46 protein-coding genes and 1 pseudogene are annotated in these 55,249 nt (G+C 54.1%); 36 read left to right on the top strand and 11 right to left on the bottom strand.

Annotated elements, in window-relative coordinates; all coding sequences use genetic code 11:
- The 7 genes and pseudogenes from C162_RS36785 to C162_RS01200 all read left to right on the top strand — a co-directional run.
- Nucleotides 1–660: pseudogene (locus tag C162_RS36785) on the top strand (DEAD/DEAH box helicase); the annotation flags it as partial.
- Between the two features lie 237 nt (nucleotides 661–897).
- The gene (locus C162_RS01225) at nucleotides 898–1,731 is read left to right on the top strand and encodes a M15 family metallopeptidase (RefSeq protein ID WP_036690412.1); all 834 of its coding nucleotides are present in this window, start codon (nucleotides 898–900) and stop codon (nucleotides 1,729–1,731) included.
- Between the two features lie 484 nt (nucleotides 1,732–2,215).
- On the top strand, nucleotides 2,216–2,554 hold the full coding sequence (locus C162_RS01220) for a DUF3243 domain-containing protein (protein ID WP_036690410.1): 339 nt from the start codon (nucleotides 2,216–2,218) through the stop codon (nucleotides 2,552–2,554).
- Nucleotides 2,555–2,879: 325 nt separating this feature from the next.
- Nucleotides 2,880–3,902 (top strand): LLM class flavin-dependent oxidoreductase, encoded by a 1,023-nt coding sequence (locus C162_RS01215; RefSeq protein WP_036690408.1) that lies wholly within the window; start codon nucleotides 2,880–2,882, stop codon nucleotides 3,900–3,902.
- 117 nt (nucleotides 3,903–4,019) lie between these two features.
- Nucleotides 4,020–4,496: a glutathione peroxidase gene (locus C162_RS01210; RefSeq protein ID WP_036690407.1), complete on the top strand. Its 477-nt coding sequence runs from the start codon at nucleotides 4,020–4,022 to the stop codon at nucleotides 4,494–4,496.
- 242 nt (nucleotides 4,497–4,738) lie between these two features.
- On the top strand, nucleotides 4,739–6,373 hold the full coding sequence (locus C162_RS01205; protein ID WP_036690405.1) for a formate--tetrahydrofolate ligase: 1,635 nt from the start codon (nucleotides 4,739–4,741) through the stop codon (nucleotides 6,371–6,373).
- Between the two features lie 614 nt (nucleotides 6,374–6,987).
- Nucleotides 6,988–8,352, top strand: coding sequence for an FAD-dependent oxidoreductase (locus C162_RS01200; RefSeq protein ID WP_036690404.1), 1,365 nt, complete (start codon nucleotides 6,988–6,990; stop codon nucleotides 8,350–8,352).
- Between the two features lie 238 nt (nucleotides 8,353–8,590).
- On the opposite strand, the gene C162_RS01195 is transcribed toward C162_RS01200, so the two are convergent.
- Complete coding sequence (locus C162_RS01195; RefSeq protein WP_036690402.1) at nucleotides 8,591–8,977, bottom strand: nuclear transport factor 2 family protein; 387 nt, start codon at nucleotides 8,975–8,977, stop codon at nucleotides 8,591–8,593.
- 284 nt (nucleotides 8,978–9,261) lie between these two features.
- On the opposite strand from C162_RS01195, the gene C162_RS01190 reads away from it, so the two are divergent.
- The 4 genes from C162_RS01190 to C162_RS01175 all read left to right on the top strand — a co-directional run bounded on the left by C162_RS01190 (nucleotide 9,262) and on the right by C162_RS01175 (nucleotide 13,113).
- Complete coding sequence (locus tag C162_RS01190) at nucleotides 9,262–10,089, top strand: formate/nitrite transporter family protein (RefSeq protein WP_036690401.1); 828 nt, start codon at nucleotides 9,262–9,264, stop codon at nucleotides 10,087–10,089.
- Nucleotides 10,090–10,657: 568 nt separating this feature from the next.
- Nucleotides 10,658–11,869, top strand: a complete 1,212-nt coding sequence (locus C162_RS01185) for an MFS transporter (RefSeq protein WP_036690399.1) — start codon at nucleotides 10,658–10,660, stop codon at nucleotides 11,867–11,869.
- 64 nt (nucleotides 11,870–11,933) lie between these two features.
- The gene (locus tag C162_RS01180; protein ID WP_036690398.1) at nucleotides 11,934–12,461 is read left to right on the top strand and encodes a GNAT family N-acetyltransferase; all 528 of its coding nucleotides are present in this window, start codon (nucleotides 11,934–11,936) and stop codon (nucleotides 12,459–12,461) included.
- Nucleotides 12,451–13,113: an MOSC domain-containing protein gene (locus C162_RS01175; protein WP_235218326.1), complete on the top strand. Its 663-nt coding sequence runs from the start codon at nucleotides 12,451–12,453 to the stop codon at nucleotides 13,111–13,113. Before C162_RS01180 ends, C162_RS01175 begins: the two co-directional genes overlap by 11 nt.
- Before the next feature lie 157 nt (nucleotides 13,114–13,270).
- Here the strand turns inward: C162_RS01175 and C162_RS01170 are convergent, their stop codons facing one another.
- A complete protein-coding gene (locus C162_RS01170; protein WP_036690396.1) occupies nucleotides 13,271–13,819 on the bottom strand; it encodes a GNAT family N-acetyltransferase in 549 nt (182 codons plus the stop codon).
- Nucleotides 13,820–13,862: 43 nt separating this feature from the next.
- On the bottom strand, nucleotides 13,863–14,108 hold the full coding sequence (locus tag C162_RS01165; protein ID WP_036690395.1) for a DUF2164 domain-containing protein: 246 nt from the start codon (nucleotides 14,106–14,108) through the stop codon (nucleotides 13,863–13,865).
- Nucleotides 14,109–14,289: 181 nt separating this feature from the next.
- On the opposite strand from C162_RS01165, the gene C162_RS01160 reads away from it, so the two are divergent.
- Entirely contained in the window at nucleotides 14,290–15,993 is a 1,704-nt protein-coding gene (locus C162_RS01160) for a glutamine--tRNA ligase/YqeY domain fusion protein (RefSeq protein WP_036690432.1), read from the top strand.
- A 74-nt stretch (nucleotides 15,994–16,067) separates the two neighbouring features.
- Here the strand turns inward: C162_RS01160 and C162_RS01155 are convergent, their stop codons facing one another.
- Complete coding sequence (locus C162_RS01155; RefSeq protein WP_372238084.1) at nucleotides 16,068–17,294, bottom strand: MFS transporter; 1,227 nt, start codon at nucleotides 17,292–17,294, stop codon at nucleotides 16,068–16,070.
- Between the two features lie 230 nt (nucleotides 17,295–17,524).
- Between C162_RS01155 and C162_RS01150 the strand changes: the two genes are divergently transcribed.
- Genes C162_RS01150 through C162_RS01140 form a run of 3 tightly spaced genes read left to right on the top strand, consistent with a single transcriptional unit; the run spans nucleotide 17,525 to nucleotide 21,061 of the window.
- Nucleotides 17,525–19,390 (top strand): ABC transporter ATP-binding protein, encoded by a 1,866-nt coding sequence (locus tag C162_RS01150; RefSeq protein ID WP_036690393.1) that lies wholly within the window; start codon nucleotides 17,525–17,527, stop codon nucleotides 19,388–19,390.
- Nucleotides 19,320–19,991, top strand: a complete 672-nt coding sequence (locus C162_RS01145) for a response regulator transcription factor (protein WP_036690391.1) — start codon at nucleotides 19,320–19,322, stop codon at nucleotides 19,989–19,991. The genes C162_RS01150 and C162_RS01145 overlap by 71 nt, the downstream gene beginning before the upstream one ends.
- Before the next feature lie 2 nt (nucleotides 19,992–19,993).
- Entirely contained in the window at nucleotides 19,994–21,061 is a 1,068-nt protein-coding gene (locus C162_RS01140) for a sensor histidine kinase (protein ID WP_036690390.1), read from the top strand.
- A 165-nt stretch (nucleotides 21,062–21,226) separates the two neighbouring features.
- Here C162_RS01140 and C162_RS01135 read toward each other — a convergent pair whose 3' ends face one another.
- Entirely contained in the window at nucleotides 21,227–22,729 is a 1,503-nt protein-coding gene (locus C162_RS01135; RefSeq protein WP_036690428.1) for an aminotransferase-like domain-containing protein, read from the bottom strand.
- Nucleotides 22,730–23,233: 504 nt separating this feature from the next.
- Between C162_RS01135 and C162_RS01130 the strand changes: the two genes are divergently transcribed.
- Nucleotides 23,234–23,851 carry a LysE/ArgO family amino acid transporter gene (locus tag C162_RS01130; protein ID WP_036690389.1) on the top strand — a complete coding sequence of 206 codons (618 nt, stop codon included), beginning with the start codon at nucleotides 23,234–23,236 and terminating at the stop codon, nucleotides 23,849–23,851.
- Nucleotides 23,852–23,866: 15 nt separating this feature from the next.
- On the opposite strand, the gene C162_RS01125 is transcribed toward C162_RS01130, so the two are convergent.
- Nucleotides 23,867–24,247, bottom strand: a complete 381-nt coding sequence (locus C162_RS01125) for a hypothetical protein (protein ID WP_036690387.1) — start codon at nucleotides 24,245–24,247, stop codon at nucleotides 23,867–23,869.
- Nucleotides 24,248–24,427: 180 nt separating this feature from the next.
- On the opposite strand from C162_RS01125, the gene C162_RS01120 reads away from it, so the two are divergent.
- The 4 genes from C162_RS01120 to C162_RS37530 all read left to right on the top strand — a co-directional run bounded on the left by C162_RS01120 (nucleotide 24,428) and on the right by C162_RS37530 (nucleotide 28,062).
- The gene (locus C162_RS01120; RefSeq protein WP_305954395.1) at nucleotides 24,428–25,819 is read left to right on the top strand and encodes a helix-turn-helix domain-containing protein; all 1,392 of its coding nucleotides are present in this window, start codon (nucleotides 24,428–24,430) and stop codon (nucleotides 25,817–25,819) included.
- Between the two features lie 285 nt (nucleotides 25,820–26,104).
- Nucleotides 26,105–26,284: an aspartyl-phosphate phosphatase Spo0E family protein gene (locus C162_RS01115; protein ID WP_036690386.1), complete on the top strand. Its 180-nt coding sequence runs from the start codon at nucleotides 26,105–26,107 to the stop codon at nucleotides 26,282–26,284.
- A gap of 75 nt (nucleotides 26,285–26,359) precedes the next feature.
- Nucleotides 26,360–27,682, top strand: a complete 1,323-nt coding sequence (locus tag C162_RS01110) for a helix-turn-helix domain-containing protein (protein ID WP_051493122.1) — start codon at nucleotides 26,360–26,362, stop codon at nucleotides 27,680–27,682.
- Nucleotides 27,683–27,945: 263 nt separating this feature from the next.
- Entirely contained in the window at nucleotides 27,946–28,062 is a 117-nt protein-coding gene (locus C162_RS37530) for an IS3 family transposase (protein WP_084648771.1), read from the top strand.
- Nucleotides 28,063–28,534: 472 nt separating this feature from the next.
- Here C162_RS37530 and C162_RS01100 read toward each other — a convergent pair whose 3' ends face one another.
- Nucleotides 28,535–29,245: a geobacillin-26 family protein gene (locus C162_RS01100; protein ID WP_036690384.1), complete on the bottom strand. Its 711-nt coding sequence runs from the start codon at nucleotides 29,243–29,245 to the stop codon at nucleotides 28,535–28,537.
- A 544-nt stretch (nucleotides 29,246–29,789) separates the two neighbouring features.
- Here C162_RS01100 and C162_RS01095 point away from each other — a divergent pair.
- Nucleotides 29,790–29,987 carry a hypothetical protein gene (locus C162_RS01095; RefSeq protein WP_036690383.1) on the top strand — a complete coding sequence of 66 codons (198 nt, stop codon included), beginning with the start codon at nucleotides 29,790–29,792 and terminating at the stop codon, nucleotides 29,985–29,987.
- A 501-nt stretch (nucleotides 29,988–30,488) separates the two neighbouring features.
- On the opposite strand, the gene moaA is transcribed toward C162_RS01095, so the two are convergent.
- Nucleotides 30,489–31,490, bottom strand: a complete 1,002-nt coding sequence (gene moaA / locus C162_RS01090) for a GTP 3',8-cyclase MoaA (protein WP_036690382.1) — start codon at nucleotides 31,488–31,490, stop codon at nucleotides 30,489–30,491.
- Between the two features lie 324 nt (nucleotides 31,491–31,814).
- Between moaA and C162_RS01085 the strand changes: the two genes are divergently transcribed.
- Nucleotides 31,815–32,510, top strand: coding sequence for a TorD/DmsD family molecular chaperone (locus C162_RS01085; RefSeq protein ID WP_036690381.1), 696 nt, complete (start codon nucleotides 31,815–31,817; stop codon nucleotides 32,508–32,510).
- A gap of 331 nt (nucleotides 32,511–32,841) precedes the next feature.
- On the opposite strand, the gene C162_RS01080 is transcribed toward C162_RS01085, so the two are convergent.
- Both C162_RS01080 and C162_RS01075 read right to left on the bottom strand, forming a co-directional pair.
- Entirely contained in the window at nucleotides 32,842–36,006 is a 3,165-nt protein-coding gene (locus C162_RS01080) for an efflux RND transporter permease subunit (protein WP_036690380.1), read from the bottom strand.
- Nucleotides 36,007–36,065: 59 nt separating this feature from the next.
- A complete protein-coding gene (locus C162_RS01075) occupies nucleotides 36,066–36,980 on the bottom strand; it encodes a TetR/AcrR family transcriptional regulator (RefSeq protein WP_051493121.1) in 915 nt (304 codons plus the stop codon).
- Nucleotides 36,981–37,163: 183 nt separating this feature from the next.
- Here C162_RS01075 and cls point away from each other — a divergent pair, with 183 nt between their 5' ends.
- Nucleotides 37,164–38,672, top strand: a complete 1,509-nt coding sequence (cls, locus tag C162_RS01070; protein WP_036690378.1) for a cardiolipin synthase — start codon at nucleotides 37,164–37,166, stop codon at nucleotides 38,670–38,672.
- Nucleotides 38,673–38,932: 260 nt separating this feature from the next.
- On the opposite strand, the gene C162_RS01065 is transcribed toward cls, so the two are convergent.
- Nucleotides 38,933–40,390 (bottom strand): phospholipase D family protein, encoded by a 1,458-nt coding sequence (locus tag C162_RS01065; RefSeq protein ID WP_036690422.1) that lies wholly within the window; start codon nucleotides 40,388–40,390, stop codon nucleotides 38,933–38,935.
- A 365-nt stretch (nucleotides 40,391–40,755) separates the two neighbouring features.
- Between C162_RS01065 and C162_RS01060 the strand changes: the two genes are divergently transcribed.
- The 13 genes from C162_RS01060 to C162_RS01000 form a co-directional block, all read left to right on the top strand.
- The gene (locus C162_RS01060) at nucleotides 40,756–41,685 is read left to right on the top strand and encodes a MerR family transcriptional regulator (RefSeq protein WP_235218325.1); all 930 of its coding nucleotides are present in this window, start codon (nucleotides 40,756–40,758) and stop codon (nucleotides 41,683–41,685) included.
- 223 nt (nucleotides 41,686–41,908) lie between these two features.
- Entirely contained in the window at nucleotides 41,909–43,465 is a 1,557-nt protein-coding gene (locus tag C162_RS01055; RefSeq protein WP_063828964.1) for a phytoene desaturase family protein, read from the top strand.
- Complete coding sequence (locus C162_RS01050; RefSeq protein ID WP_036690375.1) at nucleotides 43,462–44,982, top strand: phytoene desaturase family protein; 1,521 nt, start codon at nucleotides 43,462–43,464, stop codon at nucleotides 44,980–44,982. The genes C162_RS01055 and C162_RS01050 overlap by 4 nt, the downstream gene beginning before the upstream one ends.
- A complete protein-coding gene (locus C162_RS01045; RefSeq protein WP_036690373.1) occupies nucleotides 44,975–45,832 on the top strand; it encodes a phytoene/squalene synthase family protein in 858 nt (285 codons plus the stop codon). Before C162_RS01050 ends, C162_RS01045 begins: the two co-directional genes overlap by 8 nt.
- A 2-nt stretch (nucleotides 45,833–45,834) precedes the next feature.
- Nucleotides 45,835–46,620: a carotenoid biosynthesis protein gene (locus C162_RS01040; protein WP_036690371.1), complete on the top strand. Its 786-nt coding sequence runs from the start codon at nucleotides 45,835–45,837 to the stop codon at nucleotides 46,618–46,620.
- On the top strand, nucleotides 46,589–47,329 hold the full coding sequence (locus tag C162_RS01035; RefSeq protein WP_051493120.1) for a lysophospholipid acyltransferase family protein: 741 nt from the start codon (nucleotides 46,589–46,591) through the stop codon (nucleotides 47,327–47,329). Before C162_RS01040 ends, C162_RS01035 begins: the two co-directional genes overlap by 32 nt.
- Nucleotides 47,326–48,483, top strand: a complete 1,158-nt coding sequence (locus C162_RS01030; protein WP_036690369.1) for a glycosyltransferase — start codon at nucleotides 47,326–47,328, stop codon at nucleotides 48,481–48,483. The genes C162_RS01035 and C162_RS01030 overlap by 4 nt, the downstream gene beginning before the upstream one ends.
- Nucleotides 48,480–49,955: a phytoene desaturase family protein gene (locus C162_RS01025; RefSeq protein ID WP_036690367.1), complete on the top strand. Its 1,476-nt coding sequence runs from the start codon at nucleotides 48,480–48,482 to the stop codon at nucleotides 49,953–49,955. Before C162_RS01030 ends, C162_RS01025 begins: the two co-directional genes overlap by 4 nt.
- A 303-nt stretch (nucleotides 49,956–50,258) precedes the next feature.
- Nucleotides 50,259–51,404, top strand: a complete 1,146-nt coding sequence (gene fni, locus C162_RS01020) for a type 2 isopentenyl-diphosphate Delta-isomerase (RefSeq protein ID WP_036690366.1) — start codon at nucleotides 50,259–50,261, stop codon at nucleotides 51,402–51,404.
- 43 nt (nucleotides 51,405–51,447) lie between these two features.
- Nucleotides 51,448–51,921, top strand: a complete 474-nt coding sequence (locus tag C162_RS01015) for a GNAT family N-acetyltransferase (protein ID WP_235218324.1) — start codon at nucleotides 51,448–51,450, stop codon at nucleotides 51,919–51,921.
- 523 nt (nucleotides 51,922–52,444) lie between these two features.
- On the top strand, nucleotides 52,445–53,545 hold the full coding sequence (gene ychF, locus C162_RS01010) for a redox-regulated ATPase YchF (protein WP_036690364.1): 1,101 nt from the start codon (nucleotides 52,445–52,447) through the stop codon (nucleotides 53,543–53,545).
- A 229-nt stretch (nucleotides 53,546–53,774) separates the two neighbouring features.
- Entirely contained in the window at nucleotides 53,775–54,842 is a 1,068-nt protein-coding gene (gene prfA, locus C162_RS01005) for a peptide chain release factor 1 (protein WP_036690363.1), read from the top strand.
- Nucleotides 54,843–54,867: 25 nt separating this feature from the next.
- The coding region (locus C162_RS01000) for a N5-glutamine methyltransferase family protein (protein ID WP_442792415.1) at nucleotides 54,868–55,249 on the top strand (382 nt) is incomplete at its 3' end.

Raw genomic sequence — 55,249 nt, 5'->3', positions numbered from 1 at the left:
GCCGCAGGGCGTCCGGGCGGGCGCGGACGCGGCGGCAAGGACGCAGGCGGCTGGGGCGCGCCTGCGGAAGGCGGCGGCCGCAGCCGGAAGGACGCGGCCGGAGGCGGCAAGCGCAGCGCGTACAGCGCAGCTGCGGCGCCGAAGGGCGACTCCGCCGGGCAAGGCGCGGCGAAGAAGCCGAGACCTGGCGGCGGCTACGGCGCCTTCGCCAGCGGCGGCGATAACGCACCAGCCAGCGGCTATGCTGCGGGTGCTGGTGCCGCGGGCGGGCGCGGCGGCAAGGGCGGCGCTGCGCGGGGCGGGGCCTCTAGAGGCAACGCCTCCCAGGGCGGGCCGAGCAGCGGCTACAGCACCAACGTATCCCGGGGCGCAGATGCCGGCGGCTTCAGCTACGGTGCTTCGAAGGGTGCCGGCTCGGGTGCCGGGTATAATCCCGGCGGCGCGAAGTCGAGCCCGAAATTCCGGGCGCATGTAGCGCGCAGCAACGATGCCGGGGGCGAAGGCGCCTCCGCTCCCAAAGGCGGCTCACGCGGCGGCTCCAAGGGCGGAAAAGGCGGCTTCAGCTCGGGCGGACGCAGCGGCGGCGGGAATTCATCGCGCGGCGGGCGCAGTGGAGGCTCCGGCGGCGGTTCACGCGGCGGACGCGGCTCCTCCAGATAAAGGCGCTTTACATGCATAGCTAATCCTTGTTACCATAGGGCCGTTGGCGTAACAGCCAATGACTCTATGGTAATATTTATTTACTGAAACCTTTTGGCTATTAGGCCTGTCTATTAGATACCGGAACAACCGGGTACAAGTATAGAGAGATACAGAATGTAACCTGCACTTTTGATACAACGGGTTCTGCCGAATTCAGAGTGCGAGGGTACACAACGTTTAGGAGGATTACACAGCATGTCCAAAACCGCCAAAATTGTCATTCTACTCATCGTCGTCATTGCGGTCGGCTGGGGAATCGGGAAGTATACGACACCGTCCGCTTCCCCGGAGAACGGAACCAATATTAACACAGGCACAGATCTGGGAGCCGAGGGGCCGGAGGCAGCGCCAGAAGCTTCGGCAGTGCCGGAGCCTACGGACCAGCCAGTTCCTGGCGGTTCAGGCAATGGTACTTCGGGGAATAATGATGCGGAGATGGTGGTAGCCGAGCCGGAGAGCATCGCGGTCATGGTCAATAAGCAGTACAGCCTGCCGGAGCAGTATAAGCCTTCCGATCTGGTTTACCCGGATGTTCCTTTTATTTTCTCGGAAAAAATTGAGAAGCGCATGCTGCGCCGTGAAGCGGCTGCGGCGCTGGAGGAGATGTTCGCGGGAGCGAAGGCGGACGGGGTCTATCTGGCCGGTGTATCCGGCTACCGTTCGGAATCGACCCAGAAAAGGCTGTTCAATAACTATGTCGCCAGAGACGGTGAAGAGAAGGCCCGTACTTACAGCGCCATGCCGGGACACAGCGAGCATCAGACCGGACTGGCCATTGACCTGTCCGGCAGAGACGGCAAATGTGCAGCCGAGAGCTGCTTTGCAGGGACGAAGGAAGCGGAGTGGCTTGCCGCCCATGCGGCTGAATACGGCTATATTATCCGGTTCCTTGAGGGCAAGGAGGCCATTACCGGGTACAAGTACGAGCCTTGGCATGTCCGTTATGTAGGCAAGGAGATAGCCGCTTCCATCGCCGAAAGAGGGATTACACTGGAAGAATATTATGACGCCGTCCCGGTGTCGAATTAGGTTCATACTATAATCAGGCGGTCCCGCGATTTGCGGGGCCGTTTGTGTGTCTGGGCGGGCGGTCAGGGGCTTGTTACCAGTATCTGTATTTCCACAAGTTCACAAAATCCACAGTATCTCCACAAGGTGTGCCCGGACGCTAGCGGAGTGCTATAGTTGAGTAATATATACTCTGGTCATACACGTCACAGGAAATAAGTGGATTTCATCCACCTGCTGCGGCGCGATTGAGCCATCCTCCGGCAGCAGTTGGATAATGAGCACTTAATTAATCAATATTCAGCAAAAGTAGTCAAACGCCACCAATTAGATGCTGTTTTTCCACTTGCTTGCGGCCGATCGCCTGAAACCGAGGAAATAAGATCCGTTTATCCACTTGCATGCTGCTGAAGCGGGCGGTATCTCACTCAGCAGCATGGTTCACCCCCGGGAACGCTGGTTAAGTAGTGGGAAACCGCACACTATGAAATGGGAGGCGTTCTGGATGTCTGAACATAATCATGTGGTGAGTAAGGACGGCAGTGTGACCATGAACCGGGTAACGGAGGCGCTGGACCGGATCGATCCGGCACAGAAGGAGATGATTCTGGACAACTTCGGGCACTTCAAGGCTTATTTAGGAAAGCGCATTCAACTGGCGCAAAAAATCGGTCTCAGCGACGAACAGCTGGCACTGGCCGCCGAGAAAATCGCCGGTTACCTGGCAGCGTATGAGGAGCCCCGCAATAGTGAAGAGAAGCTGCTGCTGGAATTGTGGAAGGCCGGCAACAAGGAGGAGCGCCACCGGCTGGCGCATATGCTGGTGAAGATGGTGCAACAGTAGCAGATGCAGCGCCGGTAAGCAACAGGAGCACTACCAGTATCACCAACAGCAACGAGCAACATGGCTCCCTGAAAAAGTAACATGAATGCGTTGCTACATTCATTCCAAATTAAAATTAAATCAGGCGGTTCCGCGATCCATGTGGAGCCGCCTGGTTACTGTGCCAGTAACCTTTGACACCTCTGTCTCTGGCTGAACCGTTGTGCGTAGGTTTGGGCGGCGTTACAATCTTCCGGTTGTGAATTACATTGGTGCGGGTATATTTAGTATAGGATGTACGGTACTCTGAAGCCTCGAAAATCCAACCCATTGGAGCTGCTCTCACATGAAATTAAGCATTCTCGATCAATCCCCGGTGCCGGAGGGAAGCACTCCGTCCGAGGCGCTCCGGCAGACGGCGCTGCTGGCCCGCGAAGCGGAACGGCTTGGTTATCACCGCTTCTGGGTCGCGGAGCATCATGCTGCGCCGGGCCTCGCCAGCTCCAGCCCGGAAGTGCTGATGGCGCATCTCGCTGCGGTGACCTCAGCGATCCGCATCGGCGCGGGAGCGGTGCTGCTCCCGCATTACAGTGCGTTCAAGGTCGCGGAGAATTTCCGTGTCCTGGAGGCGCTCTATCCCGGGCGGATCGACCTCGGGATAGGGAGGGCGGCAGGCGGCGGTGCTCTGGCCGCCAATGCCCTTCAGGATACCCGTGTCACTATTGACGACGTTGACCGGTACGAGCAGCAGATTCAGGAGCTGATGGCCTATCTCTATGAATCTGAGGGCGGAGCATCCCCGCAGCGTTATGCCGGATTACGGGCAACGCCTGCGGTGGACTCAGCGCCGGAGGTCTGGTTGCTGGGCTCAAGCGGAGAGAGTGCGGCGCTCTCAGCCCGGCTGGGAACCGGATATGCCTTCGCCCGGTTCATTGCCCGGAATGGAGGAGCAGGCGCGGTGCATGCGTACCAGGACAGCTTCGCGCCGTCCGTGGCTGCTGTATCGCCGAAGTCGCTGCTTGCTGTGTTCGTAGTCTGTGCGGAGACATCGGCCGGGGCAGACCGGCTGGCAGCCAGTATGGATCTCTCACTGGTCAGCCTGGAGAGGGAACACCTCTCTGCCCCAACCCCGTCCGTAGAGACTGCGCTGAACTATACATATACCCCGTACGACCGCTTCACCATTACAGATAACCGGAAGCGGATGGTCATAGGCTCGCCTGCTGAAGTCAGGGAGCAGCTTCAGCTGCTGGCAGAAGAATACCGCTGCGGGGAGCTGATGATTTCTTCGCATATTCATGACTTCGGGGACAAGCTGCAATCCATCCGGCTCATCGCCGAAGCCTGCGGGCTGGAGCGCAGGGTGTAGCCATCTCCGCCGGAATTTGGTTTTGGCTGCGAATAGGGTAGAATGAAGAGGTTACTTATTGAAGCTTAAAGCGCACTTCAGAACTGGGCCATACAGCCGAAAGGAAGCGAAGCAGAGATGTCGATTTATAGTTTTGCCGGAGTGAAGCCTTCGGGTACAGAAGTGCCGTTTAAGGACTATGAGGGCAAGGTGCTGCTGATCGCCAATACGGCCAGCAAGTGCGGACTGACCCCGCAGTACGGAGATTTGCAGAAGCTGCACGAGCAGTACGGGGACCAGGGGCTGGTGGTGCTGGGCTTTCCGTGCAACCAGTTCGGGAGCCAGGAGCCGGGCACAAGCGAGGAAGCGGAGTCCTTTTGCCAGATTAACTATGGAGTCACGTTCCCGGTGTTCGCCAAGGTCGATGTGAATGGTCCGGAGGCGAGCCTGCTGTTTCAATATTTGAAGGGCCAGCAGCCGGGTGACGGCGAGAGCAGTGATATCCAGTGGAACTTTACGAAGTTCCTGGTAGACCGCAGCGGCAATGTAACGGCCCGTATCGAGCCGAAGGAATCACCGGAGAGCATGAAGGGGCTTATCGAATCCCTGCTGTAATGAGTCTGAAATTATCCGCTCTGAAGGCCGGAGCAAGGCTATACCTGTTCTCCCGGATAGTGGTGCAGATGCGCCCGGTCCGGGAGTTTTCTATAATATAAGTTTCACTCTTTATGAAAATTATCCTTGAATCTTTTCAGAGACCCTGTATCCTTTGAAGAGACATGTTTCGCGTGACACCATGAATGGCATACAGGAAGCAAGGATGCAGGATAATAACGGCAGGAGGGTTACATACAGGCATGAGGTTAATTACAGAGGTAGCATCGTCAGCGGGGATCAAGGAAGAGCATCTGGAACTGTACGGCAAATATAAAAGCAAGCTGGCGCCCTCGCTCTGGGCAGAGCTGAAGAACAAACCGGACGGCAAACTGGTTCTGGTTACCGCAATGAATCCTACACCGGCAGGTGAAGGCAAGACGCTGACGACGATCGGGCTTGCCCAGGCGATGAATGCAGCGGGTGTACGCACGGTAGCAGCGCTGCGTGAACCCTCACTTGGTCCCTGCCTGGGGATGAAGGGCGGAGCGACCGGGGGCGGCAAAGCGCAGATCGTTCCGGCAGATGAGATTAATCTGCATTTCACAGGGGATATCCATGCGGTGACGTCAGCGCATAACCTGCTCTCGGCGATGATCGACAATCATATGTTTCAGGGCAACAGCCTGGGGCTTGATCCGCAGCGTATCGTCTGGAAAAGAGTTATGGATATGAATGACCGCAGCCTGCGGAATATCGTGACCGGCATTGGCGACGGCAACGGAACTGTGCGGGAGAGCGGTTTTCAGATTACAACAGCCTCCGAGATTATGGCCGTGCTGTGCCTGTGCAGCGACCTTGCGGATCTGAAGCAGCGGCTCAGCCGTATTCTGGTCGGGTATGACCATGCCGGTCAGCCGGTAACGGCACAGGCGATTGGAGCCGTGGAGGCGATGACTGCGCTGTTGAAGGAGGCGGTGAAGCCGAATCTGGTGCAGACGCTGGAGGGAACCCCGGTTATTGTGCATGGCGGCCCGTTCGCCAATATTGCCCACGGCTGCAGCAGTGTGATCGGAACCCGCTACGCGCTGAAGCTGGGTGATGTGGTGGTGACCGAGGCTGGCTTCGGCGCGGACTTGGGCGCGGAGAAATTCATGGACATCAAATGCCGCCAGGCCGGGCTTGCTCCTGCGGCTGCTGTCCTGGTGGTTACGGTGAAGTCGCTGAAATACAACGGCGGTGTCCGCAAGGAAGAACTGTATGAGGGCAATCTGCCGGCACTGCTCTCCGGATTGTCCAATATGGAGCGTCATATTGAGAATCTGCGCAAGTTCGGCGTACCTGTGCTGGTGGCGCTGAATCATTTTGAAGGGGATGCCCCTGCTGAAGTGAATGAGGTGCTGGAGGCCTGCGGGCGGCTGGGTGCACCTGCTGCGGTATCCAAGGTATGGACGGAGGGAAGCGCAGGCGGACAGGAGCTGGCGAAGGAGCTGATGAAGCTGCTGGACCGGGAGGAGCCTGTGCAGTACGCACCGCTGTATGAAGACCATCTGGATATTCCGTCCAAAATCAACCGCATTGTCACGGAGATCTACCGTGGAGCGGGAGTAGCCTTTTCTCCAGCTGCCAAGCGCAGTCTGGCGGTTATTGACCGGCTGGGCCTGCACCATCTTCAGGTCTGCATGGCCAAAACCCCGTATTCCTTCTCGGATCAGCCCCGGCTGCTCGGAGCCCCGGAAGGCTTCACCATGGGCATCCGGGACATCACCCTGTCCCTCGGGGCGGGATTCGCTGTTGTGATCACCGGCAACATGGTCACGATGCCGGGCCTCCCCGCCAAGCCGGCGGCAGAAAGCATACTGGTCGATGAGGATGGCGTAATTTCGGGTCTGGAATAAGACACTTCCGATCGTGACTACCAGCAGCATAAGACCATAGGGCTGTATAGCGAGTAGCGATTAGCAAATAACAATGAGTATAGCTTGGCCTTACTTTATCGCAGGTATGCTGCGGGAGTGAGGCTTTTTTGTATGCGAAAAAGCGAATACATTTTGCAGCCGCGAGGGTAAGTGACCGCAATGTAATCGAAAAACCGATTACAATGGGCTGGGCGTAGCGGACACGGAGCAAATGTAATCGAAAAACCGATTACAATGGGCTGGCGCGAGGTGCTCAAGCTCGATGGAAGTGATTTAGTCCGATTACAGGGCTGCGGTTCTGCCTAACTCTTTTATCCTCCTGCTGTTTCCTGCTCCTGGCAGACATAATGCCCCTCCTCCGGGGAAAACTAACTCAAGGTTGAAGAGCGCAGCAGCGGTACAAACGGAGTGGATGATGCGGTGAGACTCCAAAGTTATTAAAATTTGAAATTGTGAATATTGTGAGAAAAATCACAAAACTACTTGCAATGTGATAAATATCACAATATAATCAGTGTATAAAGTGAAAACAATCACAAACGTAAACACAAGCCCTACTAAATAAGCTTTTCAACTTGGAGGAGGACGAAATCATGAAAGTAGCAGTTATTGGATGTACCCACGCCGGAACGGCCGCCATTGTAAATACCGCACAGTTATACCCGGATGCACAGATTACGGTGTACGAACGCAATGATAATATCTCATTCCTGTCTTGCGGCATTGCCTTATACGTTGGCGGTGTGGTCAAGGACCCGCAGGGACTATTCTATTCCTCCCCGGAACAGCTGGCTGCGCTAGGTGTGCAGACGAAGATGCGCCATGAGGTAATTAACGTGGATACCGCCCGCAAAACCCTGAAAGCCCGCAACCTCGTGACCGGCGAGGAAATGGAAGATACTTATGACAAATTAATTATGACAACCGGCTCATGGCCAATTGTGCCTAAGCTCGAAGGAATAGAGATGGAGGGTATCCTGCTCTCGAAGAACTACAATCATTCCAACACCATTATCGAAGAAGCGCAGAAGGTGAACAGAATTACTGTGGTCGGTGCCGGATATATCGGGGTCGAGCTGGTGGAGGCTTTTCAGATGAACGGCAAGGAAGTTACGCTGATTGACGGGGAAGACCGCATCCTGAGCAAATATCTCGATAAAGAGTTCACCGCACCGATCCAGCAGTCGCTTGAGGATCACGGCATTAAGCTGGCGCTGGGCGAGAAGGTCGCCTCCTTCGCAGGGGAGAACGGCAGAGTGACCAAGGTGATTACGAGCAAGGGTGAACATGAGACGGATCTGGTGATTCTCTGTATCGGCTTCCGTCCGAATACCGAGCTGCTGAAGGGTCAAGTGGATATGCTGCCGAACGGCGCGATTATGGTTAACGATTATATGCAGACCAGCCTGCCGGATGTCTATGCTGCCGGTGACAGCTGCGCGATTCATTACAATCCGACCGGGAAGCACGCGTACATTCCGCTGGCCACCAATGCAGTGCGTATGGGAACGCTGGTCGCCCGCAATCTGGTCTCGAACACGATCCCCTACATGGGTACGCAAGGAACATCGGGCATCAAGATCTATGAGGACAATATTGCCGGAACCGGACTAACGGAAGAGGCTGCCGCAGCCGAGGGAATGGATACGGAGAGTGTAATGCTGATCGACAACTACCGTCCGGAGTTCATGCCGACCTTCGAGCAGGTTCAGGTAAAAGTGGTCTTTGACCGTGCCACCCGCCGCATTCTGGGCGCGCAGATTATGTCCAAGATGGATCTGACGCAGTCGATCAATACCGTATCGGTCTGCATCCAGAACAAGATGACCGTTGACCAGCTGGCCTTCATCGACTTCTTCTTCCAGCCGCATTACAACAAGCCTTGGAACTTCCTGAACACTGCAGGCCTTCAGGCTCTGCCTAAGCCTGCTCCCGTCAAGGAGCCTGTCCACGCTTAATTTATTGATACCTTTGTATTAGAGCCCATTCCGGGCTCTTTTTTTTGAAAAGGGAATTATGATTTTCTTCCGATGTGGATAAGTGGTGCATAAAGCCGGGGATACGCGAGTGGTCATCCGGGCTGAATGTGGTCGAAAAACCGACTACATCTTATCCGTCTATTTCTCGCCGAAACGGTACCGTCCTTGTAAAGGACGGCAAAGCCGTTTCCACTTGTGTTTCTTAAATGTTATGTGCTCAGCTGCGGTCCTCAATCAACACAATTTCTCCATCCTTAATGCCGAATATAGACGTTCCCTTTAGCCGCAGCATATCACCGGCCGATAATCCGCCAGGCATATCCACGGCAAGGATGCCTTCATAATCAATGGCCACCTCAACATTATTGTCAGGTCCTGCGCTGTACCCGGTAATGATCTGGCGGCGGCTGGAGAACATCGTTGATGATTGCTCAGCCAATGCCCGGAATGCCGGGATGCCGCTGGTTTCCGTGGTGGTTACCCCATTTGAAATATTCCGGAAGATGATATCCTGGTGCATCAGGTCAACCATGCCTTGAATGTCAAAAGAATTATATGCCCTGATATACGTTTCAATGATGTCCTGTACTTCTTGGCTAACCATACAAAGACTCCTCTCTCCGGCCTGTTTAACAAGCAGCCGGTATAACTTTTTTCTTTTTTATTCGCTGCTGGATGCTCCGGTTCCTTCCGGTGAGATTAATCTGTGAATTCCTTGAGCTGTATTAAATCAGTGCATGAATCCAGCTTTTATGGTAAATTTGACATGTCAGTGAAAACTTTCACTTGGTTTTTCGGATAGTGACTTTTATCACGTAAATGTGATTAGGATCACGTTACAATGGCATAAAGGAACAAATTTTAAGTAATTAGAAGGGGATAGGAATCATGGCTTATAACAAACCGCAGGGAATCGCTGAAGTTACGGTAGAGAACGGAGTCAAGAAGGCACATAATCCGCTTAGCACTGTACTCATTCTCGGTTTTCTGGGAGGGGCGTTTATCGCGCTCGGATTTTTGCTGGATATTCGTGTCATTGCCGGTGCGCCTGCCGAGTGGGGGTCCATTGCTAACTTCATCGGGGCTGCGGTGTTCCCGGTTGGACTCATTCTGGTGCTGCTTGCCGGAGGGGAACTGCTGACGGGCAATATGATGGCGGTGCCGCTGGCGTTCATTGCGAAGAAGATCTCGTTCTGGGAAGTGATGAAGAACCTCGTGCTGATCACGCTCAGCAACCTGGCAGGCGCCTTGTTCGTTGCTTATTTCTTCGGTCACATCGTTGGCCTTACATCAGATGGTGTGTATCTGGAGAAGCTGGTAAGTATGGCGGAGCATAAGATCGATGCTACGTTCCTGCAGGCTTTTATCTCCGGGATCGGCTGTAACTGGCTCGTAGCGCTGGCGGTATGGCTGTCGTACGGGGCAGACAATTTCAGCGGCAAAATCCTCGGTATCTGGTTCCCGACCATGGCGTTTGTGGCCATCGGCTTCCAGCACGTTGTAGCTAACATGTTCCTTATCCCTGCTGCGATCTTCGAAGGACATTTCACCTGGGGCCAGTATGTGGCCAACTTCGTTCCGGTCTGGCTGGGCAATCTGACGGGCGGCGCGATCTTCGTGGCTGCTGCGTACTGGATGGCCTATCTGCGCAAGGAGCCGGGAGCAGTGAACTCGGCTGCAGGCGTCCCTGCTGCGGGTTTGAAGAAACACGCTTAATCAATATCGGACCTGACCCGGTGAATCGCCGGACTGTACCATAGCTTGGCCTAAGCACTTCCTGCTTCTCGGCATCCTGCTTCAAGGGATTCGTAGAGACAGGGAGTGTTTTTATGTCGGGTACAGCAGGATCTTTCTCCGGACACAAGTGGAAACGGCTTTGCCGTCCTTTATAAGGACGGTACCGTTTCAGCGAGAAATAGAAGGATAATTTATAGAGTAAAACTTATAAATACTTATATTTAAACAAAATTCACCGTGCAATCCGATTCGGGGGAACGAAATCGGATCTCACGGTGAATAAAATAGGGAGTGTTTCATATGGATCATTACCCCGGGTTCCGGGGAACGAATCAGTGCCGGCAAGGTATTTTTGTTTACGTGTGAAAGAGCGGGTTATAGAATATTAATATCGCTGGCGGCGGTGAAGAAGGGATTGATTTTCAATAGGATAATTCTCTGGTTTCCCGCGATACAGCATTAACGCGCATGCTTGCCCTGCCCCCTGTGTTGGGATGATACTGGATGGATTAAAGACAGCTATGTTACAGGGGATGACAGACAAGATATGAGATTCATGCAGGCCTATCCGAAGGAAATAAAAGTATTCTTGATTGCCAGTCTTATTAATGCTACCGGCAGTGCGCTGATGTGGCCGCTGGTTACCATGTATGTATTCGATGAACTGGGACGTAGTATGAAGGACGCGGGAATTGTTCTGCTGGTGCAGTCCCTTGGGGGGATTGCCGGTCAGCTGCTGGGCGGCTCGTTGTACCATAAGGTAGGGGTCAACCGCCTGATTGTCGGCGCTCTGGCCATGAATGCCCTGACGCTGTTTGCCCTCCCGTGGGCGAGCGGAAGCTGGAGCGTATTCATTATCGTGATGGGGCTGATGGGATTGTTCAACTCCCTCTCCCTCCCGGCGATTCAGGCGTTTATCGGCTTCCGGTTCGCGGAGCAGCGCGCCGAGCTGTTCAATATCATCTATGTTGCTAATAATATAGGGGTAGCTCTGGGAACCGCGCTGAGTGGCTTCCTGGGCAATTATATGCTGAGCTTTGTGCTCAACGGAGTCACCTCGGCTGTATTTGCCGGATTCTTCTTCATCTATCTGCGCAGGGTAGGGGCGGCACCGGCTCAGGGCCAAGCCGCTAAGAAGCATCCGCAGAATGAAGTATCGGGCTGGAGACTTCTCGGCCATATACGGATCTATCTGTTCATGGCGCTGGGTTCGATGTTCCTGCTGATCGGCAATTCGATCTGGAACAGCGGAGTCTCGCCGTTCATTATCTCGGAGGGCTGGTCGAAGCAGCTATACGGCTTCCTCTGGACGCTGAACGGTGTGCTGATCTTCGCGGCGCAGCCGCTGGTCAGCCTGATCAAGCGCGGATTCGCGCAGACGTCAACCGCGCAGATGACGGCAAGCGCCGTCTTTTACCTGGCCGGGTATGCTGTAATTCTGATGGTGCCAAGCTATCCGGGGATGCTGCTGGGCATGGTGCTGGCTACCCTTGGGGAGATGCTGATCTCTCCGGCGATGCCTTCCTTCATCTCGGAGCATGCCCAGCGCAGCGCGCCGTTCTATCTCGGGCTCAGCGGCGGGATCGGCGCAATCGGACGTGTCATCGGGCCATATCTGATGGGCGTTCAGTTCGACAGGGGCGGTCTTGCGCCTACCGGCTGGCTCGCTTGCGGCATGGCTGTGCTGTCTGTAGGATTCTTCGCGGTCCACGCCTACGTGAATCGTTCGGCCGTACAGCCTGAGCGCAGGACAGCATAATCGTTCAGGCTGTAACTAAACCTTTTACGATCTGCTTAGTAATTAGTAAGGCAAGGGGTGTATAATGGTGCAACCAATCAACAGAGATGCTGCGCTGCTTATCCGGCCCTCCGAAATCAGGGATGCCCGTGAGCTGATCGTGCTGGATAATATGATCTGGACGGAGAATACAACCCCGGGTCCGCTGATGTGGCGCTCGCGGGAGGACTATTTGCTGCATGCGCCGCCCGGCTCCCAGCTCGTGGCCTTGCAGGAAGGGGAGTTATGCGGTTATGTCGGCTTCGGCTGTCCCAGCGGGATGGAGAGCAACCGCCATGTATGCGAGGTGAATATCGCTGTGCATCCGCGCTTTCAGCGGCTGGGTGTAGGCAGCCGGTTGATCGCGGAGATCAAGCGCCATGCCGTGAGGCATGGCATCCGCAAGCTGCGGCTGCGCGTGCTCTCCTGCAATACACCGGCGCTTCAGTTCTACCGCAAATGCGGGTTCGAGGAAGAGGGACGCCTGCGGGAGGAGTTCTACTTAAGCGGACGTTATGTGGATGAAGTATTCATGAGCTGCTGGCTGACGGGAGGAGAAGGGGATGGAGACTGAAGTGAAGATGCAAGTCGTCTCGCTGAATGTAGGCAAGCCGAAGACGGTGGAATACCGCGGCAAGCCGCTAGACACCGGAATTTACAAGCTGCCGGTTGCCGGTTCGCTTGCACTTCGAGCCGGAGGGTTCACCGGGGACGGACAAGCGGATCTGGTCAACCACGGAGGCCCTGACAAGGCAGTCTGCGTCTATCCGGTGGAGCATTATGCCTATTGGGAGGAGCGGCTTGGCCGGAAGCTGGAGTCTTCCGCCTTTGGGGAGAATATTACGGCGTGCGGATTGCTGGAGACCGAGGTGTGTATCGGGGATATCTTCGAGATCGGTACAGCACTACTGGAGGTGAGCCAGCCGCGCTTCCCGTGCTTCAAGCTTACGCAAAAGCATGGACCGGCAGATATGCCGGCCCAGGTGTTGTCCACCGGCTACAGCGGCTTCTACCTCCGCGTGCTGCGTGAAGGCCGCCTTGCAGCCGGTGACCGGATCGTGAAGCTTGCGAGCGGAGCAGGCAATATCCCGGTGAGACAGGTCCTGTACTCGATGGAGCACGGGCGCAAGGATCACACCGGACTCGCCGAGCTGGCCGGACTGGAGAGCCTTGCGGCTGGCCTCCGGGAGCGGTTCCGGGGCTGGCTGGATGCGGCGGAGAGTTAAGATACTCGTCTCTCTCCACACCTGCACATGCCACTCTGTCGCTCGGCCACTTTCAACCCGCCCTTCAAGTAAACATGTGGAAAAACGTATCTTATCTCGCCTACATCTGGCAAATAACCGAAAACAAGTGGAAAAAGAGCAATTGAAATAGTTAGTTTCAGCCCAGCAGCTTCCATTCGCTGCGCAGCAGGCCGTACACTGCGTGGTTCACATAACCGGCAGGCAGCTTCTCGGCCTGGCGGATGACCCCTTCGAAGATGAATCCCAGCCGTTCGGGGATCGCTCTGCTGGCCAGGTTGCCTGTAGCGCAGCGGATCTCGATGCGGTTCAGGTCCAGCTCCAGCAGGGCGTAATCGACAAAGACCCGGCAGGCACTGGTCATATAGCCTTGTCCCTCATAACCCTCGCCCAGCCAGTAGCCGATGCCGACTGAGCGGTTATGCCAGTCAATCTCGTGATAGCCGATAATTCCGGCCAATTCCTCCCGGACCCACAGTCCGGCAGTGAAGCCCCCGTTATCAATGCCCTGCTTCACGGAGTTCTTGATGAACGTGGTAAGATGAGCCTGTTCGGATACGCCATCCACCCAAGGCAGCCACTGCCTGAGCCGGTGGCGGGAGCGTTCCACCAGGGCGAACATCTGACGGGCATGCTCCGGCATGAGCAGCTTCAGCTTCAGCTCTTCATCTATGACATAATTAAACATGCGGCTGCCCCCCTATGCGTTGTGAGTTATAAGCCTCGCTGAACTAACGCTTCTGCCACTCCAAGGCGTAGATGTCTTCCTCCAGGGCTTGCATACGCTGGAGGGCAAGCGTGCGGCAGTCGCTGAGCGCCCCGTTATAGATTGCCGGTCCCAGCTCCTTCAGGAAGAACTCCAACAGATTGTCTGCGGCCAGGTGGCCTATCGTTTCCCCGCGCTCAGCTTCGAAGTAGGCACGGATATTCTCCGTAATCATCTCCCGCTGCTCTTTAGGCAGTTTTACCGGTTGCATAAGCATCCCCCTTTAGCGTAATATTCCTATATTTATCATGCTACTCCATCGCCGGGAGAGAAGTCAAAGGATGCGGGCGCTGCTTAACTTTTATTGAACATTCCCTGCTTAACGGGTATATTAGTAGGAAACATGTTCATACAAGGAAGTAGTTATATTACAGAATGAAAGGTTGATCAATGTGGAGAACCAGGGTACACCCTCCAATTTCATTAAGAACGTCATTACCGAAGATCTCCGCTCGGGTAAGGTTAAGGAAGTCGTCACCCGCTTTCCACCGGAGCCGAACGGTTATTTACATATCGGACATGCCAAGGCGATCTGGATTAACTTCACGCTGGCGGATGAGTTCGGCGGCAAGACCCATCTGAGATTCGATGACACGAATCCGCTCAAGGAAGATACCGAATATGTCAACTCCATCCAGGAGGATGTGAAATGGCTCGGGTATGAATGGGAGGAGCTGCGGTTCGCCTCCGATTATTTCGGGGAGATGTATGCGCGGGCCGAGCTGCTGATCAAGAAGGGTAAGGCCTATGTTGATGATCTCAGCGCCGAGCAGATCCGTGAATTCCGGGGAACCCTAACGGAGCCGGGGAAGAACAGCCCTTACCGCGAACGCAGAGCAGAAGAGAACCTTGATCTGTTCCACCGCATGAAGGCGGGAGAATTCAAGGACGGCGAGAAGGTACTGCGCGCCAAAATTGATATGTCCTCTCCTAACATCAATCTGCGTGACCCGGTCATCTACCGGATCTCCCACTCCCATCACCACAATACGGGCGACGCATGGTGCATTTATCCGATGTATACCTTCGCACATCCGCTGGAGGATGCCATTGAGCATGTCACCCATTCTCTCTGCTCCCTGGAGTTTGAGGATCAGCGCCCGTTCTATGACTGGGTTGTAGCGGAATGTGAGATGGAGGCTGCGCCACATCAGTATGAGTTCGGACGCCTTAATCTGGCCCAGACGGTTACGAGCAAGCGCAAGCTGAAGCTGCTGGTGGATGAAGGCCATGTGGACGGCTGGGATGATCCCCGCATGCCTACGATCTCCGGGCTGCGCCGCCGCGGCTATACGCCGGAGGCCATCCGCAGCTTCGTGCATGAGACCGGTATCTCGAAGAGCCAGGGACTGGTGGACCTGCAGATGCTGGAGCACTTCATCCGTGAAGATCTCAAGCTGACGGTTCCCCGGACGATGTCTGTGCTGCGGCCGCTGAAGGTGGTTATTACGAATTACCCCGAAGGCGAGACCGAATACTTCGAAATTGAGAACAATGTGGAGAACCCGGAGATGGGCAACCGTCAGATTCCATTCTCCCGTGAGATCTATATTGAACGCGATGACTTCATGGAGATTCCGCCGAATAAGTATTTCCGCTTGTTCCCCGGCAATGAAGTGCGCCTTAAGAATGCTTATTTCATCAAGTGCAACGACTTCATCAAGGATGAGAACGGCGAAGTGGTGGAGCTGCATTGTACCTATGATCCTGAGACGAAGAGCGGCAGCGGGTTCACCGGCCGCAAGGTTAAGGGAACGCTGCACTGGGTAGATGCCGGACAGGCTGTACCGGCGGAATTCCGCCTCTATGAGCCGCTGATCTCTGCTGAAGAGGCAGAGACGGATGCCGAAGTAGAAGGTCTGGAAGCTTCCGCTGATAAGCCGGAGCCAACCTTCCTGGATCAGCTGAATCCGAAGTCCATCGAGATCCTGCAGGGCTTCGTGGAGCCAGGGCTGAAGGACAGCGTGGCACAGGACAAGTTCCAGTTCTTCCGTCACGGGTACTTCAACGTAGACAGCAAGTATTCGTCGCCGGAGCATCTGGTGTTCAATCTGATTGTATCCCTCAAAAGCTCCTTCCAGCCCAAAAAAGGCTAGATGAGCTGCATATAAGCAAACAGGCTTGGTCTCCCGCCGGGAGGCCAAGCCTGTTTGCTATATCCTGCGCACTGCTAGTCCTCCGCCAGCTCATCCTCGGGATCAGCGGGAGGGCGGTAGCTGCCGCGAATGACAGTGAGCCACATCATTCCGAAGCCGATTGCCCCGAACAGGGCAAGAAGCGCACCGGATTGATACATCGTCTGCGCGCCAAGGGTCTGATACATCCAGCCGCCGAGGACGCCGCCGAGAATACCGGACATTCCGCTCCAGGTGAGCGTGTAGAGCGCTTGTCCCGAGGAACGGTAAGGCCTCGGCACCAGCAGCATGGTCAACTGGGTTCCGACATAGAAGAACCCGCCGAAGGTAATGGAGTGCAGCACCTGAATCAGCGCGACCTGCAGCGGTGTCGTTGCATCGGCCATCAGCCACCAGCGGAGGAAGAACAGCGCACTGACCAGAGTGAGCGAGGCCAGCAGGACCGGGATTCTGCGCCGGAGAAAGTAATTGCAGAGGAGCAGCACGCCCATCTCCAGGATGGAGGACAGGAACACAGCGAGACCGATCATCGTCTTGCTTCCGCCCAGCTCCGTGATGTACAGTGACACAAAGGTGTTATTCATCGTATTCGGAATCGAGACCAGGATGCCGAAGAGGATGAAGCACAGGAAGAACGGGTTATGGAAGATCTGGCTCATGCCTTTGAAGGGCAAGGGGGCGATTCCGATCGAATGGTCCAGCTTCGGCAGCGTGATCAGTGCAATCATCGCTGCACAGAGCAGTGACGCAAACAGATAGGACAGCACAGAGATGCCGGCCCATTCAATCACGGGACCGGCAAGGATGGCGGTGAAAGCCCAGCCTAGCGATCCCCATAACCGGAATGAGCCAAAGCTGCGGCTGGTTCCGTCAATATAGCTGAGAATCATCGTGTTGCTCTGGGCGAACAGCGGCCCCTGGAAGAAATAGAAGAACAGAATGGATATGTAGATCATTTCATATGTATTGGCCTGAAAGACAAGTTGGGTCAAGACCAGCGTTCCCGTCAGCATGACGAGGACAATCCGCCGGATATTCTGATACCGGTCACTCCAGATGCCCCAGAAGGGGTTGGCAATAATGGAGACCAGTGCGCCTACAGACATTAGGCTCCCAATCTCCAGCTTATTCATCCCTACATCCTGTAGATATAAGGGAAAGAAGCTGGTGAAGAGGACAACCGTTCCATACACGAAGAAGTTGAACCATTTCAGAGAGGTGAAAGACAGCTGCTTATCGAGATGATCCCGCAAACTTTGCACTCCTTTCCCGCTAGGATGCCTGCATTCTTACTGTGGCCGTCTTATGATGCCGCTGATATCACTGTAACATTTGTTGAAAAGGGATACAAACCAACTTTTATGGGGAATTACAAATCAATGGCAAAATATCTGTTTAACTTCAGTTTACATAGGCCAGTTATTCTGGGTTATATGGCGGAAGCGGGGCCCCACTGCTCCATACATCTATCTGCCGGAAAAGGGGAGTTCTTATGAAAAACAAGCAAGCACCGCAGAAGCAGGGCGCGGCCATGAAGCCCTTCCTGAAGCTGCTGCACGAAACCAAGCCATCTTATCTGCTGCTGGCGCTGGCCCTTGGCCTCAGTATCATTTCGACCCTTGTCGGTCTGGTGATTCCCATGTTCACGAAGAATCTGGTGGACGGCTTCTCGCTGGCTTCGGTCAGCAAGCTGCAGATTGCAGCCATCGCCGGAGCGTTCATTGCGCAGACCGTGGCCGGCGGAGTCTCGATTTACCTCTTGAATGCCGTCGGGCAAAAAGTCGTGGCCGGGCTGCGTGACAGGCTGTGGCGCAAATTTCTGGTGCTGCCCGTATCCTACTATAATGAGAACCGGACAGGCGAGAGCGTTAGCCGGATGACTAATGATACAGGAATTCTCAAGACACTGATCTCGGAGCATCTGGCCAGTCTGTTCACCGGCCTCATCTCCATTGTCGGCTCTGTCCTGGTGCTGTTCTATCTGAACTGGAAAATGACGCTGGTGCTGTTCACGGTGCTTCCGCTGTCGGCGCTGATTCTGGTGCCGCTGGGACGGCAGATGTACAAGATCTCCAAGGGAACGCAAGACGAGACGGCCTCCTTCACCGCTGTGCTCAGCGGCGTATTGTCCGAGATCCGGCTGGTGAAATCCTCGGGAGCGGAGCAGAAGGAGTATGAAGCCGGACGGCAAGGGATTATGAACCTGCTGGGCTTCGGGATTCGTGAGGGCAAGATCAGCGCCCTGATCAGCCCGCTGATCTCCTTCGTCTTCATGATGCTGCTGGTGGTTATTATCGGCTATGGCGGGATGCAGGTATCCTCAGGGGCGCTCACCGCCGGTGAACTGGTCGCCTTTATTCTGTATCTGATTCAGATTATTATGCCACTGACACAGCTGACGCAATTCTTCACCCAGCTCCAGAAGGCCAAGGGGGCCTCCGAGCGGATCATTGAGACCCTTGCAGCAGAGGAAGAGGTGTATGAAGGTGTGGAAGAGGCTGAGGGCACAGAGGGGCCGATTGCGGTGGAAGACCTCAGCTTCGGATACAAGACGGGGGAGAAGGTGCTCAGCAAGGTAAGCTTTACTATGCAGCCAGGGCAGGTGACCGCCATTGTCGGCCCAAGCGGCGGTGGTAAAACAACCCTGTTCTCGCTGCTGGAACGCTTCTATGAACCGCAGAGCGGAGTCATCAGGCTGGACGGCAAGCCGGTATCGATGTTCTCCCTGAAATCCTGGCGGAAGCGAATCGGTTATGTCTCACAGGAAAGTCCGCTGCTGGCCGGTACCATTGCCGAGAATCTCGGATACGGGCTGGACCGCGAGATCAGCAAGGAGGAGCTGAAGCGGGCTGCGGCCATGGCCTACGCTGACGGCTTCATTGAAGAGCTGCCGGACGGGTACAACACGGATGTCGGTGAGCGTGGGGTGAAGCTGTCCGGCGGACAGCGGCAGCGGATTGCCATCGCCAGAGCGCTGCTGCGCGATCCGAAGATACTCATGCTGGATGAGGCAACCTCAAGCCTCGACAGCCAGTCGGAGGCCGTAGTGCAGAAAGCGCTGGGCAATCTGATGCAGGGCCGGACCACAATTGTAATCGCCCACAGATTAGCTACGGTGGTGAACGCGGATCAGATTATTTTCATGGAAAAGGGCCGGATTACCGGCAAGGGCACGCATGAGGAGCTGCTGAGGGACCATGAGCTGTACCGTGAATTCGCCGAGCAGCAGCTGCAGCTGAACACACCCGAGCTTCTGAGCCAAGGGATAGAGGAGGGGACTACAGACTATGGTCAAAATACTGGTAGTGGACGACGATCCGCATATCCGCGAATTGGTGGGAGTGTTCCTGAGAGCTGAAGGGATGGCGGAGGTGCTGAGCGCTTCTGACGGACTGGAGGCGCTGCGGCTGCTCGAAGAGAGCACGGCGGATATGGCGATCATTGATATTATGATGCCGAATATGGACGGCTGGGAGCTGTGCCGGGAGCTGCGTAAGCAGTATGATTTTCCGATACTAATGCTGACGGCCAAAGGGGAGACCTCGCAGATTGTCAAAGGCTTCGAGCTGGGCACAGACGACTATCTGGTCAAGCCGTTCGAGCCGCCGGTGCTGATCGCCAGGGTCAAGGCACTGCTGAAGCGTTACCAGATTTCCGCCGCCCAGAGTGTTACCGTAGGCAGTCTGCGGATGAACCGCACAACCTACGAAGTGCTGTCCGAGCATGGCGAGTTCACGCTGCCGCTGAAGGAATTCGAGCTGCTCTTCAAGCTGGCCAGTTACCGGGGGCAGACGCTGACCCGCGACCGGCTCATTGAAGAGATTTGGGGCTATGATTATGAAGGCAATGAGCGGACGCTGGATGTACATGTGGGCCGTCTGCGCGAGCGGTTCCCGCAGGAGCGATTCGGATTCTCCATTCGTACGATCCGGGGGCTTGGCTACCGGCTGGAGGGATAGGCATGAAGCGTAGAATCATGAAGATATGGGAGAAAATCGGTATAGTTGGACCTATAGCCGGAATGTTGATTATGCTCTATATCTCCTGGAACGGGAGCTATTTCGGATCAAGACTGCTGGTCCGTCATTTCGGCTGGTCCTTCTCTGAATACGGGTATCACCTGTTTGTTATGGCTATGCAGATTATCATCTTTTTCGTCAGCGGGGCGATTATTGCCTTCGCTACACGCGGCGAGGATCAGAATTTCTATAGGCCGATCCTTACGGCCATGCGGCAGATCTCGCAGGGCGATTTCAAGATTGAACTGGAGAACAGCGGCCAGTACCGGCAGTTCGGAGGGATTGTGGAAGGAATTAATGAAATGGCGAGCGAGCTGAGCCGGATGGAGCTGATGCGGCAGGACTTCATCGCAAGCGTCTCCCATGAGATCCAGTCGCCACTGACCTCGATCCGCGGGTTCGCTGCCGCGCTGCAAGAGGAGAACCTCAGTCCGGACATCCGCAAGCATTACCTGGATATTATTGAAGCGGAGAGCCGCCGTCTGTCCGGCCTGAGCGACAATCTGCTGAAGCTGTCCGTGCTGGAGGCGGAGAGCTTCCCGTTCGAGCGCAAGCCTTATAGGCTGGATAAGCAAGTGCAGGCGATGATCCTGGCCGCAGAGCCGCAGTGGCTGGGCAAGGAGATTGAAGTGGAGGCCGAGCTTCAGGAGACCACCGTGAGCGCGGTACAGGATCTGCTGAGCCAGGTATGGACCAACCTGCTGCATAACAGTATCAAGTTCACTCCGCAGGGCGGACGCATCACCGTCATCGTGCGCAGCATGGGGGAGTGGGTGGAGGTGGAGGTTAGGGACAGCGGGATCGGTATGACCGAAGAGGAGCTGGAGCGGATCTTCGAACGCTTCTATAAGGCGGATAAGTCCAGAAGCGTCAGCAGCGGAAGCGGAAGCGGGCTGGGCCTCCCGCTCGTGAAGAAGATCGTAGAGCTCCACGAAGGCAGCGTACACGTAACGAGCCGTCCCGGAGAGGGGACGGCCTTCATCGTGCGTCTGCCGCAGCAGAGCAGATGAACCTGCCGTTGATGCGGAGGGTCCGCCCCGGCAACCCAGTTCGGGCTTTCAACGGCTAGGAGTACAAACAGTGTAGCCCCTAACCATGACACACAAATGATGTTGTCAGGGTTAGGGGCTATTTGCGCACCGTATCGTTAGAATCCGTGTGTGTGCTGTCTGCAATCAAAGTCCCTGCCGGATTAACTCAGCCAGCAGGGGGATGCCCTGCTCTAGTTCAGCCGCCGAGGCATAAGCATAGGACAGTCTGAGATGCCGGACGTCGCTGCGGTCATACAGATCGCCTGTATTCAGCAGCAGTCCGGCGCGCAGCGCTGCGGTGAACAGCTTGCGCGGAGGGACCGCCTGGTGGAGAGACAGCCAGATATAGAAGCCTCCTGACGGAACATTCCAGGTTGCCAGTCCGGTGCAATGGAGCTGCAGCAGCTCAAGCATATGGCTGCGGCGCGCGCGGAGTCTGCTGCGCAGTACCTGCAGGTGCTCTTCATGATAGCCGCCCGTAAGCCAGCTTGCGGCCGCCAGCTGAGACAGGGAGCTTGCGCCGTAATCGCTCTGCATCTTGATGTCGGCCAGCCGCCGGACGACCGGCTCCGGTCCGGCAATCCAGCCGATGCGCAGCCCGGGGCTGACAGCCTTGGACAGGGTGCCCAGATGCAGGACCCGCCCCTCATAATCCAGTGCCTTCAGCGGCGGCGGAGGGGGGACGTCCAGCCATAATTCCTGGTAGGCCCCATCCTCCAGGATGGGCAGCCCGAGTCTGCCTGTGACCTCCATCAGCTCCCGGCGGCGTCCGGCATCCATCAGGATTCCGGTTGGATTGTGAAAAGAAGGGATACTGTAGAGCATCGCGGCCTTACTGCGGACCGCCTCGGCTGCAAGCTGGTCCGGGATCAGACCACGCTCATCCATAGGCAGGCCGCTGAATTTCACACCCGCAGACTGAAAGGCATGAATCGAATACAGATAAGACGGCTTCTCCAGCAGAATAGACGTACCGCGCGGCAGCAGCCCGAGGGCAATGAGCTGAAGCCCCTGGAGTGCGCCGGAGGTAATCAGAATGGAGTCCGGTCCAGCGGTAATGCCGCTCCGGGCCAGTAACCGGCTGACCGCTGTCCGCAGCGCCGGATTACCGAGCGGCTCTTCATAGGAGAGCGGAGGAAGAATCCGCTGCGCCAGTCCGGCCAGCACCTCATTCATCGCTGCTCCAGGCAGCAGCCCGGGCGCTGGCTCACCCGTGCCAAGGCGGATCAGGCCCGGCTTATATTCGAGCCGGTTAATGTCCTGAATGGTGGGCAGGTTGGGATAATGAATTCCCTCCTCCACATAATCGTTCCAGTTGCCTGAGCGTTGCCGCTCAGAGGGCTCCGCTTCCCCGGCTTCTCCGGACTGTCCGGCGGAACCGCCGGAAGCCGGGAGCGTTGAACGCACGCCTGTAACTATCGTTCCGCCGCCGCGCCTGCCTTCGATCAGGCCCAGCGCGGTCAGCTGGCCCAGTGCGGTGACCACCGTACTGCGGTTCACTCCGAGCTGGCGGCTGAGCTCCCGCTGCGGGGCCAGACGCATCCCGGGAGGCCAGGCCCCGGTGCTGATCTTGGCCAGGAAGTGAGCTGAGATCTGGCCGTGAAGCGGCAGCGGAGAAGCCGGGTCCGGCTTCCAGGTGTCCGGCAGGCCGGAGCGGGCACCAGCTTGCTGTGATCCAGTAGCTGCGGGCCGAGAATCCTCCGTATGTACGGATGGGCCGGGCGTGCTTATGTCTATTGTTGTATGGTTGGGCCTTTGTGCATGTGTCAAGAGCAGGCTCCTTCCGGACGAATTATTGTGCAAAAGGGAAAAACCGAACATACTGCTCTCTGCGCAAGTAATCGGTTCTAATGTATGCGAAAAACCGAACACATTATCCACTGCGAGGGCAGGCTACCGAACGGTTGTCCCCCCTCACAGCCGCTACTGACTAACATTATCCCTCATTTCGTTCTCTCGTTCTCGTTCCTTCTTTCTTCCAGTCTACCATGATTCCTCCCCTTTCATTCGTCTTGGTTGGTATATGTCGAAGAACTTGGATGGTTACGACAGCTGTTATAACAGAGTACGATCAGTAGGCTTAGCTGGAGGAAGCCTGTGAAGCTGGTTTACCCTGGAAGCACTAAAAGGAAGATAAGAGGGGGAAAAGAAATGGTACAGGCCATTCTACATGGAATGATCCTGGCCTTCGGGCTGATTCTGCCGCTGGGCGTGCAGAATATATTCGTCTTCAATCAAGGGGCGCAGCATGCCAGATTCCGCAGTGTGCTGCCTGTCGTACTGACGGCAGCGGTGTGCGACACACTGTTTATCGCTGCCGCAGTCGGCGGAGTCTCCTTGGTCATTTTATCGCTACGCTGGGTGACGCCTGTTATATATGGGGCAGGCATTCTGTTCCTCACCTTCATGGGCTGGAGAATCTGGCGCTCTGCTCCAGCGAAGGATGAGTCGGGCCGGCTATCAGCGAAGGGACAGATCCTCTATGCGCTGTCTGTGTCCCTCCTGAACCCTCATGCCCTTCTGGATACGGTGGGCGTGATCGGGACCAGCTCGCTGCAATACGAAGGGGCGGTGCGCTGGACCTTCGCGGCGGCGACAGTGGCCGTCTCCTGGCTCTGGTTCCTCGGTCTTGCTGCAGCGGGCCGCCAGCTCGGCAGGCTGGCTGCTTCTGGCAAGGTCATGAAGGGGCTGAATACCGTTTCCGCCCTGCTGATCTGGGCGATCGCCGTCTACATGGGAGTCCAGTTGTGGGGCCTGTTGTATGGCTAAGTGATTTCTCTTAAATTAGTCTTTACTCAATAGATCTGTTAATTCTTTAGAACTGCTTTCTTTTAATTTCAACATTTTTTCGCTATTACTATCATTAATCAAAAATCCACTTTTGATTTTATAATCTAAATAAAGGCTGAATTTCACAACTTCGCTATCCGCGTAAGTAACATTCATTCGATATGTGGGGGGACCCACATCAACAGCCCCGCGTACTTTTTTCACAGTTCTTATAGCATCGCTGAATATTCGAATACTATCGTTATCAGTGTAAGTAATTTCCGCTGTTTCGGAAATAAGACTGACGCTAACAATCTCAGGATTTGGTCTGACTAAGACATATATGAAAACAAGTAATATTATCATTGAAATTGAAATGATGCTTATTTTTCTCATAAACTCTCCCCTTATCGTAAGGTTCGGCCAGCCCGTTGCCAAACTGTTTCGAATTCTTCACACTTTCGCGATATAGTTGTTTTATTTGACTCTATTCTATTGACGGTTGAAATCCCATCCTCTAACATACAGATATAAACATAAAGTTCTAAATTATGGAATGTGGGAGGTGGTGTTGCTTTGAAGCCTGCAGTCATGATTCGAGACCAGCTTGCAGATTATCTAACCCAGCATGGGCTGTCCATTAATCAGTTCGCCATAAGCTCCGGTATTAATTCCGGGACACTGAGCCGGATTATTAATGGCCATCAGCCCATTGCCATGAGCCATCTGGAGTCAATCACTGCAGGAATGGGGCTTGGCGAGGATTTTTTTTACAGCTTGTACGTGGAAGAATGCTTCTATTATTCGGCACCGACCTGGCGGCGGCTTCGCCCGTTCATTGTGAAGTGTGCGGAACTGGGGCGAACGGATTGTATCGGGCTTCTGGTGGAGAACCTGCTGGATAATCTGACCTATGTTCCCATGCTGTATGAAGTAGCGGAAGGCTTGTTCCAACAGGGCCACTGGCCGGCGGCGGCACTGCTCTATGAGAATGTAAGCGCCAGCGAGAAATACCAGTATTCCGAACGCCTGGCCACTTGCCAATACCGCCTGTTCCTGATTGCCCTGGGTGATGACCAGAGCACGAACCTGCGCGCAGCTACCCTGTTCGAGAGCTACATCCCGCGCTTGGATGAGGCGGATCAGTTGGATGCGTTGAGGAATTTAATGGATGTCTACTTCTCATTGCAATTATGGAGTAAAGTAAATGAGCTTGCTCTTGAGCTACTACGGATTGCTACAATCCGGTATGATCTTTATTGTCATTCGAGAAATAAAGACGCAGTGAAAAGCGGAGAAAGACCTCTTTGCTTCTATATATTGTATGCCCATCTAATGCGTTCAAATGCATACGGAGAATGTGGGGATTACAAAGCGGCTCTTGACCTTGTGCCTCTATATTTGGACGTGAATTGGATACATGAAGTAAGTGAGGAAGCGAAGAGGACTGTAGCGCAGTTTCAGGAATGGGGCAAGGCTAATACTTATCTGTATCGCTTACTCGATGGACAAATAGAGGTGTTAGCTGATTATGTTAACTATATTTCCACTCAACAAGGGGAGATTTTCGTAGCCTTATTCTATATCGTCAAATCTGCAAACCTGTACAATTGGAATGTGGATTCTATTTTAGAACGTTTCTCTAGTTACATGCCCTATAGGATACATCTCACTGAGTTCGGAGTGTACAATCAGCAGATTAAAGCGGATCAGCATACCAGATTTCTTGTAGAATTGGGAGTCTATTGTTTGCGGAATAAGCGCAGTGAAGGAATAAGATATATCCTAGAAGCTTTGGAATCATCTGCTAAGCTTAACAATGAGAGCTTCATCTTCAAATGTGTTGACTTATTCGAGCAGAATAGGCATATTGCTGGAGAAGATGAGCAGATGCAATACAAAATCTTAATAAGAGAGGTGCGGGATGCAAGTGAAAAGAAAACTCCTATTATTGCTAGCCTCGTGTAGCATTGCTCTACTAATTACTGTGCCTGTAGCACAGATAGTGGGCAAACCTGTACAACAACAAATGATTCAAGTAATGGGACATGGTTCAGGCGGCTGAATAAGTGGCTGCAATTATACAGTATCACCTTAGGCGTCTTCCGCTAATGCGGGGGCGTCTTTTTTATGGACAACTCTTATCACGCCGAACTTTGTCAATATATTCACTTTAACAGATAATGCAATCAGTCCAATATTTTGTAGTTTTACATAAAAATCTATAATGTTGCATAAGGAGGCGGGATTCCCATGCATAGTCCAGCAATCGTTAGAATTCGTATAGAGCAAGCTAGAAGTAAGCTTCATAAATTACATATTCAATATGGCGGTTTGAATCATCCGGAGGTTTTGCGGCAATCTGTAGTGCTGGATGAGCTACTCAATACATACGATAATGCCTACCGGACGAATAAACGGCCGCCCGCTTAAGCATTGATCTAGAAAATACTGTTAATTCAAATATAAAATCCAACGGATACGTGTATAAAAAAGGTGGTAAATGCAGTGGAGCATACAGTCAAAATCCGGGACGAGATAGCGGCGTATCTCACAAAACATAAATTGTCTATTAATCAGTTTGCGATTGCCAGCGGAATTCATTCCGGCACACTCAGCCGGGTGATGAAAGGCCAACAGGCCTTGGCGATGAACCACCTAACCCGCGTAACCAGCGGGATGGGGCTGCCGGAGGATTACTTTTACAGTCAGTATGTGGATGAATGTTTATATGATTCGACACCGACTTGGCGGCGTTTACGGCCGTTCCTGCTGCAATGTGCGGCGTTATCGCGTCTGGATTGTATTGAGCGGGTGGTGCAGAATTTACTGGATAATCTGCTGTATGCACCGCTGCTGTTCGAGGTTGCCGAGGAGTTGTTTGAGCAGAAGAACTGGCAGGCCGCTGCATTAATCTATGACAATGTGGGAGCCAGCGAGAAATATCAGCATTCCGAACGATTGGCGCTCTGCCAGTATCGACTCTTCCTGATTAATCTTGGCGATGATCCACAGGGAAATCTAATCGCTGCTACTTTATTAGAGAATTATGTCGATAAGCTGGACGAAGTCCATCAGTTGGATGCGCTGAAGCAGTTAGCTAATTTATACAGCGGGCTTCAGGCGTGGGACAAAGTATCTCAGTCTGTAGAAGAACTGCTAAGAGTAGCCACTGTTCAGTATGAACTCCACGGACAAGTGCATCGTAAGCATAGCAGTAATCAATTTTATAAAAAGCCACTCTATACATATATTTTATATGCTCAGCTTATGAGATCCTGTGTTTATGAAGAGCTGGGCGACTATAAAACCGCACTGGATATGGTACCTCAGTACTTGGATCATAGCTGGATACGGGAAGATGACGAAGAAGCAAGACGTATTAAGGCTCAATATATAGAATGGGGAACGGCTAATACGTACCTTTACCGCTTAATGGATGGGCAGATTGAGGTGCTGGAAGAATATATAGAGTATATCTCCACCTGTGAGAACGAGATTTTTATGGCGCTGTTCAAGATCGTTCAATTGGCTAATCAGTATAAGTGGGACGTGGATCATGTGATACAGAGATTTGCGGACTACATTCCTTACCGGAAGGTTTACAGTATCTTTGGTGAGCACAACAAGTTCATTCATGAAAAAAACTACACCCAATTCTGCAGCGAGCTGGCGACCTACTATCTATCCCGCAAGCGGTACAAAGGCGACGATGTAATCATGCAAAGCGTAGACTTATCTGCCAAATTAGACAGTGAGCAACAAGTGATCCGGGGGACGATATCCGTCGATTTCGAAATTGCGATTTCGGATATTCCGAAGTCGTGCTGAAGTATACACATAGGCAATCCTTGTACAACGGCTGAGAATCCTTCTGGAATCTCGGCCGTTTTCCAAAAATGAAATATTATTGAGACCTTTATGAGAACTTTCCGCAATTGGTCTAGCCTATGATGGATAAATAGGACCGAATACGCTCCTCATCCATACCATACATTCAGCCAAAGGTTGGCGCCCATATCAGCATGACTCACTGAGAGAGCTTCTTTTCGCATCTCAATGTGGAAGGACTCTGCCTTTGTGATATCTAAAATATAGATGAAATACAAAGAAGAATTGAAGAATATATCCACTTTGACAATAAGCATCGAAGGCAACAAAAGTTAAATAAGCTACCTCCGGTTGGGTACCGGGAGCAGCTTATAGCCTAGAGACTTTTTTTCACACATCCAAAATTGGTTATGGTAAAGCGCAAATCTACAATTACAATCTTGTGTAGTAATACCAACGTCCACACTTCCGTTTCGTCTTGCTTTGTGCCACTGTTTGCGTCACGAAAAAGCCAAACTTATTTCTTCTTGATTTCTGCTTTTGATAAAATCCTTTTGTCGCCAACGAAAGCAACAATAACGTTTAAGATTATGAGCACACACAACATGATTCCGATATTAATTCCTACGAGATAGAGCACTCCGGCGGCAACCATGCACAGTAAATAACATACCGTTGGAACGAGCTTTTGCTTAAGAAGTACGATGCGTTCCATACTTTCATCTGTGGAGTCCCTATGGGCTTTTTTTAATATAGCCCTTGCTTGTGCCAGTAGATATGCGTAGTATACAACAACTAAAGATATTAATGTAACTAAAACTATTCTAACGTAAGTTTCTACCATGATATTGTTTAATAGTGAGTATTGTTGGTTGAGTTTAGTGCGTTCCAATAAGCAAGTTCACAAACATTGCATTGAGTGCCAATTGCCGTCATCGCAATAGCTGTTGCGCCAGTAGCTCCCGTTGCGGCAACAACAGCAGCAATAGCAGCTGGTGTAAGTGTACCTCCTGATGCAAGGGCTAAAGCTGATGCAAAACCTGCTCCAACAGCAGAGATCAATGAAACCCCATAAAGCGAGACTGCCGTCCATTCTTTATCATTGAGGATATTTACTTTATCGAAAAAACTGTTCAACTGGGTGGTGTTGGAGCTATTTTCATATGTCATAAAATAACCTTGCCCACTACCCTTTGGTCTTTCTAATCTCCACTCATTTGGACTGCCGGTGTAGACATCATATTCATAATTCGAAAATGTGTCCTGATGGATAGTTGATCTAGCACTTTGTGATGACTGAAGTGCTTTGGCTTCTATAGTTTCGCCTTCAACAATCGAACCTGTTTCCAAGTCTTTGATTGATACCTGCATTGTATTCTGAATAGAATCGTAAACGACGATATATTGTGACGTTTCGTCGCTCGTCACAGAAGTGCGGATTCCTGCTACTTCGGACACGGATAAATTAAAGTCAACATTTGGAACATCTGATGCGAAAGCCGTTGTACCTATACCCAAAACCATAATTGCCGATAGTGCTAATGCTAATAATTTTTTAAACATAAAATTGTCCGCACCTTCATTTTTTGATTTTTTAAAACAAACCTGACGATTTTTTTCGCAGTTGCTGGTATACAAACATCATACAAGTTTCATTTTAGTTCTATGTTGTAACCATCAGTACCCAATTTGCCCTCCTTTCTGCTTTAGTACAGCATTTTCAAAATATTAATTGAGGTGTCGGAACTAGGCACCCATTAATAGTTTCTTAGTAAGCTTAATGGTACTTCACTTATTATCATTCCATTCCACCATTTAAATTTCCTTATTATTCTATTATTTTTCTTTATTTTCCTATAGTAGTCTTAAATGTATATTTCGTCAATGCAAATAACTTTCTCTGTGAAAACAAGACTAATTTTATTGGTGACTGTTTAAAATTCATGGTAGTAGGAGGGTGTAGCAACAAGTCTAAAGATTCAATTTCGGTTTCTCAACTTCTTTCACTGCTCCAGCCATTACCGAAATGGAAAAAGAACTCGTTGGTGTTGTAAATAAGGACATACTCACCAAATTGACGTATACCTATCACCAGAAGAAAGATATTATGGCAGCAGCTGAAAAGGTTGGGCTAAAAAAAACTCCATCGATTGGCGCTGGACCAGATGACTACTTGGATAAGTTTGAAGTGGAGGAGAATAAGAATGAGCTTCATAATAAAGCGGAAGGTAAAAAAACAGTTAGACTTAACGATGAGAATACGGGTAAATGGATTCTAGAGGCCTTTCTTCGAAGAACGATTTGAAGCTTCAGCACGATCAATGAGACCTATAGAATAGGACTCTAAGCTACTGTATTGACGAAAGTTTTGATTCAGTACGATGGAACAAGCACATACAGATGGAGCGACTGCTGTAAACCAAGCTGTAGCAGCTGGACAACCAACGAGAACGGCTATCTATTTTCAGTTGACTATGATGCTACTGCTAGTGACTTGTACAACATCCTTATTCCTTATTATGGTTATCAGTTAATCAAGGATAAAGTAAAATGCATGGGTCCTTCGGAGGCTGGAAACTTTAATTGTTAGCATAATAATATTTGGGCTACTGATTGAAGGTAGGATAAAACCTTCAATTCGGTAGCCCATCTTTTTGTTTAAGTTTGTGCCAAGTCTAGCATAAACGTATCCTCTTTCTAAAAGATTGGTACGTTCAGCAGGCTATTTCCAATCGTCTACTTCGTGAGGATTAAAGCCTAATGCTCACATTATTCTAGCAAGCTCCCATCCTTAACTACCGGCGTCCTACCCCCCAATCTGCGACATGCGGCGGGCGGTTGGCGTGTGACTCTGAGTTTTGTGCTCTAGGGCCAGCGCCATTTCGTGGTTATGAGGCTTGTTGCCGAGCGCCTGGCGGAACAGGGCCTGCACGGCAGCGGGGTCGCTGATCAGTGGGCGCACATTATATTCGTCTTGCCAGTACAGGCAGGCTTTGATGTTGCCGTCGGCGGTCAGGCGCAGCCGGTTGCAATTGTCGCAGAAATGCTCGCTGACCGGGTGGATCAGCCCGAAGGTCCCTTTTGCACCGGTGACACGCCTATTCTGCGAAGGTCCGTTCCCGGAAGGCATGTCAGCCTCCTCGGTGGTCCAGCCCGCTTCCTTGCAGGCCTCCACTACAGTCTCCAGCGGCAGATAGGTCTGCCGCCAGGCATCGCTGGCGCTGCCGATCGGCATATATTCAATGAAGCGCACATTCAGCGGACTGTTCAGAGTCAAGGCAATGAAGTCCTTAATCTCATCATCGTTGATTCCCTTCATCAGCACGACATTCAGCTTAATCGGGGACAAGCCCGCAGCTTCTGCGGCTTCAATTCCCTTCAACACCTTGGCGACATCGCCGCCCCGGGTAATCATCGAGAAGCGCTCCGGCCGCAGCGAATCCAGGCTGATGTTCACACGTGACAGTCCGGCCTGCTTCAGGACAGACGCTTTGGCTGGAAGCATCAGTCCATTCGTAGTCAATGATATATCTTCGATGCCGGGTATGGCGGCGATCATGGAGACCAGCTTCTCCAGATCCTTGCGGACCAGCGGTTCGCCCCCGGTCAGCCGGACCTTCCGTAAGCCCAGTGGCGCAAGCGCCTCCACCACAGCGGCAATCTCCTCGTAGCTCATAATCTCGTCCTGCGGCTGGAATTGCATTCCTTCGGCGGGCATACAATAGATACAGCGCAGGTTGCAGCGGTCTGTAACCGAGATACGGAGGTAATCATGTACGCGTCCAAAAGGATCAGTTAGCGGCTCCATAACGTTGCTCCTTCACCTGTTGATTTTAGTTTAAATTTTAAAGAAAGCATCCCGCCGCGTCAATGCACAAGCAGACAACCTAAAGCATAGGGGACAGAAAGGTAAAGGAGCATCCTAATTATGACAAAAGTGCGACAATTACCGGGAATGGTCATAGAATGCTCACCGAAAGCGTTTAACATATTCGATATAATTTAGGTGCGGAAGATTCAAACTTTAGATACTTTTACTTTTGCGAAGCACAGCTATGATACCGGAAGACTAGGCGGCAATCCCTTAGGATACCCTGGGCATCCGGCAAACTAAGTAGGGAGGATTTGCAAAATGACTATACCAACTGTTCCATCGCTTGTTGTGCCGGAGGCTTGCAGCCGCTGGCTGGAGAGCCGGGGATTAATATATCAGCTTCTGGTGGACTTCTATGGAAGAAAACCGTCTCTCTCCCTGGTTGCCCAGTGGAGCCGTAACCGTGAGATGAGTGTTGCTGCGGAGATGACCGAAGGCGGCCGTGAGTTGAAGCGTTACCTGTGCAGCCAGGAGCCATCCATGCTCCCGGCCATCTGTGAGAAAGAGAAGCTTGAATACAAACGTCTGATGAACGAACGCGCCGTAAGCTCCTTCGTAGCCCGTGAAGCGGCTCAGCTGGGGCGTGAGGAAGAATTCTGCAACGTGCTGTCGGATGTGTACGCATCGGCGGGCATTGTCTTCAAGAAGTGCAGCGGCGAAGCTGACGACCATATTGCCATTGAACTGGAATTCATGGCGGTGATGCATGAGCGGATGCTGTACAACAGCTTCTCAATCCGCAGTGCGATGGAGCTTCTGGAGATTCAGGAGAAGTTCCTCGAAGAGCATCTGCTGAAGTGGACTCCACAATTCTGTGAAAGAATGAACGCTGCAACCGACAGCCCGCTCTATCTGGGGCTCAGCCATATGCTGGAGGAATTCCTGCCGCAGGATCTGCACATGCTGCGTGCCTGGAAGGCTTCGCTGGAGAGCAGCGCAGCAGCCATGGCTTAATAAGCAACCATACTCAATCAATAAGGCGCCCTTCCATCAATCGGAAGGGCGCCTTTTTCTGCTCGGGGGATCTTCAACTTAAGCTTTCAATTTATTAGGTTGTGATTTGGAGAAAATACAAAAAGCGTGCAGGATCGGAGGAGGATTTTGGAACTTTAGGAGCGGTAGCGTCCGCCTTTGTCTCCGGATTTCTACCGCAACAAGCGGTACCATCAAGAAATCTGGAGACAACAGCGGCCGGAAGTCCAAATATCCACCGTAGTGACGTCTGAGCTTTACGCTATGTTCTTACGTTCACCCCATATAACTGAAACTGAAGTTCATCCCCTATTTATTCGTAAGTTTTCTTGCTCCGAAACTTCATCAGGAACTCATACACCACCGGTACAACGACCAGGGTCAGCAGCGTGGAACTGACCAGACCGCCGATGACGGTTACGCCAAGTCCCTTGGAGATGATTCCGGCGCTGTTCTCAAGGCCGGTAACCAGTGGCAGCAGAGCTCCAATGGTCGCGAGCGCAGTCATGAGAATCGGGCGAAGACGCGTAGCGCCAGCTTCAAGCAGCGCCTTGCGGGTAGACATCCCCTCTTGCTCCTTATGGATGACGCGGTCAATTAAGACAATCGCATTGGTGACCACGATTCCGATCAGCATCAGTGCGCCCATTAGTGCCGAGACGTTCAAGGTCTCGCCAGCCAGGAGCAGGGCGACAAGAGCGCCGATGACTGTGAACGGCAGGGAGAACAGGATGGCGAACGGTGCCAGACCGCCGCCGAAGGTGACTACGAGCACGAAGTATACAATCGCAATAGCCGCCAGCATGGCGATGCCAAGCTGCCCAAAGGTCTCATTAATCTGCTCGGTGACTCCGCCGAAGGTAATGGTCACGCCGTCCGGGAGATCAAGAGCGTCTATTTTGTCCTGCACAGCACTTGCCGCACTATTAATGTCACTGGAGATAATGTCGGCGGTAACCTCGACTTTCATTTTGCCGTCTTCACGGGTAATGGAATCCGGGGACTGGCCCTGTTCAATGCTTGCCACCTCGCCAATCGGGACGGTAAGGCCCAGCGGCGAAGTGAGCGTAGCGGCCTTCATTTCTTCAATACTGCTGTAGGAATCCTTGTCCGTCTCAATGTAGACCTTGTAATTCTTGCCGTCCAGCTCTACCTCAGTCAGTACAGGCCGGGTTCCGGCAGGGCTCAGCTTCATCGCAAGCTGTCCGGCTGTAAGACCCAGAGAGCTAAGCTTGGCCTGATCCGCCACGATGGTATATTGATCATAGGCTTCAGAGAGACTGGTCTTCCCATCTTCGAAGTTCTTGGTGTCTGCCTTAACGATCCCGGCAATTTCATCGGCTACCGGTTTGAGCTGCTCCAGCGTATCGCCGTAGATATTGACAGTGAGAGTGCTGCCCCCGAGCCCGCCTCCGGCCATGCCGGACAGATCGCCCCACACGCCATCCGGCACCTCTTGGCTTAAGCCTTCAATTAACTTCTCCTTCACGGTATCAAAATCAGGTGTATTGCTGTCATATGTGACATAGAACAAGCCTGAATTGCCTGAGCCCATTCCGAACGGGCCGCTGCCGCCGATGGAATATTGCATTTTGTCCAGATGCTTCTGGGCCAGAATGAACTTCTCCGCCTTCAGGCCCTGCGCCTTCACATCCTCCAGCGTCTGACCGGCCTTCGGGGAGAAGGTTAACGTAACATTCTTCTCTTCCTGGGAAGGCAGGAAGCTGACGCCGATTGGCTTAATCAGGAACAGACTGCCTGCCAGCAGCAGGACAGCAACACCCAAGGTAATCAGCTTATGGGAGAGACACCAGTCCAGAATCCGGACATACCCGCCCGCCAATGCGCCGGGCTTGTCTTCGTGGCTCTTTGTCCCCTTCTTCAGCCCGTTACGGAACAGGGTGTGGGCCAGCGCAGGCACCAGGGTAATGGCGACCACCAGTGAAGCCAGCAGCGCGAATACCATAGTGAGGGCAAACGGCAGGAATAGCTCACCGACCATCCCGCTGACAAAAGCGAGCGGCAGGAAGACGGCAATCGTCACAATGGTTGAGGACATAATCGGTACAAACATCTCACGGGTAGCCGCGCTGATCAGCTCTCTGCCGCGCAGCTTCTCGCCGGACAGCGTAAGCCGCCGGAAGATGTTCTCAATGACGACGATGGAGTCATCGACTACCCGCCCGATGGCCACGGTCATGGCGCCGAGCGTCATCATATTCAGTGTAATATCCATCTGCCGCAGGCATAATATCGCAATCAGCAGTGATAACGGAATCGAGATAATGGAAATAATGGTAGAACGGATATTGCGCAGGAACAGCAGGATGATGAGCACGGCGAACAGGGCGCCGAAGGCGGCCTTGGACAGCATCGTGTTCACGGAATCCTCAATCGGCTTGCCTTGATCCAGCAGCACGGTGAGATCCATCGACTTGTATTGTTTCTTCAGTTCTTCGGTCTTGTCCTTGACCCCGTTCACGACATCAACGGTGTTGGCATCATTGGCCTTCACAATCTGAATCCCGATGGATTCTTTACCGTTGGTACGGGAGATCGATTCTGATTTGCCGACTACTTCAATAGCGGCAAGCTCGCTCAGCTTCACGGTCGGCAGACCGGTCATGGCCCCCGCGCCCGCGCCGTTATTGCCAGCCGCAGCACCGCCTGAAGCTGCGCCGCCAGCGGCCCCGGCCCCCGCAGCTCCTGCTCCGGCAGCGCCTGCGGCAGAGGGAACCAGCGGAATGCTGACATTCTGCAAGTCCTCCACCGTAGTGATGTTGCCGTCCACGACAACAGCCTTCTGTGCTTTGTCCATCTCGAACAATCCGAGCGGCACCCGCAGGGAGGAGGCCTGGATGATGCCTTTGATCGTATCCTCGGTCAGTCCGTATTGCTTCAGCTTCTCCTGATTGAACTTCAGGGAGACTTCTTTGACATATTGTCCGGCAATCTGCACAGAGGCGACGCCTTCAATATCCTCCAGCGCCGGGCGGATATCATTCTCGGCAACCCGGGTCAGCTCCTCCAGATCACCGGAGCTCTCATCAGAGATACTGAGAGAGATGACTGGCAGCGAGCTGAGGCTGAAGCGCGAGATTTGCGGCTTTTGCACCTCATCCGGCAGCTTCACCTCGTTCAGCGCTTCGCGAACTGCTGCTGTCGCATTGTCCAGGTTGGTGCCATAGTTGAATTCAATGGTGACACTGGAGGCATTCTCAAGAGAGGTGGAGGTCAGCATCTTGACCCCGTCCACATTGCGGAGCTTCTGCTCCAGCGGCTTACTGACGTCGTTCACGACACCTTCGGGTGCGGCTCCGGGATAAATAGTAGTAATGCTGAGATAAGGGATACTAATGTTAGGCAGGGTCTCCTGCTTCATGGTCATTCCGCTGTACAGACCGGCGAAGACAATAATGATCGTCAGCAGCCAGACGGCAAATTTGTTGCGGAGCGAGAAATTAATTAAGCTTTTCATCAGTAAAGGGAACCTCCAGTACAATTATTCTTGATTTTACAGGCGTGCCGCTTCTGTCCTTAATGAAGTCCGCAGGAAGTGTGCATATAGGGTGTGAATTCTTTCTTCAATTGACTTAGCTCACCGGATAGCCCGGCGTACCCCTCAAGATTGGCAATCATCCCTTGGATGATCGCTTTCCGGGGCCGGGTGGTGAGGACTTCGCTCTCCAGAATGCCTAGGGACTCCAGGCCGTCTTCGGCATGCTCAGGGCTGATTCCGTCCGCTTCACTGAGCAGGAGCTTCATTGCCTTGATCAGCTGAAGCGGGCTCTGGCGCGGTCCTTCTCCTTGCCCCTCGGCCCATCCGGCCAGGACTGCGGAAGAGATCAGAGGGGCGGGCTGCCCTGCAAGCAGGCCGGCGGCCATAATGTCCAGCCAGTCCACCAGCCGGTCAGCCAGCTCAGGGATGGAGACAACAGTCTCGCGCCCGAACAGCAGCTTGATGCTGGAGCTGATCATACCGTGGCTGAGTACGCACAGCTCGCCTGCATAGGGCAGAATCTCTGGCCCGTACATGAGCTCCAGCTTCTGCTGGAACCAGCGCAGCAGGGCGGCGTTGTTCTGCTTCACCCAATCGGGAATCTCGGCCATACCTCTGCCGGCTACCTCCTGGAATTGGCGCTGCAGGAATTCACGCAGCTCGTACACATGACTGAGCAGTATTTCGAGCTGGTTGCGCAGCTTCTCCCGGGGCTCTCTGCCTGCTGCCTGCTCCTCCTGCTGCAACGGATCATGAATCATCCGGAAGCAGTAGATGTATAAACTGCGCTCCAGCTCCTCTTTGGATTTGAAGATCAGATATAGACTTCCTTTGGAGATCCCGCATAATTCGGCAATCTCCTGCATGGAGGTGGAGGAGGAGCCTTTTACAGCGAACAACTGTATGGCGGTCTTGATGATTTGTTCTTTTTTGGTGATACTTTTAGCGGTCAAGGCGATATAAGCCCCCGTTCTGACTAGACAGTTCTGTATTTGACTGATTGGTCAGGGAGATTATATTATATATCCTGCAGCAATACAAATTTGCAGGTTTCAGTAGGAAGAAATGGATTCTTCATGTAAGATATAAATGTGTCATTTTGGTGATAATCGGCGGAATGAGAAGGTAGGGTACATATGAGAAGAGGACTGCAGGCTATGGTCATCATAGCGGCTATGCTGGCGTTCTATTATTTTGGATTTGGGATTTTCGGCAGCACAGCCGGAACCATTATCAGTATTTTTTCTACATTGACGGTCATCTCTATCGGACTCGGTATATTCATGGAGAACCGTAATCCTTCTACCACCGTATCCTGGATTCTGCTGCTGGCGCTGATTCCGGGGTTGGGACTGGTGTTCTACTTCCTGTTCGGACAGAATGTGTTCAAACGGCGCAAGTATGACAAAAAAGCTCAGCGCGATCTCATGGCCTATGAACGGATTGAGAATGACGCACTGCGGATGCACCAGGACTGGTCAGTGTTCAGCCCTGCACGGCAGAAGCTGCTGGGTCTGTCCCAGAGACTGGGCCGGACGCCGATTTCGTTCAGCTCGGAGACGCGCATCTTAACGAACGGTGAAGAGACCTTCGGGACGCTGCTGCTGGAGCTGCGGCAGGCGCAGCATCATATCCATATGGAATACTATATTTTTCGGGCAGATCATATCGGCACGCGCATTCAGCAGATTCTGATTGAGAAAGCCCGAGCGGGCGTGGCGGTCCGGTTCATGTATGACGCGGTCGGGAGCATTCAGCTCTCCAGAGCCTTTCTTAAGGAGCTCAGTGATGCGGGGGTGCAGGTGGCTGCTTACGGCAACTCCACATCCTTTTTCTCCAGCAGGGTGAATTACCGCAATCACCGCAAGATCGTAGTCATCGACGGCGATGTCGGCTTCATGGGCGGGCTGAATGTCGGGGACGAGTACTTGAGCCGCAGCAAGACCTACGGGTTCTGGCGGGACACGCATATGCTGCTGAGAGGCGAAGCGGTGCGGACGATGCAGATAATCTTTCTGCAGGACTGGATGCACACCACCGGTGAGAAAATCCTGGAACAGGATTACCTCTCCCCCCAGCTTCGCTTCACTACCGGAGACGGGGCGGTGCAGATTATTGCCAGCGGCCCGGATAATGAGCGGCGTGCGCTCAAGAATATTTTTTTCTCCATGATAACTACCGCGGAAAAATCCGTCTGGATCGCCAGTCCCTACTTCATTCCCGATGAGGATATACTGACTGCGCTGCGTGTAGCGGCGATGTCGGGGCTGGATGTCCGCCTGCTGTTCCCGGCCAAGCCGGATAAATGGATTCCGTTCCTGGCCTCCCATTCCTACTTCCCGGCGCTGCTGGAGTCCGGTGTGAAGATCTACGAATATGAGAAGGGCTTCATCCACTCCAAGCTGCTGATTGCCGACGGGGAGATTGCTACGATCGGAACGGCCAATATGGATATGCGCAGCTTCCATCTTAATTTCGAGGTGAACGCGCTGCTGCTGCAGACCGAGAGTGTCTCGCGCATTGTCGCAGACTTCGAGCGTGACCTGCAGTCCACGCGGCAGATTGTCCATGAGACCTTCATGGAGAAAAGACTGCTGGAGCGGCTGCTGGAATCCGCAGCCCGGCTGATGTCTCCGCTTCTGTAAGCGGACAAGCAGAATGAAAAACGGTACCGTCCTTTTGGGACACGGTACCGTTTTTTTTGTTTTTAGGAAATTATGATTTTCTTCTGAGGAAGTTCAACTATGGGTTGCTGAATGTGACTGAAGCCTGAAGGTATGCCTACAACCGATTACAATCGGCTGGTACAGCGGCATATGGCCTGAATGTATGCGAAAAACAGCATACATTGTGTTTGCGCACAGGTATCTTATCCACCCGTCTAGGGTGAATTTGTTCTTTTGCATTAGAAGGTAGTGAATCCAAGCCGGGTCTGTATCCGGTAGAGAATGTACTTCAACCAGGTGGCGTCACTCTGATATTCCTTCAGCGGCAGGCTGTATTCAGCCCCCTCGTTGTTCCATAGCCGCTTAAAGTAACCCTCCACCTCCGCATACAAGGGCTGCTCTCGAGGAACAGACACCCAGAGGTCATTCTCCAGGTTATAGTCGTCCAGGTTCCGGGCTGTGAAGTTCGTCGATCCGCCGAGCAGGATGGAGTCGCCTGATGCCTTGGCGATGAACAGCAGCTTGCTGTGATACTGCTCTTCACCTGTGTTGTACCAGCGGATCAGGATATTTCCTTCCGAGCGGCGGTCCAGATCCATGGCAACGGGTCGGTTCGGGATGCCGATTTTGTCCCGTCCGAAGGCATTCTGGTTAGGATCAAGCAGCAGTCTGACCTGGGCACCGCGGGCATCTGCGGCAAGCAGGGCATCAATAATTCTGTCGTCCGCCAGATAGAACATACCCATCCAGACGACATCCCCGGGTCCTGCCGCAGCGATTCCTTCCAGAGCATATTTGTACACCTTGCCTTCGGTCAGATAGCGGACTCCAAGCGGGGCATCACCGGATCCGGCGGCAGGCTGCTTGAACTCAGGAGGCTTGCTTAACAAGGGGCCGGCTCCCGACAGATTAGCCGCCGCCTGCTCGCTCCGCAGAATATCCTCCTGAATAGGACCTTGCACTTCCAGGGCGATGTTGGAATGATAAGCGCTGGCGTCATGCACATTGCCGGAGGAGATCAGAGCGGTGTTCTCACTCAGCACGACCTTGCGGTGATTGGCTTTGACATTCAGCAGCTTCAGATAGGAACGGGCGGTAATGTCCGGTCCTCCGCTGGCCATCAGATTCGGAATCCAGCCGGTGCCGGATTGCCCGAACCACTGGATGAAGGTGCGCCAGACCGCCGAATAAGCAGGTGTCGAATCACGCAGATCGTCCACATCCGTCAGGATAACCTTAATTCCGGCTGCGCTCAGCTCCTCCAGAAGGGCATTGGGCGCAGAGCCGTAATTCGTATTCACCTCATCGGTGATGAAGACGATCTCCATGGCGGGATGGGCGGCTTTCTGGGCAAGCAGCTTATCGGTAAGCTGTCTGCTGACAGCGGGGAACTGCTGGTCTGTATGGGTATAGTTATTGAACAGGAACAGATCGATCACGAGGAACTGCCGGGACTCTTCAATAATCTGCAGAATTCTGGGCAGAATCTGTTCTTCCCTCGCCTGCTTGCCGCTGTTGTCCTGGTAGGTCAGATCATGCCAGAAGGCGACCGTATTCACCTTATAAGCAGGGCTCTCCGCAGAAAGTCCGGGCGGCATCGGCTTATGGGTCTGATAGAGCATCACCCCGGCCAGCCAGAGGAGAAGAAGGATTAGAGCAATCAGGAGCTTGGAACGACGGCTCAGGAAGAGCTGCATCTGACGCTTGTGCCTGGATGCCGTAATGGCACCTGAAGCCAGCGTAATTTGTAACTGTTCGGGTGTGACGGGATGGCGGCCTCGATTCATATTCATCCTCCTGGGTCTGCTGCCGGGCCAGAGCGGCTATAGGGTAGCCCGGCATTGTAAGTACCTATAACGCCCGCTAAGGAGAAGTGAAGCAGCTGAGTGCAAAATCCCTGAAAATTCTAGTGTTACAAGAAGCCCTCCATTTCATCCGTACTGTACCGGCAAGCTGCATAATACAAGTTCTGGTGACATAACACAGAAGCGATTGTATAATGAGTGTAAATAATTTGTATAAGGTTTGAATCTTCAAAGTATTCAGTGTAAACAGGAAGCGAGTGAGATCCATCGTGTATTCCATCAAACAGGTCGTCGAAATGCTCGATATTCCCTCTGTCACTCTGCGGGCTTGGGAGAACCGGTATCAGGCTGTCGTCCCGGAACGTACCGAGTCCGGCTATAGACTGTACAACCAACAGAATATTGAGGACCTTCGCTGGTTGAAGGAACAGACCGATAAACCGGGCATCAGTATCTCACATGCTGTGCGGATGCTGAAGCAGCATAAGCAGAGGGACCTGGATGAACGGCTGTCCGTTGCGGGCGGTGACCCCAAGGATGCCTTGGACAAAATGAGGCAGCAGATCTATGCAGCGCTGCTCGATATCCAGGGTGAGCGGGCGGATGCTCTGATCGATTTCGGGTTCTCCCTGTACGGCTATGAGGCGATGGTCCATCAGGTACTGGTGCCGGTGCTGGTGAAGGTTGGTGATGCCTGGGAGCAGGGGACGGCAACCGTGGCGCAGGAGCATTATATGACACATATGATCTCGAACAGGCTATCCCAGTTCTTTCACGTGTTCCCGGTGTATGCCCATCTGCACAAGGTGCTTGCCTTCTGCCCGGCGGGAGAGCATCACCAGGTCGGCCTGCTGCTGTTCTCGCTGTTCCTGCGCCGGAACGGGGTTGAAGTCATCTATTTGGGGTCCAATACCCCCGAGGACGGTGTGATGGAGCTGCTGGCGAAGCAAGAGCGGATCGGAGCTGTCTGCCTATCCGTTACGAATAGCACTCTGGTTCCTTATACGGAGAAGCTGCTTGAACGGCTGGGCAGCCAGTACCCGGAGCTGCAGCGTATTGCGGGCGGCAAAGCTTATGAGGGAATCAGCCTTCAGGATACCAACGCCACCTATGTGATGGCGGAGCCGCCGGAGCAGTGGCAAGCCTGGTTCGATCAGGAATTTGCCGGAAGCCGGCATAGGGCGTAGTTTTTGTGGCAGATATAGTTAATTTTAATAGAGCATGAGATTCCATAGGAACCGGTCAGAACCCTTGTACAGGGCTGGCCGGTTCTTTTGCTATGGACAAGTCTAGCAACCAAATTGCTGGAAGTGCGGCGGATGATATTTACATGACCCGGCAAAGTATGTATGATATTTGTATCACTATTGTATAGTTTTTGTATAATGTTTGAACGGAGGAGGATGTCGCTTGATCCGAACCACAGATACCACAAAAGTCGCAGTAATCGGCGCAGGGCCGGGCGGGTTAGCCGCCGCCATGCTGCTTGCCGCCGAAGGATATGAAGTAGATCTCTATGAACAGCAAGCGGCGGTTGGCGGAAGATCTGGAGAATTGAAGCTGGGAGACTATCGTTTTGACCGGGGAGCTACCTTCTTGATGATGCCTCATTTGCTGGAGGAGCTGTTCACTCTGGCAGGACGTTCTGTGCATGATTATGTTTCGCTTACGCCGCTTGATCCGCTGTACTCCCTGCATTTTGGAGATACCGTATTTACGCCTTCTACGAACCAGGATCAGACGGCTGAGGAGATTGAGCGGCTGTTCCCCGGCAACGGCAGCGGCTACCGCCGGTTCATGGCAGAAGAAGCCGATAAGCTGGAGCGGGTGATTCCGCTATTGCAGCGTCCGTTCCAATCGTTAGGAGATTATGTCAAAAGAGATGTGTTCCACGCGCTGCCCAAGCTGAACGCTACAGACACTGTGTACAACCGGCTGTCCCGTTATTTCGATGACGAGCGGCTGCGGTTCTCGTTCACGTTTCAGGCCAAGTATCTGGGGATGTCGCCTTGGGAATGTCCGGGCACCTTCACGATTCTGTCGTACATGGAGCACCGTTACGGCCTGTACCATCCGACCGGCGGAATTAACCGTGTGCTCCAGGCTATGGCTGAGGTCATCCAGGAGCATGGCGGGCGGGTCCATACCGCAAGCGGAGTGAAACGCATTATCGTCAAGGACGGGCAGGCCGCAGGCTTGCTGCTGGAGAACGGGGGGAAGGTGGATGCGGACTATATTGTGATTGGTGCAGATTTTGGTTCTGCAATGACACAATTGTTCGAGCCCGGACTTCTGAAGAAATATGCCCCTGACAAGATTGCCCGCAAAAGATATTCCTGCTCCACCGCCATGCTCTACCTCGGTGTGGATGGAGAGGTGGACCTGGGGCATCATTCGGTTCATTTCGCGGACGACTACCGGCGTAATGTCAAAGAGATCACGGAACTGGGCGTTCTGTCGGAGGATGCCTCTATTTATATCCATAATCCGTCGGTCATTGATAAGACACTGGCGCCTCCCGGCAAATCCTCGCTCTACGTGCTGATGCCGGTGCCTAATCTGAGTGCCGATATTAACTGGGAGCAGGAGCATGCTGAGGTAGAGGACTGGATGATGCAGCGGCTGCAGCAGATTCCGCAGCTGGCCGGAATCGCCGGACGGGTGGAAGAGAGCCTGTTCTTCTCCCCGCTGGACTGGCAGAACCAGCAGAATGTATATAACGGGGCCACCTTCAATCTAGCCCATAATCTTGGGCAGATGATGCATCTGCGGCCGCATAATACCTTCGAGGAGGTACGCGGCATCTGGCTGGTCGGCGGGGGAACCCATCCGGGTAGCGGCCTGCCGACGATCTTCGAGTCGGCCAAGATCAGCGCGCGGCTGCTGCGGGAACATGACCAGGCTGTGCGGGGGCGGTTCACCGTACAGGCAGGCGCGCCAGGCGCAGGTGCGGGGGTTCCGCTATGAGCCGCATTGCCATCGTAGGCAGCGGAATCGGCGGGCTGACGGCGGCGCTGCTGCTTACCCGTCAGGGGCATGAGGTAGTGATCTATGAACGGGCGGCCCAAGCGGGCGGGCGTGTGGCCTTTGAAGAGCAGGACGGCTACCGGATTGACCGCGGGCCTACGATCGTGCTGCTGCCGGAGATGCTTCTGGGTATTCTGGAAGAAGGCGGCCTTCCGCGATCCAGCCTGGAGCTGCTGCACTGTGACCCGCTCTACCGGGTTCACTTCAGAAGCGGGCGGGTACTGACCAAATTCGCGGATGCATCGGCGCAGGCGGAGGAGATTGACCGGCTCTATCCCGGAGAGGGCAAGGGCTTCACCCGGTTCATGAAGGACATGTCGGTGCTGTATCCGCAGGGGCGGACCTCGTTTCTGGAGCGGGGGTATGCAAGCGGGCGGGAATTTTTCAGTCTGGCTAACCTGTCGCTGATGGTCCGCCTGCACGCTTACCGGAACCTGCGATCTGCTATCGGCCAGTATTTCCGGAATGAAGAGCTTAAGGATGCGTTCTCCCTGCAGAGCCTCTATATTGGAGGAGCGCCCTTCCGCACACCGGGCATCTACACCATGCTTCCTTACGCTGAGCATGCCTTCGGCATCTGGATGCTGAAGGGCGGATACGGGACGCTGCCGCAGATCATGGCCCGGGAGCTGGAAGACCGCGGGGTACAGATTCATACGGGCACCGAGGTGGAGTCCTTGCTTGTTGAAGGGAGCCGCTGCTGCGGAGTGGTTGTTCATGGGCAGTCGATTGCTTATGATGCCGTTCTGTACAATGGAGATTTCCCGAATGTAGAGAAGCTGCTGCCGCCTGGTGTGTTCAAGCAGGAACAGGCGCTGGGTGTAACGGAGAATAAGGGCAGACCCGTATCGGCCAAGGGCATAAAACGCGGCACCTGGAAGCCCTCCTCGGGCTGTTTGCTGATCTATGCAGCCACGGATAAGCGCTGGCCGGATTCGCTGGTGCACCAGTTCTTCCTGCCGGACAGTCTGAATAGCAGCCTTCACGAGCTGTTTGACCGGGGACAAATTCCCCAGGATTCATCTTATTATATATTTAATCCGGTAGCACTGGACGATAGTGCAGCTCCTCCCGGACAGAGCGTGCTGTATTTCCTTGTTCCCGTCCCGGCGGCGCCGGATAAGAACTGGGAGGAAATAGCCGGAGCACTAGCCGATACAGTCATGGCGGATGCTGAGAAGCGGGGCTTCCCCGGGCTTGCCGCGAGTGTGATCTGGCGCAGACTGAGAACGCCTGCCGATGCGGAACAGGAAGGCATGTACGGCGGGGGCAGCTTCGGTATTGCACCGCTGCTGAGCCAGTCGGGGGTATTCCGGCCCCAGCCGAAGCCTTATCCTCTTAAGGGGTTGTATGCCGCTGGTGCTTCCGTCCATCCGGGCGGCGGTGTGCCGATTGTGATGCAGGGAGCGAAGCTTGCCGTTCAGGAAATGATAAAGGAGATGAGCGTACATGGATGAAAGGATACTGCAGCAATGTGAGGAACTGATGAAGAAAGGGTCCACTTCGTTCCATAAGGCGTTTGATGTTCTGCCAAGTCCCAGGCGTGAAGCGGTGCATGTTATTTATGCCTTCTGCCGGATTATAGACGATAGTGTGGATGAGCCGGAAGGCGCGCCGTACAGCATCCATGAGCTGCGGGAGCGTTTCATGAATCTGGAGCAGGCGGATGGGCATTTCATCTGGCCGGCGCTGCGCTGGCTGTTCAGCAGCTTCCCGCAGCTTCAGCGTGAGCCGTTTCTTTTGCAGATGGAGGGACAGCTTAGAGATCTTACCTTCACAGCCTATGACACGATGGAGCAGCTTAAGGATTATTGTTATCTTGTAGCGGGAACGGTAGGGGAGATGCTGCTGCCTGTTCTGCGGGATGATCAGAGTGAAGCGGCACGGACCTCGGGAATTGCGCTGGGGATAGGAATGCAGCTGGTGAATATCATCCGCGATGTGGGTGAGGATCTCCGGAGAGGACGCAGATACGTGCCGCTTGAGGTGATGGACAGACATGGCTACAGCCAGCGGGAGCTTGAGGGCGGAGAGGTCAATCACCGTTTCACCGCTGTTATTCAGGAGCTGCGGACAGAAGCGCTTGACTGGTTCCGGCAAGGACTTATGCATGTGCATACGTATCCTTTGGAGAGCGGTCTTGCCATTGAGCTTGCCGCATCCTTCTATGCTGCTATTCTGGATGCAGTGGAGGCAGACGGATATGATGTTTTCCGCAAAAGATCCTATGTCAGCGATGAAGCCAAGCTTCAGCTGTTCCAGCGTACAGTCGTGCGTTATGCCGGTGTAAGAACTGCGGTGGTCTAACGATGGTCCGAACGCTTTTTTGGATTTGGTATACCATCGGTGCGCTGCTCTTAATCGTGTTCGGAATTCCGGATAGTCTGAAGTTCTCTAACGGATTGTTTCTCGTATTCTATGGTGCCTACGGTTTGGACTTAGCAATCAAGGGGCAATGCAAACCCTTCATGTCTGACTGGTCAGTCAATTCTTCGGGAGGCCGGATGACCAAGCGGTTCTGGTATGCTGCAGCTCTTATCTGGTTAGGCGGAATGGCCGTCGAATGGGTAGGCGTGCATTCCGGCCGGTTGTTTGGGGATTATAATTATTCTACTATTCTTGGGCCTTTATTATTTGGTGTGCCGGTTACCCTGGGCTTCGCCTGGATTGCTGTGGTATGCAATGCTGTGCTGATCAGCCATGATTTCGGACAGCGCGGCCTCCGGCTCCTGCTGCTGCGGGCCATGCAGGTTGGCTTCTGGACAGTCCTGATGGATCTGGTGCTCGATCCTGTTGCCCATGCCAGGAACTTCTGGCACTGGGAGGGCGGCGGGGGCTTCTATCAGGTGCCCTGGAGCAATTTCGGCGGCTGGCTGATTGCAGGCGCTGCCTTGTCCATGCTGCTCCCGGCCGTGCCGTTCACCCGCCTGGCTGCCCGCCGGGGCACCCGCCTGTATCAGGCAATCCTGATCCTGTTCGGCCTGATCAGCCTGACAGAGGGACTGCCTGCCTGCACGGTGATCGCTGTGGCAGGCGCCGCACTGGCTGAAGGGAGTCTACGCTATGCTGGAAGCCGTTCCATCGGGAAGGTTTGACTGGTTATTCTACCGCTATAATTCCATGTATCTGCTGCGCAGACATTTCCACTTCATCGGAATCAGCGGAGAGCTTCAGCCCGCTGCCGCTGCCGGGCGGGGGATTCTCTACCTCATGAATCACAGCTCGTGGTGGGACGGCCTGCTGGCCTATCACGCCGTGGGGAAGCTGCCGGGGAAGCGTCATTATTTCATGATGGAAGAGGAGCAGCTACGTAAGTATGCCTTCTTCAGAAAGCTTGGCGCGTACTCCATTAACCCCGGAAGTCCAGCGGATGCGCGGGCTTCCCTGCGCTATACAGCCGGGCTGCTGGAGGCGGGGGAGAGTGTCTGGATGTACCCTGAAGGAGAAATCCGGCCGCTGGAGCACCGGCCGCTGAGTCTGAAGGAAGGGGCTTCCTTGGCGCTGCGGCTCAGTCCGCAGACGGTGGTAGTCCCAGTGACGCTATACCACGGCCTGTTCCGGCATACCAAGCCGGAAGCTACGCTGCTGGCCGGTGCGCCGCTGCTGCTCCCTTGGGCGGAGATGGACCGTTCAGCGATAGCCTGGCGGCTGGAGACTGTTCTTGGCGGACAACTGGAGTCACACCGCTGCAAAGTTCTTAACCATCAAGGTCATATGCCGGACGAATTCCGGCCGCTCCTCCGCCGGGGGAGATCAACCAATGAATGGCTTGATCTGCTACGGCCGGGCGGAGGGAGAGGATGAATGTGTTCTTTCAGGCTGTAACCGGTATTCTGTTGCTCCAGCTTTTGTTCGCAATGTGGAATGCAGCGCAGCTCCCTAAGCTGGGGGCAGCGCCAGGAGCAAGAGCGGCGCAGGTGCTTCGAGCACCGGCTTCCTCCCGGTCCTTGCGTTTGTCGGTGCTGATCCCCGCCCGGAATGAAGCGGATAATATTGGGGATTGCCTCTCCTCCGTACTGGCCTCAAGCACCGGCGGGATAGGGGCGGAGATTATTGTGCTGGATGATTCATCGACTGACGGAACGGGGCGGATTGCCGAAGCAACGGGCGGCGGCAGAATACGCGTTCTGAAGGGAAGGCGGCTGCCGGAGGGTTGGCTGGGCAAGTCCCATGCCTGCGCTCAGCTTGCAGAAGCGGCAAGCGGGGAGTGGCTGCTGTTCCTGGACGCAGATGTCCGTCTTCAGCAGGGGGCGCTTCAAGAGGTACTCTCTGCTGCTGAAGCAGCGGGCGGCGGCATGATTACCGGCTTCCCCCGGCAGATAACTGGAACTTGGCTGGAGCGGCTGGTGGTTCCCCTGATGGTCTTCACCATCATCTGCCACCTGCCCATTCCGCTGGTCCGCGGCTCCAGAGATCCGCGCTTTGTTGCGGCGCATGGGGGCTTCATCCTGATTCACCGGGACAGTTACAATAGCTGCGGCGGACATGAGGCCATCCGCAGCGAGCTGGTGGATGACATGGCGCTGGCCCGCGCTGTGAAGCGTTCGGGCGGGACAGTGACGCTTATGGATGTTACGGAGCAGGTGTTCATGCGGATGTACCACAATGCACGGCAAGTATGGAACGGCTACCGGAAGAATATCTATGCCGGTATCGGCCGTAGCCCGGTGCTGCTGCTGGGTGTGCTTATTGCATATCTGTCGCTGTATGCGGTGCCCGCCGCCGCCGTTCTGTACTATGGCCTAAGCGGACAGCCAGGCGCGGCGCTCTGGCCTGCTGCTGCACTGCTTGCGGGTCTGGCCGTGAAACGGACCAGTGATGCTGCCGGACGGCAGCCGTTCTGGTTCTGTCTCCTACTCCCGGCGGGTATACTCTGCCTGTTGCTGATTGCTGTGGCATCCTGGCACGGAAGCCGCACGCGCGCAGGCTATGAATGGAAAGGAAGGCGTTATGGATGAAACCGAAGGCAGTAATCATAGGCGCCGGATTTGGGGGGCTGTCCTGTGCGGTCACGCTTGCCGCACAGGGCTGGGAAGTGACTGTGCTGGAACGCCAGCAGCAGCCCGGCGGCAAGCTGCAGCGTATTCAGGCGGGGGGCTACACCTTCGACCGCGGCCCAAGTACGATTACGATGCCCCATGTCTTCCGCTCGCTCTATGAGCTTGCGGGAGCCCGCATGGAGGATTATGTCCGGCTCTATGAGCTGGAGCCGCGCACCCGCAATGTATTCGCAGACGGCAAGGTGGTTGATTTCTCAAGGGATACGGGGCGAATGCGTGAGCAAATGGCCTCCTACAGCCCGGCAGATGCTGCGAAATTCCCGGAGTTTCTGGAGGAAGCTTCGCGGCTGTATCAGCTTAGCGAGAAGCAGTTCCTTAACAGGCTGCTGCTATCCTGGAGGGATAAGCTCTCCCCTTCACTTGTACGGGATCTGGTGCGGGTCCGGCCTTTTCTCTGCCTGCATGACCTGCTGCTCCGCTACTTCAGCCATCCGAATACGCTGGCTATGCTGGGCCGCTATGCCACCTATGTCGGATCTTCACCGTATCGTTCCCCCTCCATCCTCGCCATGCTTGGTCATCTGGAGATTCAGGAAGGCGTATACGGGGTGAAGGGCGGCACCTATGAATTAATTAGCGGTCTGTCTACACTCGCCCGGAATCTGGGCGTGCAGCTGATTACAGGGATGGAGGTAACAGGGATTTCCGTAGTCTCCGGTGCGGTAGAAGGTGTGGATACGGCGCAGGGCTTCTACCCGGCCAAGACTGTGATAGCCGGTGGAGATGTCCTCAGCATCAACAAGATGCTGCTGCCTGAAGCGGTTCGTCCGGGAATGACAGACCGCAGGATTGAAGCGTACGAACCCTCTCTGTCCGGGCTGGTAACGCTGGCGGGCGTGCCGCGTACGTATGATGCGCTGCTGCATCATACGGTGTTTTTCCCGGAGGACTATGAGCAGGAATTCAAGGATATCTTCGAGCATAAACGTCCGCCGCAGCAGCCGACAGTGTATGTATGTCACTCCGGTTATTCCGAGCCTGAGATGGCGCCTGAGGGCGGCAGCAACCTGTTCATTCTGGCTAATGCGCCTTATCTAAGCCCGGCCTGCGATTGGAGTGAGGAGAGGGATGCGTACGGGGAGCGGGTGATGTCTGTACTGGAGAGCCACGGGGTGAGCGGGCTGTCGTCCGCAGATGTGCTGGAGCGGTATACCCCGCAGGATATCGCCCGCGATACGCTGGCGCATCAGGGGGCCATTTACGGGATATCCTCCAATACGGTGAAGCAGACCTTCTCCCGCCCGGGCAACCGATCCAGTGATGTTAAGGGACTGTGGTATGTAGGCGGAACCACGCATCCTGGCGGGGGAACACCTGTAGTTTCCTTGTCCGGCAGGCTGGTGGGCGAATATATTGCAAGCCATGTATGAAGAGTGAGCACCCCGCCAGCGTTCAACGGCCGAGCGGGGTTGTGCTATAGTTGTGCTATAATGGAAGGTAATTGTGGAGCGGGATATATGGCAAGTGGAGACAGTTGGGCCGCCCTTAGGGCGGCAATGGTTCTTGAATAACTCATAGAGTGACGTTGTTGCTGAATGTATGCTAAAAACAGCATACATAGTGCTCGCAGGCAGGCGTAAGGCCGAATGTATGTGGAAAACAGCATACATAGTACTCACAGGCAGGCGTTGTTATAGTTTGAGAATAGTGCAGCAGAAACGGAGGAAGACAGCATGAATGATATGCCGCGAAATGGTGTGCCGCAGAGTGCTGGGGAGCAGCCAGGAACAGGGCCCCAGCCACGGCAGGAGGCAGCAGGCTCAGGCCTTGCCGGACATAAATCTCTGCTGCCCGACTCCAGAACCGGAGAACGGAAGATTGAGCATGTACGGCTCTGCCTGAATGAAGATGTGGCCGGCAACGGAATTACAACCGGGTTCGAGCAGTACCGGTTCCGCCATAACGCGCTGCCAGAGCTGGATTACGATACCATCTCACTGGGCACTGAATTCTTAGGCCGTACGCTGCGTACCCCGCTGCTGATCAGCTCCATGACCGGGGGGAGTGCGGCTACAGGGAAGATTAATGAGCGGCTGGCCGAAGCGGCGGAGCGCAGGGGCTGGGCGCTGGGAGTTGGCTCGGTGCGCGCGGCTTTAGAACGCGCGGAGCTGGCGGCTACCTTCCATGTCCGGGCCAACGCACCCACGATTCCGGTCATTGCCAATGTCGGAGCGGTCCAGCTCGCCTACGGCTTCGGGGTAGAAGAATGCCGCAGGGCAGTTGAGATTGCCGGAGCGGACTGGCTGGTTCTCCATCTGAACGGGCTGCAGGAGGTATTCCAGCCCGAGGGTGACACTGGCTTCGGTTCCCTGTTGAAGCGGATAGAGGCATTATGCCGGACCCTTGAGATTCCAGTGGGGATCAAGGAGGTCGGGTGGGGGATTGACGGCGATACGGCCGCCCGGCTGTATCAGGCTGGCGCTGCCTTCATTGATGTCGCCGGAGCAGGCGGCACTTCCTGGAGCCAGGTGGAGAAGTTCCGCAGCATCGACCCGGTACGGCGTGCGGCAGCAGAGGCCTTCGCCGACTGGGGCATTCCCACGGCGGAGTGCATTGCCGAGGTCCGCGCGGTCTCCCCGCGCGGGGCATTGATTGGCAGCGGCGGACTGAAGCACGGCGTCGATGCCGCTAAGGCGCTGGCCCTTGGCGCTGATCTGGCGGGCTTCGGACGGGGGCTGCTGGGTCCGGCCGTCAGCTCCGAGGAGGCGCTGGATCAGGCGCTGGCCCAGGTAGAGCTGGAGCTGCGGACGGTGATGTTCGGCATCGGTGCGCCGGATCTTGCCGCGCTGCGCGGAACGCCGCGTATGGTCCGGCGTTGACGCCAGGCTTGCTTTTATAATCAGACCGAAGGAAGGTATCCAAATGACGATTACATTGGTCCCGATGGACGAATCAGCGTTTCAGTCGTTCTTGAACCAATCTACCCAAGATTATGCAGAAGAGAAAATACAAGCCGGAGCCTGGGATGCAGATACGGCGTTGACGCAGGCCCAAGAAGCAATGAATCGCTACCTGCCGCAAGGCCTCAATACGGCGGGAGCTTATTTCTATTCGGTAGTAGAGGACGCTTCGGGGACTCAAGCCGGTTATATCTGGTTCAACGTGACCGAGAACCGCGGGGTGCGGGAGGCGTTCATTTATGACATTTATATCTTTGAGCCGTTCCAGGGCCGGGGCTATGGTAAACAGACACTGCTGCTGCTGGATGAAGAAGCTAAGAAGCTGAAGGCGGCCAAGATCGGCCTGCATGTCTTCGGGCATAACGAACGCGCCTTCGGGCTATATAAGAAAATGGGCTTCCAGGTTACAGACATCACAATGTCCAAAACACTATAGGCCGCAGGCGGAAAGTAGCACCAGGAAGGCATAAGGTTCTGCATAGCACCTGCTGAAGTAACTGGACTCCTCAAGGAGTCTTTTTGCATAAGGGGCAGTGTTCGGGAGTAAGTGCGACGGTGTGTGAGCTAAGGATTCACGGAAAAACGAACAAAATGGGACTGGTGCAACGTGTAGTCGAAATGTAGTCGAAAAACCGACTACAATTGGAGTGGACGCGCCCCCGTAGGCTGAATGTAATCGAAAAACCGACTACAATTAGACTGGACGCGCCGTGTAGGCTGGATGTAGTCGAAAAACTGATTACAATTGGAGCGGAAGCGCCGTGTAGGCTGAATGTAGTCGAAAAACAGATCACAACGGGCAGAGCCAAGTAAATATTTTTTACCCGGTAAGATGAGTTTGGCCGCCCGCCCTTGACATCCGCTGTTGCTGGAGAATTTGTTCTAATATATAATGGTTTGAGATCAGTTCGGTATTCATGCGGTGATCAAACCAACCGAAAATAGGAGTTGTCATATAAATGGCTTTGAAAGCAGGTATCGTTGGACTTCCCAACGTAGGCAAATCGACATTATTCAATGCAATCACACAAGCGGGCGCAGAATCCGCCAACTATCCGTTCTGCACCATCGACCCGAACGTCGGGGTTGTAGAAGTACCGGACGAACGTCTGGATAAGCTGGTGGAGCTGGTACAGCCGAACAAGACGGTTCCGACCGCTTTTGAATTCGTCGATATTGCCGGACTGGTGCGCGGCGCGAGCAAGGGCGAAGGCCTGGGCAACAAGTTCCTGGCCCATATCCGCGAGGTGGATGCCATTGTTCATGTGGTGCGCTGCTTCGTCGATGAGAACGTGACCCACGTAGACGGCAAGGTAAATCCGATCAGCGACATCCAGACGATTAACCTGGAGCTGATTCTGGCTGACCTGGAGAGCGTGGAGAAGCGGATTGAGCGTTCCCGCAAAAATATTAAGGGCGGCGACAAGAAATACGCCCAGGAAGTAGAAGTACTGGAGCGTGTGAAGGAAGCTTTGTATCTGGATCAGCCTGCCCGCAGTCTGGAGCTGTCCGACGATGAGCGCTCGATCGTGCGTGATCTTCACCTGCTCACTCTGAAGCCGGTGCTGTATGCGGCGAATGTGGGCGAGGACGAGGTGGCGACTGCCGAGGAGAATCCTTATGTGCAGCAGGTCCGTGAATTCGCAGCAGCCGAGAATGCTGAAGTCGTGCCGATCAGCGCGAAGGTGGAAGCGGAGATTGCAGAGCTGGAAGGTGAAGACAAGGAGATGTTCCTGGAGGAGCTGGGTCTGCAGGAATCCGGGCTTAACCGTCTGATCAAAGCGGCATACAAGCTGCTGGGCTTGTACACTTATTTCACTGCGGGCGTTCAAGAGGTTCGTGCCTGGACCATCCGTAAGGGCACCAAGGCCCCTGGAGCAGCAGGCGTCATTCATACGGACTTCGAGCGCGGTTTTATCCGGGCGGAGGTTGTAGCTTACACCGATCTGGTGGCGGCAGGTTCAATGAACGGTGCCAAGGAACGCGGGCAGCTGCGTCTGGAAGGTAAGGAATATCTGGTGCAGGACGGCGACGTTATGCATTTCCGGTTCAACGTATAGATACTTTTCGCTTGTTATAGAGAGGCCATTCAGGAGTAGAGGTTTGCTTGCTGGATGGTCTCTTTGCGTCATCTGAATCTTTTTCAAAAGATTTCCCCATCCCCCCGCTTGTAGTGTAGCCAATTGAGGCTTGTGGTGGTATAATATAAAGTCGTATATCTACTTCAGTTGTAGCAACAATTTAAAGTAATATTGAACGAAGAATTTGAATCAGGAGAGGTGAATTCCCTTGTTGGACCGATTGCAATCCCTGGCGGACCGCTATGAGAAACTCAGTGAACTGCTATGTGACCCGGATGTTGCAAGCGACAGTAAGAAACTGAGGGACTATTCCAAAGAACAATCCGACTTGCAGCCCGCCTTCGAGGCGTATAGCGAATATAAGAACGTAATGGAAGAGCTCGAAGCTGCGAAGATGATGCAGGCCGAGAAGCTTGATGATGAAATGAAAGAAATGGTCAAGATGGAGATCGAGGAGCTGTCCGAGCGTCAGACCGTTCTTGAGGAGAAGATTCGTCTGCTCCTGCTGCCTAAGGACCCTAATGACGACAAGAACGTAATCGTGGAAATCCGCGGCGCAGCCGGCGGGGATGAAGCGGCCTTGTTCGCCTCTGACCTCTACCGGATGTATACCCGTTATGCCGATACCCAGGGATGGCGCGTAGAGCTGATGGATGTGAACACGAATGATCTCGGCGGCTTCAAGGAAGTGATCTTCCAAATTACCGGGCGCGGCGCTTACAGCAAAATGAAATTCGAAAGCGGCGCACACCGTGTGCAGCGCATCCCTACCACAGAATCCGGCGGACGTATCCATACCTCTACCTCTACGGTTGCTGTAATGCCGGAAGCGGAAGATTTCGAAATCGAAATTCATGATAAGGATATCCGTGTCGATACCTTCTGTTCGAGCGGCGCGGGCGGACAGTCCGTTAACACGACCAAATCAGCAGTACGTGTAACCCATGTACCTACGGGGATCGTGGCTACCTGTCAGGACGGCAAGTCCCAGAACTCCAACAAGGATAAGGCGCTGAAGGTGCTGCGTACCCGGATCTCGGATCTGAAGCGTCAGGAAGAGGAAGCGAAGTATTCCGGAGAACGTAAAAGCAAGGTGGGAACCGGTGACCGCAGTGAGCGTATCCGTACCTACAACTTCCCGCAGAGCCGTGTGACGGATCACCGGATCGGCTTAACCCTCCACCGTCTGGACCAGGTGATGAACGGGGATATTACCGAGATTATCTCGGCATTGTCGATTGCGGAACAAGCAGAATTGATGGAAAAAGGAGAATAATGCTTTGAAACACGACCCTTACGTCATGTCGGAAGTGCAAAGCATCCGGGAAGCCTTTGCGGAGGCTTCTTCTTTTTTGGCCGGGCACGGCCTAACGGAGCCGCAGCGCAGCAGCCAGCTCCTGCTGGAGCATGTGCTGGGCTTGTCCGGGGCGGCTTATTATATGGCGCTGGCTGATCCGTTCCCGCCGGCATGCAAGGCCGAATGGGAAGCAATGGTGACCCGCCGGGCGGCGGGAGAACCGGTGCAATACATCATCGGCGAGCAGGAATTCTACGGCCGGGCCTTCGAGGTCACGCCCGATGTGCTGATCCCCCGCCCGGAGACGGAGCTGCTCGTCGAGGCGATTCTGAAGTACGGCGCGGAGCTGTGGCCGGACGGGCTGGCGGGGGGGGGGGGGGGGGGGG

It is taken from the genome of Paenibacillus sp. FSL R7-269, from assembly GCF_000517865.1.
Lineage (GTDB): Bacteria > Bacillota > Bacilli > Paenibacillales > Paenibacillaceae > Paenibacillus_AQ.
This window is presented reverse-complemented; position numbering and strand designations above follow the sequence as displayed.

Coding starts and splice junctions, on each gene's coding strand:
- C162_RS01185 (WP_036690399.1), top strand. CDS start 10,658: ATGAGATTCATGCAGGCCTATCCGAAGGAAATAAAAGTATTCTTGATT.
- C162_RS01065 (WP_036690422.1), bottom strand. CDS start 40,390: ATGCAGCTCTTCCTGAGCCGTCGTTCCAAGCTCCTGATTGCTCTAATC.
- C162_RS01130 (WP_036690389.1), top strand. CDS start 23,234: ATGGTACAGGCCATTCTACATGGAATGATCCTGGCCTTCGGGCTGATT.
- C162_RS01175 (WP_235218326.1), top strand. CDS start 12,451: ATGGAGACTGAAGTGAAGATGCAAGTCGTCTCGCTGAATGTAGGCAAG.
- C162_RS01095 (WP_036690383.1), top strand. CDS start 29,790: ATGGCAGCAGCTGAAAAGGTTGGGCTAAAAAAAACTCCATCGATTGGC.
- C162_RS01190 (WP_036690401.1), top strand. CDS start 9,262: ATGGCTTATAACAAACCGCAGGGAATCGCTGAAGTTACGGTAGAGAAC.
- C162_RS01040 (WP_036690371.1), top strand. CDS start 45,835: ATGGTCCGAACGCTTTTTTGGATTTGGTATACCATCGGTGCGCTGCTC.
- C162_RS01035 (WP_051493120.1), top strand. CDS start 46,589: ATGCTGGAAGCCGTTCCATCGGGAAGGTTTGACTGGTTATTCTACCGC.
- C162_RS01220 (WP_036690410.1), top strand. CDS start 2,216: ATGTCTGAACATAATCATGTGGTGAGTAAGGACGGCAGTGTGACCATG.
- C162_RS01015 (WP_235218324.1), top strand. CDS start 51,448: ATGACGATTACATTGGTCCCGATGGACGAATCAGCGTTTCAGTCGTTC.
- C162_RS01170 (WP_036690396.1), bottom strand. CDS start 13,819: ATGTTTAATTATGTCATAGATGAAGAGCTGAAGCTGAAGCTGCTCATG.
- C162_RS01080 (WP_036690380.1), bottom strand. CDS start 36,006: ATGAAAAGCTTAATTAATTTCTCGCTCCGCAACAAATTTGCCGTCTGG.
- C162_RS01045 (WP_036690373.1), top strand. CDS start 44,975: ATGGATGAAAGGATACTGCAGCAATGTGAGGAACTGATGAAGAAAGGG.
- C162_RS01210 (WP_036690407.1), top strand. CDS start 4,020: ATGTCGATTTATAGTTTTGCCGGAGTGAAGCCTTCGGGTACAGAAGTG.
- C162_RS01145 (WP_036690391.1), top strand. CDS start 19,320: ATGGTCAAAATACTGGTAGTGGACGACGATCCGCATATCCGCGAATTG.
- C162_RS01050 (WP_036690375.1), top strand. CDS start 43,462: ATGAGCCGCATTGCCATCGTAGGCAGCGGAATCGGCGGGCTGACGGCG.
- ychF (WP_036690364.1), top strand. CDS start 52,445: ATGGCTTTGAAAGCAGGTATCGTTGGACTTCCCAACGTAGGCAAATCG.
- C162_RS01165 (WP_036690395.1), bottom strand. CDS start 14,108: ATGCAACCGGTAAAACTGCCTAAAGAGCAGCGGGAGATGATTACGGAG.
- C162_RS01150 (WP_036690393.1), top strand. CDS start 17,525: ATGAAAAACAAGCAAGCACCGCAGAAGCAGGGCGCGGCCATGAAGCCC.
- C162_RS01030 (WP_036690369.1), top strand. CDS start 47,326: ATGAATGTGTTCTTTCAGGCTGTAACCGGTATTCTGTTGCTCCAGCTT.
- C162_RS01025 (WP_036690367.1), top strand. CDS start 48,480: ATGAAACCGAAGGCAGTAATCATAGGCGCCGGATTTGGGGGGCTGTCC.
- moaA (WP_036690382.1), bottom strand. CDS start 31,490: ATGGAGCCGCTAACTGATCCTTTTGGACGCGTACATGATTACCTCCGT.
- fni (WP_036690366.1), top strand. CDS start 50,259: ATGAATGATATGCCGCGAAATGGTGTGCCGCAGAGTGCTGGGGAGCAG.
- C162_RS01100 (WP_036690384.1), bottom strand. CDS start 29,245: ATGTTTAAAAAATTATTAGCATTAGCACTATCGGCAATTATGGTTTTG.
- C162_RS01140 (WP_036690390.1), top strand. CDS start 19,994: ATGAAGCGTAGAATCATGAAGATATGGGAGAAAATCGGTATAGTTGGA.
- C162_RS01085 (WP_036690381.1), top strand. CDS start 31,815: ATGACTATACCAACTGTTCCATCGCTTGTTGTGCCGGAGGCTTGCAGC.
- C162_RS01125 (WP_036690387.1), bottom strand. CDS start 24,247: ATGAGAAAAATAAGCATCATTTCAATTTCAATGATAATATTACTTGTT.
- cls (WP_036690378.1), top strand. CDS start 37,164: ATGAGAAGAGGACTGCAGGCTATGGTCATCATAGCGGCTATGCTGGCG.
- C162_RS01180 (WP_036690398.1), top strand. CDS start 11,934: ATGGTGCAACCAATCAACAGAGATGCTGCGCTGCTTATCCGGCCCTCC.
- C162_RS01195 (WP_036690402.1), bottom strand. CDS start 8,977: ATGGTTAGCCAAGAAGTACAGGACATCATTGAAACGTATATCAGGGCA.
- C162_RS01115 (WP_036690386.1), top strand. CDS start 26,105: ATGCATAGTCCAGCAATCGTTAGAATTCGTATAGAGCAAGCTAGAAGT.
- C162_RS01225 (WP_036690412.1), top strand. CDS start 898: ATGTCCAAAACCGCCAAAATTGTCATTCTACTCATCGTCGTCATTGCG.
- C162_RS01200 (WP_036690404.1), top strand. CDS start 6,988: ATGAAAGTAGCAGTTATTGGATGTACCCACGCCGGAACGGCCGCCATT.
- C162_RS01205 (WP_036690405.1), top strand. CDS start 4,739: ATGAGGTTAATTACAGAGGTAGCATCGTCAGCGGGGATCAAGGAAGAG.
- C162_RS01215 (WP_036690408.1), top strand. CDS start 2,880: ATGAAATTAAGCATTCTCGATCAATCCCCGGTGCCGGAGGGAAGCACT.